The sequence below is a fragment of the Roseibacillus persicicus genome, assembly GCF_014651675.1.
Classification (GTDB): Bacteria; Verrucomicrobiota; Verrucomicrobiia; order Verrucomicrobiales; family Akkermansiaceae; genus Roseibacillus; species Roseibacillus persicicus.
Genome location: NZ_BMXI01000014.1, coordinates 115344 through 173014, shown reverse-complemented (window position 1 = coordinate 173014; position 57671 = coordinate 115344). Strand labels below are relative to the sequence as shown.

At 57.0% G+C, this 57671-nt stretch carries 47 protein-coding genes (2 of these 47 cut by a window edge); 25 read left to right on the top strand and 22 right to left on the bottom strand.

Annotated elements, in window-relative coordinates; all coding sequences use genetic code 11:
* Window positions 1-296, bottom strand: the beginning of a protein-coding gene (locus IE099_RS15950) for a PD-(D/E)XK nuclease domain-containing protein (RefSeq protein ID WP_189571998.1). 478 nt of this gene lie to the left of the window's left edge; only the first 296 of its 774 coding nucleotides appear in the window; it begins with the start codon at window positions 294-296; its stop codon lies beyond the left edge, outside the window.
* A gap of 878 nt (window positions 297-1174) precedes the next feature.
* Between IE099_RS15950 and IE099_RS15945 the strand changes: the two genes are divergently transcribed.
* Window positions 1175-3646, top strand: coding sequence for a U32 family peptidase (locus tag IE099_RS15945; protein ID WP_189571995.1), 2472 nt, complete (start codon window positions 1175-1177; stop codon window positions 3644-3646).
* Between the two features lie 276 nt (window positions 3647-3922).
* Here the strand turns inward: IE099_RS15945 and IE099_RS15940 are convergent, their stop codons facing one another.
* Entirely contained in the window at window positions 3923-4228 is a 306-nt protein-coding gene (locus IE099_RS15940) for a hypothetical protein (protein ID WP_189572013.1), read from the bottom strand.
* 282 nt (window positions 4229-4510) lie between these two features.
* On the opposite strand from IE099_RS15940, the gene IE099_RS15935 reads away from it, so the two are divergent.
* The 3 genes from IE099_RS15935 to IE099_RS15925 all read left to right on the top strand — a co-directional run bounded on the left by IE099_RS15935 (window position 4511) and on the right by IE099_RS15925 (window position 7880).
* Window positions 4511-5848, top strand: coding sequence for an LptF/LptG family permease (locus IE099_RS15935; RefSeq protein WP_189571992.1), 1338 nt, complete (start codon window positions 4511-4513; stop codon window positions 5846-5848).
* Between the two features lie 64 nt (window positions 5849-5912).
* Entirely contained in the window at window positions 5913-6647 is a 735-nt protein-coding gene (locus IE099_RS15930) for a hypothetical protein (RefSeq protein ID WP_189571989.1), read from the top strand.
* Between the two features lie 105 nt (window positions 6648-6752).
* Window positions 6753-7880: a D-2-hydroxyacid dehydrogenase gene (locus IE099_RS15925; protein ID WP_189571986.1), complete on the top strand. Its 1128-nt coding sequence runs from the start codon at window positions 6753-6755 to the stop codon at window positions 7878-7880.
* A gap of 3 nt (window positions 7881-7883) precedes the next feature.
* Here the strand turns inward: IE099_RS15925 and IE099_RS15920 are convergent, their stop codons facing one another.
* The 6 genes from IE099_RS15920 to IE099_RS15895 all read right to left on the bottom strand — a co-directional run bounded on the left by IE099_RS15920 (window position 7884) and on the right by IE099_RS15895 (window position 14981).
* Window positions 7884-8564 (bottom strand): MerR family transcriptional regulator, encoded by a 681-nt coding sequence (locus tag IE099_RS15920; RefSeq protein WP_189571983.1) that lies wholly within the window; start codon window positions 8562-8564, stop codon window positions 7884-7886.
* Between the two features lie 152 nt (window positions 8565-8716).
* Window positions 8717-9940: a porin gene (locus IE099_RS15915; RefSeq protein ID WP_189571980.1), complete on the bottom strand. Its 1224-nt coding sequence runs from the start codon at window positions 9938-9940 to the stop codon at window positions 8717-8719.
* Window positions 9940-10674, bottom strand: coding sequence for a DUF4956 domain-containing protein (locus IE099_RS15910; protein ID WP_189571976.1), 735 nt, complete (start codon window positions 10672-10674; stop codon window positions 9940-9942). The genes IE099_RS15915 and IE099_RS15910 overlap by 1 nt, the downstream gene beginning before the upstream one ends.
* 6 nt (window positions 10675-10680) lie before the next feature.
* Complete coding sequence (locus IE099_RS15905) at window positions 10681-11397, bottom strand: polyphosphate polymerase domain-containing protein (RefSeq protein ID WP_189571973.1); 717 nt, start codon at window positions 11395-11397, stop codon at window positions 10681-10683.
* Window positions 11398-11687: 290 nt separating this feature from the next.
* The gene (locus tag IE099_RS15900) at window positions 11688-12407 is read right to left on the bottom strand and encodes an alpha/beta fold hydrolase (protein ID WP_189571970.1); all 720 of its coding nucleotides are present in this window, start codon (window positions 12405-12407) and stop codon (window positions 11688-11690) included.
* A gap of 78 nt (window positions 12408-12485) precedes the next feature.
* Window positions 12486-14981: an OmpA family protein gene (locus IE099_RS15895; RefSeq protein WP_189571967.1), complete on the bottom strand. Its 2496-nt coding sequence runs from the start codon at window positions 14979-14981 to the stop codon at window positions 12486-12488.
* 358 nt (window positions 14982-15339) lie between these two features.
* Here IE099_RS15895 and tgt point away from each other — a divergent pair, with 358 nt between their 5' ends.
* The 4 genes from tgt to IE099_RS15875 all read left to right on the top strand — a co-directional run bounded on the left by tgt (window position 15340) and on the right by IE099_RS15875 (window position 22957).
* Window positions 15340-16464, top strand: coding sequence for a tRNA guanosine(34) transglycosylase Tgt (gene tgt, locus IE099_RS15890; RefSeq protein ID WP_189571964.1), 1125 nt, complete (start codon window positions 15340-15342; stop codon window positions 16462-16464).
* A complete protein-coding gene (gene yajC, locus IE099_RS15885; protein ID WP_189571961.1) occupies window positions 16461-16823 on the top strand; it encodes a preprotein translocase subunit YajC in 363 nt (120 codons plus the stop codon). The genes tgt and yajC overlap by 4 nt, the downstream gene beginning before the upstream one ends.
* Window positions 16824-16867: 44 nt before the next feature.
* Window positions 16868-19297: a protein translocase subunit SecD gene (secD, locus tag IE099_RS15880; protein ID WP_189571958.1), complete on the top strand. Its 2430-nt coding sequence runs from the start codon at window positions 16868-16870 to the stop codon at window positions 19295-19297.
* A gap of 315 nt (window positions 19298-19612) precedes the next feature.
* On the top strand, window positions 19613-22957 hold the full coding sequence (locus tag IE099_RS15875) for a LamG-like jellyroll fold domain-containing protein (RefSeq protein WP_189571955.1): 3345 nt from the start codon (window positions 19613-19615) through the stop codon (window positions 22955-22957).
* 42 nt (window positions 22958-22999) lie between these two features.
* Here IE099_RS15875 and IE099_RS15870 read toward each other — a convergent pair whose 3' ends face one another.
* Window positions 23000-23902, bottom strand: coding sequence for an alpha/beta fold hydrolase (locus IE099_RS15870; RefSeq protein ID WP_189571952.1), 903 nt, complete (start codon window positions 23900-23902; stop codon window positions 23000-23002).
* 219 nt (window positions 23903-24121) lie between these two features.
* Here IE099_RS15870 and IE099_RS15865 point away from each other — a divergent pair, with 219 nt between their 5' ends.
* Both IE099_RS15865 and IE099_RS15860 read left to right on the top strand, forming a co-directional pair.
* Window positions 24122-24793: a hypothetical protein gene (locus IE099_RS15865; protein ID WP_189571949.1), complete on the top strand. Its 672-nt coding sequence runs from the start codon at window positions 24122-24124 to the stop codon at window positions 24791-24793.
* 86 nt (window positions 24794-24879) lie between these two features.
* On the top strand, window positions 24880-25449 hold the full coding sequence (locus IE099_RS15860; protein ID WP_189571946.1) for a hypothetical protein: 570 nt from the start codon (window positions 24880-24882) through the stop codon (window positions 25447-25449).
* Between the two features lie 98 nt (window positions 25450-25547).
* Here the strand turns inward: IE099_RS15860 and rsgA are convergent, their stop codons facing one another.
* Window positions 25548-26651 carry a ribosome small subunit-dependent GTPase A gene (gene rsgA / locus IE099_RS15855; RefSeq protein WP_189571943.1) on the bottom strand — a complete coding sequence of 368 codons (1104 nt, stop codon included), beginning with the start codon at window positions 26649-26651 and terminating at the stop codon, window positions 25548-25550.
* Window positions 26652-26763: 112 nt separating this feature from the next.
* Here rsgA and pdeM point away from each other — a divergent pair, with 112 nt between their 5' ends.
* Entirely contained in the window at window positions 26764-27426 is a 663-nt protein-coding gene (gene pdeM, locus IE099_RS15850) for a ligase-associated DNA damage response endonuclease PdeM (protein ID WP_189571940.1), read from the top strand.
* Window positions 27427-27479: 53 nt separating this feature from the next.
* Window positions 27480-27644, top strand: a complete 165-nt coding sequence (locus IE099_RS15845) for a hypothetical protein (RefSeq protein WP_189571937.1) — start codon at window positions 27480-27482, stop codon at window positions 27642-27644.
* Window positions 27645-27663: 19 nt separating this feature from the next.
* On the opposite strand, the gene IE099_RS15840 is transcribed toward IE099_RS15845, so the two are convergent.
* The 4 genes from IE099_RS15840 to IE099_RS15825 form a co-directional block, all read right to left on the bottom strand.
* Entirely contained in the window at window positions 27664-28317 is a 654-nt protein-coding gene (locus IE099_RS15840) for a hypothetical protein (protein ID WP_189571934.1), read from the bottom strand.
* Window positions 28318-28331: 14 nt separating this feature from the next.
* Window positions 28332-31721 carry a hypothetical protein gene (locus IE099_RS15835; RefSeq protein WP_189571931.1) on the bottom strand — a complete coding sequence of 1130 codons (3390 nt, stop codon included), beginning with the start codon at window positions 31719-31721 and terminating at the stop codon, window positions 28332-28334.
* Window positions 31722-31994: 273 nt separating this feature from the next.
* Window positions 31995-32261, bottom strand: coding sequence for a hypothetical protein (locus IE099_RS15830; RefSeq protein ID WP_189571928.1), 267 nt, complete (start codon window positions 32259-32261; stop codon window positions 31995-31997).
* Window positions 32258-32914 carry an SDR family oxidoreductase gene (locus IE099_RS15825; RefSeq protein ID WP_189571925.1) on the bottom strand — a complete coding sequence of 219 codons (657 nt, stop codon included), beginning with the start codon at window positions 32912-32914 and terminating at the stop codon, window positions 32258-32260. The genes IE099_RS15830 and IE099_RS15825 overlap by 4 nt, the downstream gene beginning before the upstream one ends.
* Before the next feature lie 96 nt (window positions 32915-33010).
* Between IE099_RS15825 and IE099_RS15820 the strand changes: the two genes are divergently transcribed.
* On the top strand, window positions 33011-35992 hold the full coding sequence (locus IE099_RS15820; RefSeq protein WP_189571922.1) for a hypothetical protein: 2982 nt from the start codon (window positions 33011-33013) through the stop codon (window positions 35990-35992).
* Between the two features lie 93 nt (window positions 35993-36085).
* Window positions 36086-36970 carry a sugar phosphate isomerase/epimerase family protein gene (locus IE099_RS15815; protein ID WP_189571920.1) on the top strand — a complete coding sequence of 295 codons (885 nt, stop codon included), beginning with the start codon at window positions 36086-36088 and terminating at the stop codon, window positions 36968-36970.
* A 126-nt stretch (window positions 36971-37096) separates the two neighbouring features.
* Here IE099_RS15815 and sppA read toward each other — a convergent pair whose 3' ends face one another.
* The gene (gene sppA / locus IE099_RS15810; protein ID WP_189571918.1) at window positions 37097-38890 is read right to left on the bottom strand and encodes a signal peptide peptidase SppA; all 1794 of its coding nucleotides are present in this window, start codon (window positions 38888-38890) and stop codon (window positions 37097-37099) included.
* Between the two features lie 159 nt (window positions 38891-39049).
* Between sppA and IE099_RS15805 the strand changes: the two genes are divergently transcribed.
* On the top strand, window positions 39050-39796 hold the full coding sequence (locus tag IE099_RS15805; protein WP_189571916.1) for a 3-keto-disaccharide hydrolase: 747 nt from the start codon (window positions 39050-39052) through the stop codon (window positions 39794-39796).
* A gap of 7 nt (window positions 39797-39803) precedes the next feature.
* On the opposite strand, the gene IE099_RS15800 is transcribed toward IE099_RS15805, so the two are convergent.
* Both IE099_RS15800 and IE099_RS15795 read right to left on the bottom strand, forming a co-directional pair.
* Window positions 39804-40802 carry a zinc-dependent alcohol dehydrogenase family protein gene (locus tag IE099_RS15800; protein WP_189571914.1) on the bottom strand — a complete coding sequence of 333 codons (999 nt, stop codon included), beginning with the start codon at window positions 40800-40802 and terminating at the stop codon, window positions 39804-39806.
* 53 nt (window positions 40803-40855) lie between these two features.
* Complete coding sequence (locus IE099_RS15795; RefSeq protein WP_189571911.1) at window positions 40856-41866, bottom strand: zinc-binding alcohol dehydrogenase family protein; 1011 nt, start codon at window positions 41864-41866, stop codon at window positions 40856-40858.
* Between the two features lie 98 nt (window positions 41867-41964).
* On the opposite strand from IE099_RS15795, the gene IE099_RS15790 reads away from it, so the two are divergent.
* Complete coding sequence (locus IE099_RS15790) at window positions 41965-42864, top strand: LysR family transcriptional regulator (RefSeq protein WP_189571907.1); 900 nt, start codon at window positions 41965-41967, stop codon at window positions 42862-42864.
* A 118-nt stretch (window positions 42865-42982) separates the two neighbouring features.
* On the opposite strand, the gene IE099_RS15785 is transcribed toward IE099_RS15790, so the two are convergent.
* Window positions 42983-45073, bottom strand: coding sequence for a M3 family metallopeptidase (locus tag IE099_RS15785; RefSeq protein ID WP_189571904.1), 2091 nt, complete (start codon window positions 45071-45073; stop codon window positions 42983-42985).
* A gap of 150 nt (window positions 45074-45223) precedes the next feature.
* On the opposite strand from IE099_RS15785, the gene IE099_RS15780 reads away from it, so the two are divergent.
* Window positions 45224-47461, top strand: a complete 2238-nt coding sequence (locus IE099_RS15780; RefSeq protein WP_189571901.1) for a hypothetical protein — start codon at window positions 45224-45226, stop codon at window positions 47459-47461.
* Between the two features lie 41 nt (window positions 47462-47502).
* Window positions 47503-48615, top strand: a complete 1113-nt coding sequence (locus tag IE099_RS15775; RefSeq protein WP_189571898.1) for a hypothetical protein — start codon at window positions 47503-47505, stop codon at window positions 48613-48615.
* Window position 48616: 1 nt separating this feature from the next.
* Here the strand turns inward: IE099_RS15775 and IE099_RS15770 are convergent, their stop codons facing one another.
* On the bottom strand, window positions 48617-48904 hold the full coding sequence (locus tag IE099_RS15770) for a GlsB/YeaQ/YmgE family stress response membrane protein (RefSeq protein ID WP_189571895.1): 288 nt from the start codon (window positions 48902-48904) through the stop codon (window positions 48617-48619).
* A 90-nt stretch (window positions 48905-48994) separates the two neighbouring features.
* Between IE099_RS15770 and tilS the strand changes: the two genes are divergently transcribed.
* The 3 genes from tilS to alaS all read left to right on the top strand — a co-directional run bounded on the left by tilS (window position 48995) and on the right by alaS (window position 53359).
* Window positions 48995-49927, top strand: coding sequence for a tRNA lysidine(34) synthetase TilS (gene tilS, locus IE099_RS15765; RefSeq protein ID WP_189571892.1), 933 nt, complete (start codon window positions 48995-48997; stop codon window positions 49925-49927).
* Window positions 49928-50085: 158 nt separating this feature from the next.
* Window positions 50086-50304: a hypothetical protein gene (locus IE099_RS15760; protein WP_189571888.1), complete on the top strand. Its 219-nt coding sequence runs from the start codon at window positions 50086-50088 to the stop codon at window positions 50302-50304.
* 199 nt (window positions 50305-50503) lie between these two features.
* Entirely contained in the window at window positions 50504-53359 is a 2856-nt protein-coding gene (gene alaS / locus IE099_RS15755; RefSeq protein ID WP_189571885.1) for an alanine--tRNA ligase, read from the top strand.
* On the opposite strand, the gene IE099_RS15750 is transcribed toward alaS, so the two are convergent.
* Window positions 53360-53677, bottom strand: coding sequence for a hypothetical protein (locus tag IE099_RS15750; RefSeq protein ID WP_189571882.1), 318 nt, complete (start codon window positions 53675-53677; stop codon window positions 53360-53362).
* A gap of 64 nt (window positions 53678-53741) precedes the next feature.
* Here IE099_RS15750 and IE099_RS15745 point away from each other — a divergent pair, with 64 nt between their 5' ends.
* Window positions 53742-54320 (top strand): lipoyl protein ligase domain-containing protein, encoded by a 579-nt coding sequence (locus IE099_RS15745; RefSeq protein WP_189571879.1) that lies wholly within the window; start codon window positions 53742-53744, stop codon window positions 54318-54320.
* A 55-nt stretch (window positions 54321-54375) separates the two neighbouring features.
* Here the strand turns inward: IE099_RS15745 and IE099_RS15740 are convergent, their stop codons facing one another.
* Together IE099_RS15740 and IE099_RS15735 are read right to left on the bottom strand one after the other, a co-directional pair.
* Entirely contained in the window at window positions 54376-55200 is an 825-nt protein-coding gene (locus tag IE099_RS15740) for a glycoside hydrolase family 16 protein (RefSeq protein ID WP_189571877.1), read from the bottom strand.
* Window positions 55201-55212: 12 nt separating this feature from the next.
* A complete protein-coding gene (locus IE099_RS15735; RefSeq protein WP_189571874.1) occupies window positions 55213-55953 on the bottom strand; it encodes a magnesium transporter CorA family protein in 741 nt (246 codons plus the stop codon).
* Window positions 55954-56047: 94 nt separating this feature from the next.
* On the opposite strand from IE099_RS15735, the gene IE099_RS15730 reads away from it, so the two are divergent.
* The 3 genes in view from IE099_RS15730 to IE099_RS15720 are tightly spaced (at most 33 nt apart) and all read left to right on the top strand, a layout consistent with a single transcriptional unit that may run on beyond the window.
* Window positions 56048-56671, top strand: a complete 624-nt coding sequence (locus tag IE099_RS15730; RefSeq protein WP_189571871.1) for a P-loop NTPase family protein — start codon at window positions 56048-56050, stop codon at window positions 56669-56671.
* Window positions 56668-57474 carry a CbiX/SirB N-terminal domain-containing protein gene (locus IE099_RS15725; protein WP_189571869.1) on the top strand — a complete coding sequence of 269 codons (807 nt, stop codon included), beginning with the start codon at window positions 56668-56670 and terminating at the stop codon, window positions 57472-57474. The genes IE099_RS15730 and IE099_RS15725 overlap by 4 nt, the downstream gene beginning before the upstream one ends.
* 33 nt (window positions 57475-57507) lie before the next feature.
* A protein-coding gene (locus IE099_RS15720; protein WP_189571867.1) for a DR2241 family protein crosses the window boundary here: on the top strand, window positions 57508-57671 show its beginning. The gene runs 478 nt beyond the window's last position; only the first 164 of its 642 coding nucleotides appear in the window; it begins with the start codon at window positions 57508-57510; the stop codon falls past the right edge of the window.

Below are 57671 nucleotides of genomic sequence, written 5' to 3'. Positions count from 1 at the left end.
TGCAACACACCAACTCCATGGTTAAGCCCGTCTATAAAACCCTGATGTTCACGATTTGCCATCTGCTCGTTTAAATCCCACCCAGACATGAAAAAGTTCCCAGAGCCCGTGAAACGAACTGAAAGGAAAGCCAGCGTCAATCGTGATGCTGGGCCAAACACCTCCTCAAAGAGCGTCGCGCATCTCATTATCCACCGCGTAAAGTTGGGCGACGCTTTACCCCGTGCCGCGACTTCCTGTGCCGAAGCAATCAAATCGCGAATTTCACTGCTCGCATTTTCTTTGGTCCACTCCATTTTTAGTCGAACGTCAATTAGACAGAATAGCGGATATTGTCAATTCGGCAGAATACGTGCGAATGGGATTAGGCAGAATCTGTCTAATCCCGTTAGTCCGATCTGGCCGGTAATTTTGATGCGTTTTGGTTTAATTTTCTCTGTTTTGATCGGTCTTCTGTGCCGAGTAGGCTGGACTCGAGTCAAGGCGATGTCGCTCGGATCCGCCTTATCTCTCTGCGAGACTCCGCTGACCTTTTAGCAAATGAGTTTGCGCAATGAGAGTATTCCTACGGTTCGGCAAGATCGGGAGATCCGTTTAATGGGACGCTGCGGGATGGCGTTGAAACGAACTCGTCACCGGCTTGCTTCATTTTCTTTTCGGTCTGGGGACCCAGGGCGATGCCCTGGGCTTTTCTCTTTCGCCCCGGTGGGGCTGACGAGGTTGCTCGGTTGATGATGGGACCGGGGAGGTCCTTTGCCCATTCGGTTGTGTGGGATAGGCCTGTCAATAGTGCCTTCTCGTCGTTCTATTTTGCGGGGAGGACCGTTTGCTGGGACGCTGCGGGATGGCGTTGAAACGAACTTGTCACAGGCTTGCTTCATTTTCTTTTCGGTCTGGGGACCCAGGGCGATGCCCTGGGCTTTGCTCTTTGGCCCCGGTGGGGCTGACGGAACCGACGGAACTGGTGAGATAGGGGTTTGGGACTGATGATATTAGGTGGATTTTCGGAGTCTTCTGGTGAATTGGTTCCTTTTCGCCCTGAGCGGCAACGCGTTTTCCCGTTCAGTCAGTGGATTTGGTCAATTCTGTGCATTCTGTCTAAGAATCCTCCAAGAGGAGTTCTTGAAGATGGTCGTTGGATATCGGGCCGCCCTCATATTATGGTGAGCCAGCTTTGCAACCCGACCTCACACCCGAACTTCTCTCCCCTGCCGGCAATTGGGACTGCGCCCGCGCGGCTATCGCTGCGGGGGCTGATGCCATTTACTTCGGCCTGCCCGCTTTCAATGCCCGCTTGCGTGCCGACAACTTCACGCAAGACGATCTCCCCGAGTTGATGGCGTTCTTGCACAAGCATGGGGTGAAGGGGTTTCTGACGATGAACACCCTTATCTTCACCAGCGAGCTGGAGGCTGCGGCGGACCAACTGCGACTGGCGCAGAAGTGCGGGGTGGACGCCTTCATCATCCAAGACATGGGCTTGGCGAAGATGGCGGTCGAGCTGGCCCCCGATGTCGAGATTCATGCCTCCACCCAAATGACCATCACTTCCCCGGAGGGACTCAAACTGGTGGAAAGCATTTTGCCGCTCAAGCGCGCGGTGCTAGCGCGTGAGCTCTCGGTGAAGGAAATTGAGAAGTTCGAGAAAAGCGAGCACACGCCCCTGGAGGTCTTTGTCCATGGAGCGCTGTGTGTTGCCTATTCCGGGCAATGCCTGACCTCCGAGTCCCTCGGCCAGCGCTCGGCCAATCGCGGCGAATGCGCGCAGGCCTGCCGCATGCCCTACGAGCTGATTGTCGATGGCGAGGTGAAGGAGATGGGCGAGCACCGCTACCTGCTCTCGCCACAGGACCTCGCCGCGGTGGACCTCGTTCCTGACCTCGTGAAAGCCGGGGTCAAGTCCTTCAAGATCGAGGGTCGTCTCAAGTCCCCCGAATACGTCACTGCCGTCACGCGCGTCTATCGCAAGGCCCTCAACGAAGCGATGGGCCTGCCCACGCGCGAGCCGGTGACGCTCGAAGATCGCTATGCACTGGAGATGACTTTCTCGCGTGGCCTAACCAACGGCTGGCTGGGTGGCACCAATCACCCCTATCTCACCCATGGCCGCTTTGGCAAAAAGCGTGGTCCCCTGCTCGGCACGGTTACCGAGGCTCAGAATGGTTGGATTCGCTTGGACACGCCTCCGGACGAACAAGTCCCTGCACTTAAAGCTGGAGATGGCATCGTCTTTGATGCGGGCGAGAACCGTGACCTGGAGCAAGGTGCCAGCATTTGGAAAATCGAAAAGGACCGCATCATTTTCCATCGCGAGATGAGCAGCATCAACTGGGACCGCATCCGCCCCGGCATCACGCTCTACAAAACCGCCGACCCTGCACTGGAGCGGGATTTGCGCAAGTTCTGGCAAAAGGCGAAGCTGGTGGAAAAGAAGACCGCGCTGAATCTCACCGTCACGGGCGAGGTCGGGCAACCTCTCTCGGTGATCGGCACGCTTGGCTCCCTCACGGTCTCGGCTCAGACCGAAACCGCTTTGGAAAAATCGGAGAACAAGCCGCTGAGCACTGAAACCCTTGTCGCCAAATTGGGCCGACTGGGCAACACCCCGTTCGAGCTGGGTGCGGTGGACAATCAGCTGGTTGGCGACTGCCACCTTCCGCTCTCGCAGCTCAATCAAGTGCGTCGTGATCTTGTGGAGAAACTGGAGGCCGCCAGCCTCAGCGATTCGGCCGAGGCGACCAGCCCGGTCACCACACGCACCTTTGCTGACTTTTTGCCGCAGGTCACTGAGACCGCGGAAGAACGGGTCACTCCGCAACTGACTATTCTTTGTCGCACCATGGACCAGCTTCGAGCCGCTCTTTCGTGCAAAATCGAAACGATTTACTGTGACTTCGAAGATCCCCGCCGTTATCGCGACGCGGTTGATTTGGCAAAGGACTCGGCCTCCAAGATCATTCTCGCCACCCCGCGCATCATTAAGTCGGGCGAAGTCGGCTATTTGAAACACATCGCGGGCATGAATCCCGACGGGGTGCTCATTCGCAACCTCGCGGCTTTGGACTACTACCGCGACAGCTCCTTCGAGCGCATTGGCGACTTCTCGCTCAATGTCGCCAATCCCATCTCGGCCCAGACCTTAAAAGAAGCGGGCAAGCTTGATCGCCTGACTATCTCCTACGACCTCAACATCGGCCAAGTTCTCGACCTCTTGGAAAAAACTCCGCCCGAATGGATGGAGCTCACCCTGCATCAGCACATGCCTCTCTTTCACATGGAGCATTGCGTCTTCTGCACCTTCATGAGCAGCGGGACCACCTACAAAGACTGCGGCCGCCCGTGTGAAAAGCACACTGTCCACTTGCGCGATCGCGTGGGCCAACTGCACCGCCTCACCGCCGACGTCGGCTGCCGCAACACGCTCTTCAATGGCCGCGCGCAGACTGGGGCCAGCTACTTCCATCGCCTGCGGAGGACCGGCTTGCAGTTCTACCGCATTGAGTTGCTGGACCAGGACGAGGTCGCCTCCCGCGACCTCATCGATGAATACCAGCGCTTCCTGCGCGGCGAGCAATCCTCCACACAACTGCTCGAAACCTTGCCGGTGCTTTCCAAACTGGGGGTGACGGAGGGGACATTGGCTTAGACCGTTTTCCACATGACCTTACCGAAATCAATTTGGGAGAGTATTTGAAATCCAGGGAACAGAGTTCCAATTAAGAGTGAGGACGGGATGCAATTTTCCAAAAACGGCGTTGCTTCTCAGTCACTGATCTCGACCAGCTCCTTCGGCGCGACTTGTTCTTGATAAATATCCTCTCCGTGATTTCGGCAATCTCAGCGGAAAAACAGTCTAGTAGGTGGAAAATGAATCAGGTTTGGGATTGGAATCGCCTTTTCTCCCGGGCTGAAATCAAAATCTTCAATCGATCAGCAAATGCTGGCCCAATTCGTGAACTCGGGCTTGAGGATCGTCTCTCATGCTCTCCGACAATTCGACATCCAAGATGTCAAAACCCGACAAGTCTCGTTTCTGGCTTTCTTCTTGAGTAGATTCCAAGCGACGCGCTTCATGCTCTTCGCCCACCTCATCCAAGAGCTTGAGCAATGGACTGGGTTTTTCAGGAACTGGCGAATCCGGCTTTCTCCCTTCGCCCGAAGAATTCGTGCCACATGCCGTCACAAGCAAAGCGCTCAGCCCAGCCACTCCCATCAAACTAACTTTCATAACTCAACTTGGATTTTTTCAATTCAATCCATCCCAACTTTCGCGGCGCAGTCAATCGTCAAACTCACCAGAACAGTGATTTCAATCCTGAGAGACCTTTGCCCGGCCGAAGGGAGAAAAGCGACTTTGGGGTATTTCATCCCACGAGTTGGCCTATCTTTGAAGGCCTGACAGACAAAAGAACCTGGCGAAAGCAGTCTAAGGAATGAGGCCGGGGCTCAATTTGAACTTTTCTGCTCTTCCCTTTCGCAAAGTTCTCCTTTCAACTTCCAGAGGACTCACGTGCGTTTTCTTTCTTTTATTATCCTTCTGGTTCTTGGACTGGCGGCGGGATTTTTTCTCGCTCCTTTCGAAGAGGAGTCGGTGCGCAATTACCTCATCGGCTTCCCCAATGCGGATGCCGAGTTGCATGGCCTGCGACCGTGGGCAGTGGTGGCCCTCTGTCTCGTGCCGGCGCTGGGGGCGCTTTGGTATTCCTTTGCCTCCATTCTGGACCGGTATCTCTTTCGAAAGACGCTGATCGCCTTTCTCATCACCACCTTTGGCTTCCTGCTGTTGTTCGTTCTGATGGACTTTCAGGACTCGATGTCGGATCTGACCAAGGCGGCCAATCCCAAGAAATTCCTGCCCACCTACTATGCGGTTCTTCTTTCGCAAACAGTGGTCCTCCTGCTGCCGTTTACGATTTTGCTGGGGCTGCTCTATTCGCTGGGGCAGCTCTCGGCTTCGCGGGAGATCATTGCCTTTACCCAAACGGGGCGGGGAATCTTCCGCCTGCTTCGGCCTCTCGTGGTGTTGGGCATTTTGCTTTCGCTGACTTCCTTCTTTCTCAACTTCCACATTGCGCCCTGGGCCCGGGGCTATCGGGAGGCGCTCCTGAAGTCTGCCAGCAAAGGCGAGACGGAACAGGCCTCCAACGTCATGCACCACAATCCGGTCGATAGACGGCTCTGGTTCATCGGCGGCTTTCCCTATGATCTGAGTGGCAATAGCCCGCTGGTGGATGTGCAAATCAGCACCCGCAACCCGGACGGTTCACTGAAGAGCCGACTGAAATCCCCGCAAGTGACCTGGGATCGTGAGACCGGAGACTGGATTTTCTCCAAACCGACCCGGCTCCTGGTGCAGAGTGAGCCCACTGCTGATTATGAGAAAAATCTCCCCGAGCCACTGATTCTATCCGACTGGCCGGAAACTCCATCGCAGCTGATTCAAGAAGGCCTCGATGCCCGCTATCTGGGGATTCCGGGGATTCAGGACTGGTTGAGGAACAACCCCGATCGGAATACTTTTCTCTCAAGATCCTTCGAGAGCCAGTATCACTATCGCTGGGCCCAGCCTTGGCTGTGTTTGGTCACGGTGCTCTTGGCGGCCCCCCTGGGGATTAGCTTTGCGCGCCGGGGCCGGGGAGGCACGGTGGCAGTCGCGGTCATCTTGTCCGGGCTGATGCTCTTTTGCGCGGAGGTCTTTCTCGCATTCGGGGACTCGGGACGAATTCCGGCGATTCCCGCCGCTTGGGCTACCAATGGCATCTTTCTCCTGGTTGCCCTTGCCCTCATTCAACGGCGATTGAAAGGCCGCCCCATCTTCCAGACGATTCGCAAGTGCTTCGGGAGCTGACGCATCTCGAAAAATTCTTGAATTGATGCGTTTCGTATCGGAAGCACACTCCCAGCCCTTACCCATGGTCGAAAAATACTCCATCAAGTCCCGCTCCCATTGCTGCCACGTAACTGGCGAAGCCTTCGTGGAAGACCAGCCGTTTATCGCAGCGATCTTTCCCGATCCGGAGGCATCCGGCTATCTGCGTCTCGACTACTCGATGGAAGCCTGGGAAGCGCGCGATGAAGAGACCGAGCCCTTCTCGTTCTGGCGCTCGCACTACAAACCACCAGTGCAGGAGGAAAAAGCCCAGGTCACGCCACACGATCCCGAATCTCTTTTTGCGAAGCTGGTAGAGGACGACGAAGAGCACACCGAAAATGCGCGCTTCATTTTGGCCGCAATGCTGGAGCGGAAAAAAATCATCCGCGAGACCGACACGCAACAGCTTCCCACCGGCCTGCTCCGCATCTACGAGCATCGCAAGAGCGGAGACGTTTTCATCGTCAAAGATCCTCAAATCGCGCTCGCTGACGTGGAGAGCATTCAGGAGGAGGTCCAACAGTTGTTAGATCCTGAAAAGTATGCCGAGAACCACCCCTCGGAAGAATCTGCAGCGGAGGAAGGCAAGACCGCAACCGACGATAGCGGTGAAGAAGCTCCCGCAGAAGAGGCCACTACTCACGAAGAGGAAAGTCAGGAAGCCCCTCCCGAAACAGCCGATGAACCAGAGGAGTACGATGAGGGAGATCAGACCGCTGATCTAACAAACGAGACCGAAGACTCCGGTGAGGACTCCGACGACGAGGAAGAATGACCAACGGCTCCTTTAAAGAGCCCCTCTACCCTGTAGATCCTAATCCTTTCATAGGAGGAAAGAAGCTTTGCGACCGGGCGTATTGCTGGGTTAACTCGTGAAGTCATGAAAGCCAATCTGCGCCAGCTCGCCATCTTCTCCCTCGCCTTCGCGGGGCCTCTGTCTCTCTCCATCGCGGATCCCGCACAACCCGCTACGGACCAGGCTCTTGCTGAAGAGCTTGGCTCCCTTCGCAATGCGCAAGTTGCGATTGAGCAAACCTCGCCCAAGAAAGAGCTAACCTACTTCGCCGGTTCACTATCCGAAGAGGAGAAAGAGGTGTTGGCCAAGGTTGCCCCGAATCTGCGCATCGTCTCAGGCCTTGGTAAAGAGGAGGCTCTTGCCCGTGCCGAAGAAGCACACGGAGTGGATGCCCGCTTCGCCAATCCCGAATTTCTCACAAAAGCCACCAATCTCCGTTGGGTGCAGGTGCAAAGCGCGGGAGTGGATCGCTATCTGTCCATCGAGCCACTGATGAAAAATGACGACATCGTGCTCTCTAACTTTCGCGGCGTCCATGGGCCCGCGATCGCCGACCACGCGATGGCGATGCTGCTTTCCCTGACCCGCAACATCAAGCACTACACTGCCAGGCAAGAAGAGGAGCAATGGCGACGCGGACAGACACCGAACAAGTCCATCGCCCTCGAAGGCAAAACCATGCTCGTCGTCGGCTTGGGCGGGATTGGTTCCGAGATCGCCCAACGTGCCAACGGCTTCGGTATGCGTGTGATTGGGACCCGTCGCAGTGACTCCCCCTCCCCCGACTACATCAAACAAGTCGGAAAACCCAAAGACCTCCTCGCCATGCTTCCGCAAGCTGACGTCGTCGCCTTGGCCGTTCCGCTCACACCCGAGACCGAGAACCTGCTGAACAGCGAAGCCTTTGCCGCGATGAAGGATGGCACCTACCTGATCAATATTGCCCGTGGTAAAATCGTCAACACCAACGCGATGTTGGAAGCGCTAAAATCGGGCAAGCTTGCGGGTGCCTGTCTCGATGTCACCGATCCGGAGCCACTCACCAAGGGGCATCCTCTCTGGAAAGAAACCAACGTGATCATCACACCGCACATCGCGGGCCAGTCGGAGGTCACCAACGAGCGTCGCTCGGCTCTCACGGTGGAAAACCTTCGGCGTTTCGCTGCTGGTGAGCCCCTGCTGAATGTAGTCGACAAGGTCGCGGGCTACTAAGCCCTACTCCTCCACGGAGTGACGTCTTCTTCTTGCTCTCCTTCGTTGAAACTCACCTCGAAGGGCAAGCGAGAGCTTCTCCTGTAGCTCCATAGCTTCTTCCGGCGTGCCGGGAGGTCTCACTCCGCGCTCGACATGGATCTCGATTCCCGGCGCGACCATCAATCGGACCCATGTGCTACTGAGCTCACCTGGCCCGCAACCGCCTGCCTGTTCGCTGGCCATCTTCTTGGCCGCAAAGGGGCCCATCTCAAGGAATTCTTCATATTCCGCATCGGTTTTCCCCGCGAGCATCTCGCGAATCAATGGAACCCGAAAGCCATCCGCCAACATCACGCGGGTAAGAACCGCTTGGAGAATATGGCGGTAGCGGTAGCGCGCTTCCTTGCCCTCCTTCTCCGGCGGATCGATGATTTCCTTTGCTTGATAGTGGCGCACCGTGCGTTCACTGAATTCCGAGGTCACGCGCGCATCCCGAGGCGGACCAGGCGCGAGATAACGCTCCGCGATCTCGTTCACCCGCTCCACGAACTTGGGGAGAGGAAGTGAGGGATCGTCTTCCTTCACCTTTGCCAGACGTTTTCTCACCACCCCCTTTGACTCTCGTGCAACCTTGAAAGCCATCTTGCGTGTCGCACATTTCTTGCCCATTGGGGACTTCTTCTCAGCTGTTTTCTTTTTCATCACCGCAACAATAACACAAATATTGTCACTGACAACAAAATGCCGACAATGTTAGAACACGAATTCCTCGAGTCAGGAGATTGTTGGACGAACCGCCCCAAAGCGCCCAACCTCGTTTCCCTCCCCAATTTTGGTGAAAGAGAGTGCCTCTGTTAGAAACTGGTTCGAAATGCCAAGAAGGTAGTAATGGCATCCAAGTTCCCATCGGGCGTTTGCAAATCATCATATTGCACTCCGACCATCACTCGGCTTTCTCCCTTCCAGGGATGGAAATTCAAGCCGAGGTAGGCAGAGAAATGCTCATCACCGCGCCCATTGTTCACCTCGGCAGTTCCCGCATCGTGGAAGGGAATCAGATAGCGGTCAGCCAAACGAATCCCCTCGCTCTCATCAGAGATTTGGTACTGGGCCTGGCCAACCAATTGGAGACGGTCCTCCAAAATCCAACACCAAGGAGTAAAAACCGCGCCATAGAAGGCCCCTTGTCTGTCCTCGTCAAAGACCTGGTTCCGAGCATCACCATTGTCTCCCATTGCCAGGTTGAAGGACATGCCGAAACGCTTTTTCTCATAAAGCACACTCAGAGAGGTCACCCAGTCGTAGCCCAATGCTTCATCCGGTCCCTGCCCCTCATTGATGATACCATCAATCAGCAGCGTCCACTGCTTGCTGAGGTCCCATTGCAGACTGCCGTAGTAAAAGTGCCCGTGATTCCAGCTCCCGACAAAGTCACTTCGGTCGTGGCTGAATACTCCGAGGTTCAAGGTAAAGTCATCTTTCTCCGCGCCGAGCAGGAAGCCCGTGCGACGGGAGCCCTCACCCCGGATTCGATTGGAAAGAGCCGAGCGCTCGACCGTGATGAGTTCGTTGGAAGAGCGATGCGCCTCATAACCCACCCGCACCTTTTGACGCCCGTAAGTGAATTCGAGTTCATCGAGAAAAAGTAAATCGAACAACTTGTCGACCGAGAGGCGAAGATAGGCGTTCGCATAGTCCTCCACCCCCATACTCAGATCCCCGTCTTCGTAGCGCTCGTCGTCCACCAGATTCACCCCCACACTCACCTCAAAGGCTGTTAGAAAATCAATCTCGGTCCCCACTCTGAAACGGCGGAACTCCTCAAAGTCCCCACTGAAACCGTTTCCGTCCGTATCGTTACCGTCCACCCACGCTGCCTGATAGTGAGCCCGACCTTCGACCTTCACCGAACTGATCCACGGATTGTCCTTATTCTTATAGAGCTGCCCCTCCGCAAGATCGGCCCAGAAATTTCCTTGGGATTGAGGCTCTGATGAAAGAGATTCCGCGAATTCCAGCTCTCCCGCCACAGTGAGAGTGGCTGCCGACAGATAGGCTAAGAACGAGGAACGGGCCATCACGCGTCGAACTCCCTTCCAGTCGGCACGATCACCACCCGATTATTGCCACAGGCCTGCTGCAGGCTCTCCAGGAACTCGCTCATATTGGCATCGGCCTTGGTCTGCACCCCATAGCGCAGCTCGGTCATCATCCCCGCCTGCACTGATGAAACGCGAAGAAGGTCGCTCTTCTCCGCGAAGCGCTCGAAGATTTCTTTGAATGAGTCTTCAAAATTCACGTCCGCCGAAACACGTATATTGATCAGGTGGGACGCCTTGCGGGGAGCGAAGGCATCGAAACGGGTGAGAAGGTAGATCGCCAGATTGACAATCACAGTGATGATGACCGCCATGGCATAAAAGCGAGCTCCCACCACCATCCCAATTGCCATCGCGAAGAAAACAAAACCAAGATCCCGCGACTGCCCCAGGTTGCGGCGAAAGCGAATCACCGAAAAGGCTGCAAACATGCCAAACGCCACAGCTCCATTCCCGCTGACCACCATGATGAGGATGGTGGTGACCATTCCGATCATTATCAGAGTCTGGACAAAATCCTGCGAATACCGTGAACCCCGGTAAGTAAGACGATAGACCAGAGCGATGAAAAGGTTGAGAGCCAGGCTCAACAGCATGGCAAGAACGACCTCGCCCGCATCAGGAATCGAAATCGTTACCAAGTCACCCAAATGCTCAATGAGAGCATCTGGTTCATCGGGAACGGGCGAGTTACTAACAACATTTTTAAACATATACTTTTAGGAAACTACTAAAGTGGATTTTTCATATTTATGATCCAAGGCGATCATAAATTTACTGAAGCTCTGTGGGATGAGGTGATACTTGGCAATCAAGAGACGGAACCAATAGGGAACCGGGCCGATGGACTTCACTTCCAGAATCCCCTGATTGGGTTCCAAGAGCTGGACGGGTTCGCCGTAGCCATCAGGCGTGGGATATCGACAGGTCAGGTCCCGGTCCAAGGTCACCCGAAACAGACTCTCCGGACCTTCATCAAAGGCATAGCGATGATAGCGAATCCGCACGACAGGGCGGCAGCTCGGCTCGGCGATGAGATTCTGGATCTCGTTCAACACCTTCTGGTCCGCTGCCCCCTCACGGACAGGCAACTGGCGTTCGACGATCTCTCCCAATTCATCTTGATCCAAAAGCACCCTCCTCTTCACCGAGTCGCCATCCACCTTGTGCTTCACTTCGATAAAAACCGTCGGCTGTCGCTCGCCACTTTCATCCCCATAGACCCGGGTGCGGACTCGACGGCGGCTGGGAGCTCCAAGCTTCTTTTCCCAATATTTGGACCGGCGCTCATCATCGAAATATTCCGATTCAATCTGGTAACCGTTCTCCGCGCCTTGATCACTCGGCAAATGCTCCGCCAATTCTTGGCAAAAGGACTCCATAATTCCTGAACGCAGTAAAAACTTGTATTCGTTACGAGCTTGATTGGCATTCATTTGATATCAATTCGCCTTTCGAGGGAATACGAGACCTGCCACTTTTTAGCAAGGTCTTCATCCTATGACATCCTCGAAAATCGAACAGGCAATCAAGCAAAAACAAGACCGGAAAACAACCCTAAAAGACTGAGGTTCAATTTTTTGAAGGAAACTAACAAAACATTAGAATCGAGATTCAAGTAACTATAACGACACGAGGACGCCAAGTCTTAGAGAATAATTTCTAACAATGTAAAGAATAGGTTAAGACCCTTTGCGCGAAACCCTGGGACTCCTTCGGAAGCGAGTCAGGAATCGCGGAACTCCTTCACCGCCAATAGAAAGTCTTCGGGCTTTTCCCAAGGCAAGCGATGACCGCAGTCGAAAGTTTTGTGCGTCGCATTGGAAAGTTTCTCCACGGCCTCTTGCGCCAGGGAAGTGAACTTTTCATCGCTCGAGCCTGTCAGCCAGAGAACGGGACAAGTCATTCGGGGCATCACTTCCAACAGATTGTCCTGCTTGCCCAACGACCATTCCATAAAGGAGCGCGCGATGGCCCTCCGGCGATTGACCAGTCTTTCCCGGGGGTCGGGCTCCGGCCGCTGGAAGGCCGAACTCAGGACGCTTTGCTCGTCCCACTTTTTCAGGAATTGGCCCCAGTCACCGGTCAGGGCAAGCGCGGCCCATTCGGCATCGTTTACCATCCGGCGGAAACGTTCCTCCTGTTCTGTTAGACCTGGATGAGCAGACACGATGACCGCCCTGTCCCAGAGCTCAGGGTCATCCAGCAGGGCATGAAGCGCGAGACGCCCGCCCATGGAATAACCAATCAGAATATTCTTTTCCGCTCCCGCAGCCCGGACTTCCGCATTGAAGGCTGCGGCCCAATCGGAAAGCCCAATCCCTTCGCACTCCAGAAACCGCCAGAGCTCAACCGCGCGACAAAACTCACCCTCCGCAGCTAGCGCGGCAGAAAACGGCTCCCAGTCGCTCGCCAAACCAACCGCTCCATGAAGACACCAAATCACAGCCGGAGTTGAGAGGAGGATAAGACCTTTGCCGAGATCAAACTCGGTAGACTTTCAATCAACGGCAGACAGGGCTCTCTACTTCAGAACCTTAATCTCGACCCTGCGATTCTGCTGACGTCCCTCGTCGGTATCGTTGCTCGCCTGGGGCTCCGAGTCGCCGCAGCCGAGCACAAGAGTGAAGCGCTCTTCCTCGATTCCATTCTCAACCAAAAAGTCCCGCAGCCCGAGTGCGCGGTCCTCGCTCAACTTCATGTTCCCCTCCTTGCTTCCCAAGTTGCAGGTATGCCCCTTGATTGAAAATTTGGCATCGGGATAAACTTCGAGCACTTGTCGGGCCTCGGAAAGCACCCGCTGCTGCTGGGCCACCACATTGGCGGAGGCCAGCTGATAGCGGACTGGCTGAATTTCGATGAAGCGCTCGCGCAGAGCTTCCGCTTCCTTAACGAGCATTTCTTGCCCGAGTTGCAGCTTGCCCAGCTCGCGGCGGGCGTTCTGCAACTCGGCCTCAGACTTTCCCAAAGCCGCCTTTCCGGCTTCGGCATCAGCCTTGGCTTTCGCTTCTGCGGCTTGTCGTTCTTTCTCGACCTGCTGCACCCGTTTTCGCGCTTGCTCCAACTTGGCTTCTTCTGCCTGGAGTTTTTTCTGCAGAACTTCCAATTCAGCTTCAGCGGCATCACGGGCCACCATCGCCTTCTGAGCTTCCTCGCCGCCATCGGCAGACTTCGCCTTCAGCTCGAGGTAGGACTTCTGCAGCTTTTCAAAATCGCCCAAAGTCGCAATCAAAGTGCCCTCCAGCTCTTGCTGCGCAACAGCCAGTCTTCCCAGTTGCTGCTCCAGGTTCTTCACCTGCAACTCCTTCTCGGCGGCTCTGGCCTGTGCTTTCTGATTCTCGGCCGCAGCCTTGCGGGCCACTTCCAAATCCTTACGGGCTTGCAATAACAGCCCTTCCAACTCGGACGCTTTGTTCTTCAAGCCTTCAGACTCCTTGCGTGCCGCCACTAGATTCTTGCTCGTTTCGGCCAATTCCTGTTGAGCGGCGGCGTGCTGTTCCTTGGATTGCTTGAGCTCTTCTTTCAGAGCCGCCAACGCCTTGGCATCCTGCTCTTTTTGACTTTGGTAAGTCCCCACCTCTTTCTTGAGGTTGGCGAACTCACTCTTGAGTTTGCCCAAGCCAGTTTTCAACTCGTCCTCGCGCTTCTTGGCGAGCCCAAGCTTATCCTGGAGCCCTTTGGCCAATTTCAACTGTTCGGCCAGGCGCTCGTCTTCCTTCTTGTCCTTGCCCACCGATTTCTCCAGTTGCTTCTGACAATCCGCGAGCTTCTTCTCGAGCCCCTTAATCTTTTTCTGCAATCCTCCCCGCTGGTTTTGCCAACTCTTGGAAAGACTTTCAGCTTCGGTAGCCAGTGCGTTCAGGACCTGATTCTTCTCCGACAAGCGGGATTCCAATTGGCGGACCCGCTGGTCCCGGGTTTTCACATCCTTGTTTGTCGATTGATAGAGATCACGCATGGCATCGAGCTCACGACGGGAATCCTCGCGCTCCTTCCGCCACTCCATGGCCAGACGAGCGGCATCGCTACCGAGCTCCTCCAGCGCCTTGGTCTTTTGAGTCAAGCCGAGACGGAGAACTTCGGTTTGCTTGCTTTCAAAGCCTTTCACCCCAAGCTCGCCTTCCAATTCAGCCAGCTTCTTGCTCATCTCGGCGACTTGCGCTTCCAATTCGTCACGCTCGCTCTGCCAGGACTTGGCGAGGCGGGCAGTGTTGGCCACTGCGGCTTGCGCTTCCTTGATTTGAGCGGCACGGACGGCTTTCTCAGTTTTGCTTTGCCATGCGGCGACAGATTCTTCCCACGCAGCGGTCTGGGTCGCGACCGCCTGCTCGACGTCCCGAATCTCACCCTGCAATCGCGTGCGCTCTTCCTCCCATTCCGCAGCCAGGCGGGCGGTATTGGCGACAGCATCCTGCGCCTCCTTCATTTGGGCAGAGCGCACCGCATTTTCAGTTTCCTTTTGCCAGGCTTTCACGGACTTCTGCCAAGCCTCGTTGTCGCGCACCCGAATCAGTTCGGACTCTTCCAGCTTGCGGATGGCGGCGTCGCGTGCCTCTTCGGCGACCATCAGCTTGCGCTCCCATTCGCCTTGTCGCTTGCCGAAGTCGGCTTGCAGAACGGCGAGCCGCTTTTGAAATTCCTGTGTCGATTTGGCGCGCTCTTTCTCCATCTGGTTCACTTTGGCAACCATGGCCTTCTCGCGCTCAGCGAAAGAGCCCCGTTCCTTTTGCAAAGTTTTGGCCATCTCCTGATGGGCGGTCTTGAGCTGATTGCGCAGCTCTTGTACCGTCTTCCCCGCTCCTTTGGCGTTTGCATTCTCCAAACGGGCAGCAGCCTTGCCGCGCAACGCCTCATCCAGTTCGACGCGAAGCTTGTCGATCTCGGCAGTTGCTTTCTGATAGTCCTCAACAGGCACGATCCCAATCATGGGTTGCTCGTGCCCATCATCGAAACAGGTCAATACCGTTGATTGACCGAAGGCGAGATTGGCGCCCGCAAGTAGTAGAAACACCTTCTTCATGATGACGGAGGATCCTAGATGGCGCAGGGGCAAGCAAAAGAGAAAGACGCCAAGATGACTGAGAAAGAACTTTAGTTTTCTTAACGAAAAACTATCGCTTCGCAAGTTCGCCAAACATAAGCAGTTGAGTAGAAAACTCTTGGAACTCTTTACACAAATTCCTCGAATCCCCTGTCAAAAGCGTCCCCCATGATTTGCGAGCGGATTAAGCTTGGCCCCACTCTTTTCAAAGAGACCTGAGAGCAAACGAGCCCCTCAACCTAGCGACTCCAGATCAAACCGCGCGCAGCTTTTCCGCCTCTTGGTCTGATTCCCTCTGGACAGCGCCCCCACTCCAACCGACTCTGCGCGCTCTTTTATGTTTCGCCTCGACGCCACCGACCCTGATTCCAAAGCCCGGGCAGGAACCCTGACCACGGCCCACACCGAGATCGAGACCCCCGTCTTCATGCCCGTGGGCACCCAGGGCTCGGTCAAGACTCTCCATCCCCGCGAGCTGAAGGACGAGCTGGGCGCGAAGATCATCCTCGGCAACACCTATCACCTGTGGCTGCGCCCGGGCACTGATATCATCAAGAAGATGGGCGGTCTCCACGGCTTTGCGGATTGGCCGAACGCGCTTTTGACCGATTCGGGCGGTTTTCAGGTCTGGTCTTTGGCCAAGCTGCGCAAGATTTCGGAAAAAGGAGTAACTTTCCAATCCCATCTCGATGGCTCGAAGCTGGAATTGACGCCCGAGACCTCGATGGAGATCCAATCCATCCTCGGCTCGGACATCGCCATGCTCTTCGACGAATGCCCGCCTTATCCCTGCGAGCGGGTTTATGCGGAAGAGTCCACCGCCCTGACCAGCCGCTGGGCCGCCCGCTGCAAGCAATGGGTGGAGGAGAACCGTGCATCCACGGGCCCCCAGCAACACTTTGGCATCGTGCAGGGGTCCTGCTACCCGGACCTGCGCGAACGCTCCGCGAAAGATCTCGTGGACCTCGACTTTGACGGCTACGCGATTGGCGGAGTCTCCGTCGGGGAGCCCGAAAAGGAGATGTTCGCCGCCATCGACAACGCCGAACCCTTTCTACCCAAAGAAAAGCCCCGCTATGCCATGGGCCTGGGCACCCCGACGCAAATCCTCGAGATGATCGCTCGTGGGGTCGACATGTTCGACTGCGTTCACCCCACCCGATCGGCACGTCACGGGCTGGCCTTCACCGCCGATGGACCGATCCATATCAAGAACCTGAAATACGCCGACGACCCCCGTCCGCTGACTCCGGATTGCCATCCTCACCTCGCCGGATTCTCGCGCGCCTACCTGCGACACCTCTTTAAAGCAGGCGAAATCCTCGCTTTAAGATTGCTTTCGTTCCACAATCTTGATTTCTACCTTCGCCTGACTCGCGACGCGCGAAAGGCCATTGCGGCAGGCGAATACACTGCCTTCCGCGAGGACTTCACCGCTCGCTACCAAGCAAAAGCAAAATGACTTCCACTCTCGACTCTCTGTTCCTCCTCGCTCAAGGCGGCGGCGGCAACCCTCTCGCCGGTCAATTTGTCCCCATCATTCTGATGGTGGCGATGTTCTACCTCCTCCTCATCCGCCCCCAGCAAAAGGCCCGCAAGGAACTGCAAGCGCGCATCGACTCTTTGGAAAAGGGCGACAAGGTGATCACCACCGGTGGCATGCACGGCACCGTCCACCAGATTTCCGAGAAGACCGTCACTCTCAAAGCAGGCGGCGACAATGTCTTCCTGACCTTCGACAAGCCTTCAGTCGCCTCGGTGATTAAGCTGAAGTCGGAAAAAGCCGCTTCGTCGAAAGACACCAAGACGGACAAGAAGTAGTCTTCCCCGCCCGTCCTCCATCCAATTTTCATTAGCAACACTCCATGAACCCCTACATTATCTTCTTCGTCGGCCTCCTGATTCTAGGCCTCCTTTTTGCCTACTTTGCGGCTGAAAAGGACAGAAACAAAAAGAAAATCGGCACGTTGGTGACGATCGTTCTGGTCGGTTTGTGCGGCCTCGCAATGAAGACCGAGGGCCTCAAGTCCGGTATCGACCTGAAGGGCGGCTCCGCCTTCACCGTCCGGGTTGACCCCAAGAAGGACGAGCAGACCGGACAACCCGTCCAAGTCACTCCCCAAGACCAGCAAACCGCGATTCAGGTCATCTCCAAGCGCCTCGACCCCGATGGCGTCAAGGACATGACCATTCAGGCCCAAGGCGACGACCGCATCACGATCGAGATGCCCGGCACCACGGAAGAAGAGGCCAAGGAAATCGCTGAAATTCTTCAAAAGCAGGCCGTGCTGAATTTCCGCGCGGTTCACCCCGACAACGCGACCTTGGCATTCCAAGTCGAATCCGGTGCAGCCACCCGCCCTCCCGGTTACGAGCTTCTCCAAGAGCCAGTTCGTGACGAAGACGGCAAGCCGGTCACTGAACCCATCCTTGATGATGAAGGCAATCCGGTTCTCAACAAAGCTGGCAAGCCAGCGACCACTCCCGTCACCAGCCCCATTCTCGTCAAGCGCCGCGTGGAGGTCAAAGGCTCCCAGATTAAGTCTGCTTTCCCTGACTTCTCCCGCCCCGGGGTCATGAACATCGTTCTGACCAAATCAGGTGGCGAAGCGATGCGCAAATACACCGCCAACATCGTTCCCGGACGCGACCGCATGGCCCACGTCCTCGACGGTAAGGTCCTCAGTGCCCCGGGCTTCCAAAGCAAAAACCTCGGAGCACAATTCATCATCACGGGCATTTCTGGCGGAACCGCCGAGGTCGAGCGCCTCTCGCAGCAGTTGATGAACCCGCTCGAAAACCCCCTCATGATTGAGGAACAGCGTCAGGTCTCCGCCCGTCTTGGAGCCGCAACCATCAAGCAAGGAATCTACGCCGGAATCGCCGGTCTCCTGCTCACATTGGTTTTCGTGACCATCTACTACCGCTTCGCTGGTATCGTCGCGCTGCTCGGACTGGTGGTGAACATCGCGATTCTCTTCGGAGCGATGGCCATGTTCGGCTTCACCTTCACCCTGCCTGGTATCGCTGGTATCATTCTGACCATCGGGGTTGCGGTTGATGCCAACGTGCTGATCTTCGAGCGCCTCCGCGAGGAGCTGGCCGCTGGCAAGTCGGTGAGCGGAGCGATTAAGTCTGCTTACGAAAAGGCCTTTTCCGCGATTTTCGACGCCAACATCACCACCCTGATTACCGCGCTCATTCTCTTCTGGCGCGCCTCCGGCACGGTCAAGGGTTTCGCCATTACTTTGACCATAGGTATTCTGGCTTCCATGTTCGCCGCTCTCTTGGTGACCCGGGTTCTCTTCTGGTGGTTCCAAGATGCCGGCGCGGTGAAGAAGCTTAGCTTCCTCAATCTCGTTCCCGACCGCACCATCGATTTCCTTTCGAAAGGGAAAATCGCCTTCTTCATCTCCGGCGGCCTCATCATCCTTTCCCTCGTCATGGGAGGCATCAAGCGCGAGAACGCACTTGGTATCGACTTCCTCGGTGGCGCCCTGACCCGCTTCGAATTGGGCGACAAGGAGATTCCGGTTCCCGAGGTGCAAGCTTCGGTGGAGAAGCTCACGCTCGACAAGATTCCCCAGGTGCAAGAGGAAAAATCCGCTTCCGGCTTCTCGCTGGCCGTTCGTTCCTCCGAGAAGGATGTCCCTGCAGTCGTGGCCCAGTTGCGGGAGACTTTCCCCCAGCTCGCCGAGATTGAGTATTCCACCGAGAACGTCTCCTCTTCCTTGGGGGCAGACTTCCTGAAGAACTCCCTCATCGCCCTCGGCATCGGCTTGGTCGGCATCCTGATTTACATCACCTTGCGATTCGAGTTCTCCTTCGCCCTCGGTGCCTTTGTGGCCCTAGCGCACGACGTCATCATCTGCGTGGGCATCCTGATGCTACTGGGTCGAGAGTTCTCGCTCATTCACGTCGGTGCCATTCTGACCATCGCCGGTTACTCCATCAACGATACCATCGTGGTGTTCGACCGGATTCGGGAGCAACTCCAACTGCGGAGCGGCGACATCTCGGTCATCATGAACGAGGCCATCAACGCCACACTCTCCCGGACCATCCTCACTTCCGCAACGACCTTCGTGGCGGTCTTGGTCCTCTTCATCTTCGGTGGCTCCGCAATGCGCGACTTCGCCCTGGCGATGATGATTGGGGTGATTGTCGGAACTTACTCCTCCATCTTCGTAGCTGCCCCAGTGGTCGCCTGGTGGTCGAAGAAGCGCGGCACCAACCTGCGCGCCGAGGTCATCGACGCTCAGCTCGAAGCCCAGGTGATGCCTGGCAAAGGCTAGGCCGGAAACCTTTTTTCCCTCTTCAAAAGAGCAGGTGACGCCCGTCGCCTGCTCTTTTTTTGGTTCATGGCGAGCGCTGCAGGCTGCTGGCAAAACGAGATTCTTCCCATTCAAAGCAGATTTGTTGGGCAAGGGACTCCTCCACCGGTCGTTATCTCCTAGCGCCTTACAATCAGAAGTTCGGAGCATCCGTTCGAACAACAGTCGGCAGTCGTTCGTCCTTGCTCCCTGCCTTCTGTGCCCAAAAAACCCATCGGGCAATGTTCTGGCCAAACCTCGGATTCCAGCACGCTGGCATCCGTCTTTATTCCAAGCATGAACACGAACATAGCCCGGGCTGCCAGCGCAGCTCTTACGATCAGCTGCCTCTATGCGGAGCCCTCCCAGCCTCAAATCTCCGAGGGTTGCGACTGCTGCTTCCACCCTTCTGCGGCAAAAAGCGTCACCAACCACGCCCCCGCGGCTGAGGAGCATCTCCTGGCTCTCCCCGACGGACTGCCCGAATCCTTTACTCTGCAGGTTCCCTTCGAAGGCGAGATGCTGACCCTGCGTCTGGAAAAGAATGAGATCTTTGGCGAAAACACGCGATTCCTGATCGCTGGCGCAGGCGGACAAATCACCGAAATCGACCCCGGCCCGGAGCGCTCCTATCTCGGCACCGTGGCCGAGCATTCCGACTTTGCGGTCAACGCGGTTCTCTTTGAAGAGGGGCTCATCGCGAACATCATTCGCCCTAGCGAAGAGCCAATCACGGTGAAGCCGGTCGAAAATGCACCCGCTCGCTCGCTTCACTCTATTCAACTGGAATCCGGCAGCGACCGCACCGCCAGCGCGCCCCAGGCGGCCACTCTTTCCACCACCGGAAGCTCGCCAGTGCAGGATGGTCCGGAAGAAGCGCAGTCCCTCGGCCCCATCATGAACTCCGTGTTCGTGATGTCCCTCGGGAGCTCCGCTCTCCCCTCCTCGACCGCCACCCTCCCGCCCTCCCGCGTGATGGAAATTTACGAATACGAGATCGGGGTCGAAATCGGGTCGAGGGCGTTCCTGTCCGACACCTACAATAGCAATCTCGCCACCGCGCAAGCCTCCGCCCAATCCGTCATCGGCAATTTGGACGCCCGCTATTTGCGCAGCGCAGGCATCAAGCACCGCCTCGGCACCGTCATGATTCGCACCGACGCCGCGACCGACCCCTTGCGCGACTCCGTCACCGCCACCGGGGGAGCCGCCAATGCCAGCAGCAGCTTGAGCGCCTTCCGAAACTACTGGAACAGCAACGCGGCCGAAGTCGGAAGCACCCACGATCTGGCGGTCTATCACGTTCGCTCAAATCCCTCCGGACTCGCCTACGTCAACAGCGTGGGCACGAGCAGTCGTTACGCGACCTGCGGCGGCAATGGGGCAACCAGCTGGGCGGACGGCACCTTGGCCCACGAATTCGGACATTCCTGGAGCCTCGGGCACTATGATTCGAACAAAGGCACCTACTACGAATCCAAGCCCCGCAGCAATAGCGGCTCCAATTCCGCGGGCGGCAGCGACGTCTTCGTCTGTGTGATGCACGGCGGCGGCGACCACAACATCGGCCGCCTATCAACCGGTGAAGCGAATCAAGTCTACAACGTGCGCCAGGGCAAACGGAACCACGGCACTCTCGTCACCAACCCCGGGCCCATTCCTCCCTTTGGCCACCGCGATGAAGCAACGGCCTCCGGAAGCCCCATCAACATCGACGTCGTGGCCAACGACTACGACGGGAACAACGACATCCTCGATGTCCGGCTCCTCGATACCGTTAGCCAGAAGGGGGCCTCGATCAGCTTGTCGGCAGGAACCGGGCCCGGCGGGCGCAACGAGATCACCTACACGCCTCCCGCCAACTTCAGTGGCAACGACTTCTTTCACTACACCGTCTGCGACACCACCGGCCGCACTGACTGGGGCGCGGTCTATGTCTCCAACATTCCCCCCGCCACCGTCGACCTCAGCCGGACCAAGTATTTCTACGATATCGGAACCTTCGACTCCCCCCTCTTCACCAATAGCGCCGACCCCTACGAACGTATCTCTGATGTCTCGTCGGGAGATTTCGGTTTTACCAGCGCGGGGCCCAACCCAGTGGAATCCCGCGATCGGGGAAACATCTCGGGAGTCAATGAGATGAACCGCGATCACATTCGCATGCGCTCGCCGGGTACTTTTCATCATAAACTGGCGCGCGGAATCTATAACCTCCTTTTCACCATTGGAGACGCCACCGAGAACAGCAACTCCATCCGTCTCACTGCTGAAAGCGCCCCCTCTCTCACAACTGGCAATCACACGCCCGCCACCTTTACCAACTACACCATCAACAACGTCCGCGTGGAAGACGGGGAGCTGAATGTCGATATCGAGAACCTGGGATTCTCATCCAACATCACTCGCATCGTCATCATCCGGGTCGGCGACGTCGACGATGACGATTTGCTCGACCTCTGGGAGCTCCAGCACTTTGGCGATATCACCACCACCTCCGGCTTGCCAAGTGAAGACGCCGACGACGATCTGCTCACCGACCTCGAGGAGCACAATGCGGGAACCGATCCCAACAATCCCGACACCGATGGAGATACCTTGAGCGATGCCGATGAAGTCCTCTTCTACCTCACTGATCCCACCCTCGCCGACTCGGACTCCGACGGCTTTAGCGACGCCACCGAACTGGCCTATCGCGTCAGCCCCCTCGACCCGGCGAGCAAGCCGAGTATCCCAAACCTCGTAGCCTACTATCCCTTCGACGAGGCCACCGGCACCACCGCCAAGAACTTCGGCTCGGCCGGCAGCGCTGCGGATGGCGAGCAAAATCAAGGAACAATCGGCTGGACCACCACGGGCCAGATGATTGGCTCCAGCAGCCTCGACCTCGACGGGTCCTCCTCGCTGGTGGCCGGCAGTGCCATCCCCTCCAGCGCCACCGAGTTCACCATCAGTCTCTGGGTCAATCCCGACACCGATGGCGGCTTCAAGGGCATCTTTGTCGGTCGCGACAACCCGGGCAACTGGGGCATCAACATTGAGAACTCGCACGCCGATGTTCGCTACGCCAATAGTGCCGGGACCAGTCTCGGGGTGGATACTCCGAACACCGATCCCATCGAAGCCACGGGAGGCTGGTATCACGTAGCCCAGACTTGGAGCAGCACGGGCTCCTCCACTACGGGCAAAGCATATCTCAATGGCAACCTGGTCGGCACCACCACCTCGGCGCGAACCGATTTCACCCAGCCGACCCTTGGATTCCTCATCGGGGACGACAACTGCTGCGGAGGGCGGGAGTTCAATGGCCAGATCGATGACCTGGCGGTCTTCACCCGGGCTCTCACAGATGACGAAATCGCCAACGCCTTCACCGCTGGTCAGACCGGCGGCACCATCATTGCCTCGCTGGCCCCGGTATTCCCCTCCCCGCTTCCCAGCGACCTCACAATCGATCCGCAAACGGGGAACGTACACTTCAGCTTCGATACCGATCCCTTCGGCACCTATCGAATCTACCGCTCGCCGAACCTCATCAACTGGACTTTGCTCGATACCGTATTGGGTGACGGCACCCCGTATCCCTATATCCATGTCGATGGATTCACCGACGATCCCGTTCAATTCTATCGCGTGGAATAGCCTGCTCTTGAGCATCGCCTGGCGAATCCATTCAATACCCCATCACGGTGCCACGGATTCGCTAGCGTTTTTCGTTTGGGGATAAAGACTTTCCAACACGCCACTCGGGGCCCGCATGATGATGGAATAGTGCCCTTCGCCGGGAAAGAAGCGGGTGGTGGCATTCGGGATCCAGGAGGCGTATTCTTTCACCATGGAGAAGGGAATATTCTTATCTTCTTCCCCGTGCCAGAACTCGATGGGGACGGTGATTTTGGAAAAATCGATTCCCCAATCCGACGTGTAAACATCGCCATCGATCTGCACGCCCGCAGTGCCCGGCGCGATGCCTTCGCGAAAGCTGCGGGTCACGCTTTCGAAGTTATCATTGCCATTGAGCGCCTCGCGATCGGCATCCGCGGTCCACTTCATCACCCACGACATGGGCGGTTCGTCAGGTCGATATTGCGAAATCCAATTCGACATCTTGAGTATACCCGGAATCAAAAAGGGAGCGTGGGGACGAATGCGCAGAAGCGCGCGATAGGGCCACATCATCTCCGAGCGATTGGGAAATTGGGCCAGCGGAGGCGCCCCACAAACCACCGCGCCCTGGGTCACCCTTTCCGGCAAAGCCGCAGCCATTGCCACCGCATAGGGCCCGCCGCCCGAGACCCCCATGACGGGAAACTGGTCCCAACCGAGATGGTCCGCCAACTCCTCCACCACCGGCGGCCAGTCGACCAGAGTGCGCCCGGGTTGCAGATCCGATTGACCCACGCCGGGTCGGTCGGGGGCGATGAGCCGGACTCCTTTTTCCAAACAAAGAGCGTGCAGCTGGAATCCCTGCAAGCGCGACGAAGGCCAACCGTGGAAATACATCAGAGGCCGACCTTCTGGATCTCCATAGTCGCCATAGCAAAGCCGGCGGCCACTCTTCAGGGACAGGAAGCAAGTTTCATTCACGATGAAAAAGTAGCACACCCTCAGCCAACCGAATAATCGAAGTTCCCAATCCCGACATTGATTCAGGTGATAGTCTGAAACCCAGCCCCCACAGTCGCGAGCGCTTTTTATGAATGAAAAACAGCATTTCCTTCGTTTTCTTTTCAGATCCCTGTGAACAAATTCGCATCCGCGCGCGTCTGTGGTAAGCAGTTCGGCAAGACGGACCCCCTCTCTCAAATGAAAACGATCACTTTTCTACTCACCCTTCTCGTTTCGCTCAGCTCGGCTTGGGCGGGACCCATCCTCAATTTGGATCGCCTTGGCGAACAGCTTGGCGGCTGGGAGGCCAAAGGAAACCGGGCAGCCGACTACGAGCGCTCGGGCTCCAAGTACCGCAGCTGGAAGCCGGAAGTGACCCCCATGTTGGACGGAGGGCTCTTCATCTCCATGCGTATCGACCACCTGCGCGGTCTCTTTGCCTCCGATGACCACGCTTCCTTGCAGGTCACCTTGGACAGCAAGGGCAACATCGTCTCGGCGCAATCGTCCATGGCTTTTCAAGGGCAAAAGATCACCTCGGACGCCATTCGGCTCGGGGCCGACGCAGGAACCGAGGTTATGGGCGTGCAGCAAGTGGCAAAGGTCGGCACCGATTTGCTGGCGGACCTTTCCTCCAAACTTCTGCGTGAAAATGTCGCCGAGCCCGGTCGGGTAACCTTCCCGGCAGTCATTCACCACAACTACAATCTCCTTTGCTTGGCCACCGGTCTGATTGGTGAACAACACCTGTCTGGCGAAGCGCCGCCGAAGGCCAAGGCCGCAAAACCCGAACAAAAGCCACTCAAAGTGGAAGGAGACAAGGATGCCAAAAAGACTGGCCAGAAATCATCCCTGTCGACTGCCTCCTAATTTGTATCGAGTTGAGATCTCGCGCTTGCGTCGACTCGTTTTTATGCGAATAATCTAGCATTAAGCGTCGTCAAAACACCGCAGATATGAAAATTCCGAATCTCTTTCCTACCCTTTCCCTCTCGATGGGAAGCCTTCTTCTCTTTTCGATGGTTTCCTGCACTCCATACCAGCAACAGGGGGCAGCGATTGGCGCCTTGGGTGGCGCGGGTTTAGGCGCGATTGCGGGCGATGACGGAGGAGATGTCGTTACTGGCGCCGCCCTCGGAGCGGCAGCGGGTGCGGGAGTTTCCGCCTACCGCGAAGAGCAACAACGTCGCGCGAGTCAGGGCTACAATAACAATTCTTACACCCCTCCGGCACAGCGGCCCAGCTACCAGCCACCTGCACCTACCACGACGCCAACTCCCAGCACTACCAGTCCTTCCCGGACGAGTGCCGGTGAATACCCGCTCGCAATGCCGGGGGTGAAGGCCAACACCGTCATCTCACCTTATCCTCCCTTCAATGTGCTCGATACCACGGGAGCCAAGAAGGGCGACAAGCTCTGCGATCCCTCGACCATCCCCATCGATCCCGCTACCGGAAAACAATACGTCAATCCCTCCACGGGGCTGCCAGATGTGAAGCGTGGCAAATACTTCATCGTCCCATAGTGGGTAAGACTTTCTCCGCGGGCCTGCCGCTTCCAAGCGGTCTGGCCTGCTGAAATTCGATTCTAACGAGCTCCGGCGAAGGGCGAAACCACGGCCCTCTACCAATCTCCGCGTTCTTCCTTATCAAGCTCGACCCGGTCCTCCCAGTTGCGGGCCTTGATCTTACGATCACGCTTTGCCCAGCGTTCAGTGGCCATTTGACGCTTCTTTTGGCGTCGCCGCAATTCCGCGATTTCGATTTCGAGATTGAGAAAGCTCTCATAGCGCGCCGGATCCAGCTCTCCGCTTTCAACTGCCGCAACAATGGCGCACCCCGCATCCTTTTCGTGACGACAGTCGGAGAAGCGACACTCCAGGGTCAGGTCTTCAATGTCAGCAAAGCTCTCCCGCAAGGTGGCTTCATCCGTCCACATCTGCACCTCGCGAATCCCCGGGTTGTCGATCAGCATCCCTCCCTCGGGTAAGAGAACCAGCTCCCGCCAACTGGTGGTATGCCGGCCTTTGCCTGTCACCTCATTGACCTCCCCGGTCAGCAAGTCATCGCGCTCCAGGAGCTGGTTGACCAAAGTCGATTTCCCCACTCCGCTGGAACCGACCAGCGCCATCGTCAGTCCCTCCGCGAGGTAATCCTTGAGCACCTCCAGCCCCGTTCCCTCCATCGCGCTGGCTCCCCGCACCTCAGCCTTGGGATCGAGCGCGTTGACCTCCGCGACCAAAGCCGCCATCTCCTCTTTGCTGACCAGATCCGCCTTATTCACCAGCAATACTCCCCGGGCTCCACTCTTCCCGATCAAGGTCAGATAGCGCTCCAAGCGCCGAATGTTGAAATCCGCGACCGCGTCGGTGACCACGACCACCACATCGACATTGGCTGCAATGACTTGTTCTTCTGAAGAATTACCAGGCATCTTTCGGGAAAAGGTTGTCCGTCGCTTCAAACGCGCCCGAATGATGTGCTCGTCGTCCTCACCCTGCACCTCCACCGCCACCCAATCACCCACTGCGGGCAAATCCGCGTCACAGGCCGCCTCGTGCCAAACCTTCCCCCCCGTCACGACCTCCAGCTCCTCGCCTCCTTCCAACCAGGCGCGAAAGTTGATTTTCGTCTCCTCGACCAGGCGGGCAGGCACCCAGCCTTTCTTCCGATACGGTGCAAACTGCTCCTCGAAAAAGTCGCTCCATCCTATTTCCTCCAAAGTCACTCCCGCAACAGTAACAAATTCGATGCGGCAGCAAAACCCTTTCGACTTGCTCTCTCCTTTCCTCAATTCGGAAAAAATTGGATCTCCACCAAATCACCTCCAAACTCTCTCCGTGACACTCGATCTCCCCCCGGGCTCCATTGAACTCCTCCCAGACATGTCAGTCCTTCTGACCAAGTCCCGCACCCTCGTTCTAGCCGACACTCATTTTGGAAAGTCAGCAGCCTTTCGCGCCCGCGGACTCCCCGTGCCCGAGGGTGACACTGCGGCCGACCTTGCCCGGATCGATCTCCTTCTTCGTGAGCACTCGGTCTCCCAACTGGTCATCGCCGGCGACCTGCTCCATGCGCGGGTAGGGTGCACTGCCGAAGTGCTCGACCTACTTCTTCCCTGGCTGGAAAAAAGCGAAACTACTATCAGTCTAGTAGAAGGGAATCACGATGCCAAATGCGGGAAAAATCCCCTGGGAAAAAATTGGCCCCTGCTCAACGAACTCACAGTCGACGGGTTTCACATTCTGCACAATCCCGATGAGGAACTGGACAATACCTCTGGTTTCCACCTAGGCGGCCACCTTCACCCTGCGGTTAAAATCAAAGACGGAACCGGAACGGGATTCCGCACCCCAGTCTTCTGGCTCCGCGCCAATCAACTCGTCCTGCCCGCCTTCGGCAGCTTCACCGGCGGCCAATTCTATCGCTATCAACATGAAAAGGATCGACTCTTCACCCCGCTCAACAATCGCGTGGTGGAACTCCCCTCCCAGCTCTGGTAACGGACAGCCTCACCTTGTGATCCGAACTCCTTCTTGATAGAGTCTTGTCCCCCATGAAAAATCTTCTCCCCTTCGCCTCCATTCTAACAATCAATTCCTGCGCGCTCGTCACAACCCCAATCAAGGTCGCCGGGAGCGCTGCCGGAGCGGCTGTAGAAGTCACGGGCAAGGCCGTGGGCGCAGGCGTCAGTCACCTTTCCCGCAACAAGTCAGAATAGCCAAGGGGTGTTGTCACCACTACTGCTCTTCTGGGACAAACTCGTCCACGGCGCGGAAATCAACGCTCTTTCCGGAGACATCATTGAAGAAAAAGACGTAGGTCCGTGTTCTCTTCGAGAGAGGCCAACGAGACGAGCTGATAGGCCGGGCGCTGTTTTCCCCATCACGAATTCCCAGAAGAACATCATAGAAGCGCTCATCCCGCGCTCCCGCAGGGCGCACCACTTCTCCTTCTCCCGGCTTTAGCATACACTGGGTTGTTCCGATCTTTCCGACGATGGTTTCTTTGGAGGTATTGAGCAGATAGAAGTTCCCCGGACGAAAAGCGGTGTTCTTACTATTCAGGACGATAGCGCGAAAAACGGTATCCTCACCTGGCACCAGCAGGACAATAAAGTCTGTGCCAGATTCCGGAAGAGTCACCTTCGAAAGAGGCTTCACCGGACTGGCAGTTTGCAAGACAAACTCTCGGGCTGGGACCTTGAATCGCTCGGACAGATTGTTCTTGGGAATCTTGAAGGCCTCGGAGGTTTCCTCTTCCGAAGCGGCTACGACTTCCGGCAGCCCCTTGGGGAGGTGCTGGGCAACGAACCGAACTTGAAGTCCCCGCGCCTTCTCTTGAGCAGAAAGGAAGGTGCAACCGAATAGAATGAATAGGATGAATGTGCGCATAGTAACGGAGCCTACTAAACTTCTGAGGGAGACAGCCAGCGGAAAGAACCAATCCGGAAGCGGCGGCCGAACTCTTTGTTGAGGGGATTGGTCAATTGGTCCGGACGAATCTCGCGATCATCTTCGTCACTCAGGTAGTCGGCTTCCCGCTGAACCTGGGCTTCACACCAGGCCCGCGCGCGCACCTTACCATTTGGCCCACGGGACTCGCCATAAGCTCGGATGATGAAGGTATCGGAACGAACCGAGAGCAGCGGAGCGATAGGGGTCAAAACATCCGCCTGCTTGATGACTCCGGGGATACCTGCGGAAATCGCTCCTTCTTCGGCTTCCGGAAAGGCAAAGCGGGAAGCCACCGAGGTATCGACCGAACGACCCGCCCCCTCGAAGGCTGCATTGAGCCCGACCTCGTCAGAATCAATGGCAGCCTGAATGGTTCCTGCCCGCGCTAGATCTTCCCCGCCATTGGGGCGTCGATTGACAAAGTCAGCCAGGGACAAGAATGGTCCCCGCTTGCGAACTTCCCGCACGATTGCCTCTGCCAGCACTTCAATCTGCCCTTCGGTCAAGGCCCGGCGCCCTGTCCACTGGGCCGGATCGGTCAATGATTCCTGGCCTTCCCCTTCCGCAACCTGATCAGACGGAACGAATAGACCCACGACCGGAACGCCGTCGGAAGACTGGGTCTCGCTAACCGACCCGAGTTCATCAAGAGTCGCCAGGCGCTTTTCGTTGAGGGCGGAGAGGAGGGTCTGCCATGCGGTAACGGAAGTCGAATTGACGTTGAAAAGTCCCTCGACTTTCAGGAACGCGGCAACCAACTCGGAAGCGTCGCCAGTCGGAGTGTTTCCACTAAAGAGGCTCGCCAGCACCTCCTGCGGCTCCAATTCGCCCAGATTGGCCTGATAGCGTGGATTGAGCAACTCGCCCTCGCCATTGAAGAGCTCCTCAGCGACCTGCCGTTGCGCCCGCCGCTCGGAGAAAGTGCTCTCGACTTCAGGCGCGATGGTGGAGAAGAACCAGTCATCCCAGAGTGCCTCGTTGGCCAAGTAGGAGTGGTCGGCAAGGGCTCGCCCGCCAGAGGTCGTAGTCGAGGTTTCACCCTCACTCAGCACCGAAGGTGCATAGGAGTTCCCAATCGCATGGCTGATCTGCGGCGCCAAAGGCTCACGAGCGTTGAGGGTGGCATACCCATACACCGGTTTCTGATGCAGAAATCCATTGGCGGTCGAGTGCTGCAAGGCCGCAATCGATGCCAGCGGTTCGCGGGGAACGGAGTGTGTGATGACAAAGCTGGTTCCGGTGGAAGCATCGAATCCCCCGCCAAAGTAAGCATTGCCGCTAGAGCTGGTTTCCAAGTTGCGGTTGACCCAGCTGTTCAGGGCCTCAACTTTGATTTCATAGGGGAGCATATCACGCTCCTTTTCCGACAGATCATAGAAGTCCACATGATGGGCCTTGGGATTGAAACGCAGGAAGCTCCGGGTTCCCCGATCGCCAGCGCTTTCCGTTTTGGCATTATAGGAATACATCATGATGGGAGCCTTCTCCACCATCAGCTGGGAGGTCGAAAGCACGCGGGTATCTTCCTCCTCCAAGGTATCGAACACATCCGGAAAGCGGTTGGCATAAAGTCGCTCGCGAGCGGGTTTGGTTCCAGGAGTGCCGGTGTCCCGCACCTCGCGACGCTGCAGACGCTTGTTCCCAAAGTCGTAGTCGATGAAGATGCCCCCTATTCCCAAGCTATTGGAACCCCGGTCGTCTCCGACGTAGACCGAGTGATGAGTCATCGAAAAGTGACGAGAGTGTGAGGAGTATCCAGCAAGCACGTTGCCGGCCCCGTTCTTGGCCCCAGCGGTCAAATTATTGGGACGGGCGGTGTAGGTAATCGAACTATCAGCCGGCACGTCGACGAAAGCTCCCGTCGAGGTCTTGAGGGGCAAAGTGACCCCACCACCGAAATTGAATCCAGCCAAGCCTGCCAAGCGATGCCTGTTGCTGCCGAGACCTTCGAGCTTCACGTTCCGGTCGCCACTCTGCGAGAACTTGATGACCTCTCCGGGCTTGAAAACAAGGGGGTCGTCTATCCCTACAGTCAGGGAAAGATAATTGGAGTCGCCAGATGTCAAGGAGGCGATAATTGGACAGCGATACTGCCGTCCCCCCGCCGTTATGTTGAGATCATAGGGCAATCCGAAGTATTTAACTGTTAGATAATTGCCCCGACTAGGAACCATCAGCGGCACGTCATGAGGATTCCAAAAGGTCAGGATTGGGTCGATGACGAGATGCAGACGGTTGAAGACCCGGCGCCCTTCGACCACCCGCTTGGCCTCAAGCGAGAAGACCGCCTGATAACTAATGATGGTCGGCTGCTTGTAGTGATGAAACTCGTCGTTCTTGCAAGCGGCCGGACTACGCTCCATCGAGAGGGCCAGAGCGGAAGAAGGCATGCTTCCCCCAGTCGTGTATCGAGCGCGATTCTGATTGAGCTCCTTGTAAAGATTGTAGTAGGTGCCCAACTCTTCCAAATTAATCCCATCTTCCCGACCGATTGAATAGAGAGCATCGGTTGGCATCCTCCGCGCATCAGTCTCCAATGCCATGGAAAGGTCCTTGCGGAAACCGCCTTCGCGAACGTTGACGAGAAGTCCGGTCGATCGTGCGGTGAGATCGTGGAAAAGTCCTTCGTGGGCAGTGTCCGAGTTGGAGAAAAAGGCGAGCTGTTCCCAGTCGGTGAGAGCTTCGACCTTGGGATCCTCCGGATCGAAGTCACTGAATGGCTCCTCCGAGCCGAACTTCACAAACTCAAGAGGCAGCGACGACGCGGATTGATGCTCCCGCCTGACTTCAGCCAAACCTTGGGCTGGCTCGCTCGCGGGAAGCGCTACTGCGGCCTTGAGACCTTGGTCACCTGTCCACCAGGCAATTCCTCCGTCATTCTCCCCCAGCGTCAACAAAGGAGCGACAACGTGAGCGGTCTCATCGTCGCCTACAGTCCCTTCACTCACCAGCTTGACGGTCCGACTTCCAGAAGCCCCGTTGACCGGAAGGTTTTCGCTCGAATTCTTCTCATCAAGAGAAGTCACCAACCACGCGAGATGATCAGGATTGGGGCGTTCCTCGACGTCATCAGGCCAAGCCTCATAGACTCCCGTCCAATAACGATAACCCTCTTTTGCCGAAGTTTGGTCACCGTCCTGGCTGTTGGTCAGCTGATCAGCCGCCATCGTAACCCGGCGGTCATCGCCAACGTATTTCTGCAGTTGTCCGACCGCAAGTTGCAGAGCCAGACGAGCGTTTGCCCGCGCGATTTGCTCATCTTGTCCCACATTGGCAGAACGGAGAGTCGTGCTGGACAGACCTAGAATCCCCACCGCGATCAAAGAGAGCAATATCATCATCGTGATGGTGACAATCAACGAGAACCCTTTCTTCTCCCTAGTCTCGAGATTACTTCGATTCGCACAAACGGACAGCCGAACTTTCATACTACAATGTAATCACACCCTGACTCCTTTTGACAAGCCCCTATTTATAAATGCCAAGAAAAGAGCTGAAATTTAGCTTCAAAGAAAAATTACAGCCCCAGATTTGCCGCACGGCAAGAAGCGATACCTACAACTTAGCTGTCACAGAAAACCGAATTTAGCACTGCAGAAAGGAATTTTCTCTCTCTACCCAAGAAAAAACATGACCGAGGGTGCAAGAATTGGCGCGAGTAGGCCCAAGCCCCAAAATCCCTTCGCCGCTCCTTCCCTCTCTCGTTCCTCGAAAGCGCGCGCCGCAAAAAACGGGACAAAGCACAGGGTCCATCCGACAAGAACTCCCAGCACCAGGCCACCCAGTGCCGCACCGAGTTCACCCTGCGAAAATCCGCGATAGAGCCCCATCGCCCCACCAGTCAAATGGGCTCCGTGATATGTCAATTCCTCCAGGTTCATGCCACCGTCAAACTTTGGCCATTATCCTTGAGGGAAAGCCTTTCGAGGAAGGGCACTGCAAGCGCGCCCCATTCTTTCGCTGTCGGGAATCCGCCCGCGCCTTCTCCCCAAGTCTTTCGGAGCATCTCGGTGTCGATGATCCCCGGGTTGAGCGCCACTGCCGCGAGCCCCTCCGGCAACTCTTCGGCCAAGGCTTTGGTGAGGCCTTCCATCGCCCACTTGGTGGCACAATAGGGGGCGACGTCGGCGGAGACACTTCGCCCCCAACCACTGGAAAAATTCACCACCACCCCCGTTCCACGCTCAATCATCATTGGCACCACCACTCGAATCACATTCGCCACCCCCTTGATATTGACGTCGATCACATTGTCGAAGTCCTCTTCCCCGACCTTCCACAAGCTCACCGGCTGATTGATTGTTGCCGCATTGTTCACCAACAAATCTGGTGCACCCAATTTCTCTTGGGCCCCTTCACAAAACTCCCTCACGGCCCGCGAGTCCCGCACATCCACTTCGCGAAAATAACCTTCGCCGCATTCCCCCACGCTGCGGGCACAACCGGCCACCTTCCATCCACGCTCTTGAAAGCCCTCGACCATCGCGCGTCCCAGCCCGCGTGAACATCCCGTTATCCAGACCGTCTTCGCCATCAGGGCCCCAGACTAGCATCCCGGCCCGAGCTTGGAAAAAGTTTTCCCCAGTTTTGGAAATGGCTGAAAACCAATGCGGTTGGAGCTAGTTGACCTATGAAAACGATACCATCGCTCCTAGTCGGCTGGCTCACAGCCTCCACCTCCCTGTTTGCGCAGGCACCCTGGTCGGGTGTTCTGATGCAAAAGGGCATCGCGGCCGTCACCTGCGGCGCACCCGCACAAGACCCCACCGGCACTCCGATCTCGGCCGGCAATGCCTTTACCTTTGGACTGTTTGACGTCCGCAACCCTTCACCCTCGGACTACGGTCCCTGCCAGAACGTCTTTCCCCCGACTCCGGTTACAACCCCGATTTGGTACGCCGCGGATTATCACGACCCGACTTGGAACGCGCGCGATCTCGGCAACGTCTTCGGCATCGCAATCGATGACAACGGACAGATGTATACTGGCGCCCATGGCCTCTATGGAACCTACCAGCCCCTCCATCACCGCTATGGCAACATTGGGGGAGGCGCTGCCAGTCTCAGTGCCGCAGGCACCGTCTATCGCATCGATAAGACTACCGGCCTACCGACGGTTTACTGCGTGATTCCCAATCAACAGCCGATGACTCTGTCCACCCCCACCTTCGTTTCGGGACCTGGCCTGGGCAATCTCACCTTTGACGCGGATCACAACCAGTTCTTCGTCACCTCTCTGGAAGATGGGAAAATCTATCGAGTGGCTGCAGGGGGCATGACCGGAACAGTCCTAAACTCCCATGACCCTCTGGCTCCTGATTCCGGGAACCCCGGAATGCCAAGCCGGGATGATCGCCTTTGGGCAGTGGAATACCACGAGGGGGAAGTTTACTACTCTGTCTGGCATGACGGCTCCCCCGGCAATCCAAGCGAGATTCGCAAGGTTGGCTTGGATGGTTCGGGGAATTTCGTCCCCAGTCTCGACGTGCATGTGGCCTACGTTCCCGGCCAGGCAGGTTGGGCCGCTTCCTCCCCCGTAGTGGACCTCACCTTCAGCTTGGACGGCCAAACCATGGTTGCCGGAGTGCGCACCATGGCCACCGATACCCGTGCCTACAACCACGCCAGCGGCACCCATCTCCTCGAACTTGTTTCGGGCTCTTGGACCCCTACTCATTTCCAACGCACCGGCTGCAACAATCCTGATGGCGAAGGCTATGGCGGCGTTGCCCTGGGGATGGAAGGCGGAACCCAAGACGCAGTCGTCTGGACCTCATCCGCCGACATGGTGGCCAATTACGGTCCCCACGGTCTCTTTGGGGTTCGTCTCTCCGATGTGCCCGTCAATGGTATGGCCGTCAACTCATGGAAAGTCCCCTACATCGCGGGATTCGCCAATATGCCCATGGATGACCGCAAAGGCTCGGGTGGCGATATCGAAATTCTCAGGGAAGAAGCATGCGCTCAAATCGAAGTGCGGGAAATCCATTGTCCCGAAGAAGCCGGCTCCCCCTACACAGTGGACCTCATCATTGACCACAACCTCACCTCCACCACGGTCAACTACCTCCAGTTCAAACCCTGCCCGACCAGCAGCCTACCCGCTGGCTCCTCCACCGTCCAACCTGGCCCGGCTGGAATCGTGACCCTTTCTCCCCCGCTTCCCGCGAATACACCCTATCCCATTTCGGTGACCCTGCCGGCCTCCCCCATGGGTGGAATGGTCTACTTCAAGGTCAAACTTCTCAACGAAACAGGCGTCGAATGCTGCCTCGAGACCGTCTGCGTGGATTTACCTCCATGCGATTGTGCGGAAATCCTCGACACGCGGATCGACTGCGAACCCGACCCCGCCACGGGGCTCAACAAGTATACCCTGACCTTCACGGTGCAGAATCAAACCCATCTTTCGGGTTCCCCCTTCACCTTTTCAGGCGCCACCTTCTTGCCACCATCTGGCTTTGACCAAAGCTCCATCGTTCTCTCTCCCGCCAGTATCGCGCCGGGGACCACGGGAACCGTCAGCATTTGCTATTACGGCGTGCCCGGAGCCTTGTGCTTCAACCTCGCGGTGCACGACGGAACGGAAGAAAACTGCTGCGCGCTCACCGACATCTGCCTGGACCTCCCTCCATGCGATGGTCACACCGATCCGGAGCCCGATACGTGCGCACTCGCTCGCCGCATCCCCTGCTGTCCGGAGACCGGCACCGCAGTCGTCGACTTCACGGTTTGCAACAACTCTGCTGTCCCGCGGACCTACAGCTGGTCCTTTACCAGCACTCCGACGGTATCCTGCCCCATCATGCTCGACCCCTCGGATCTCTCCCCAGCGGCGGGATTCATCGGGCCCGTCCCCGCATTCGGATGCATGACGGTTTCCATCGTAGTTCGCTGCGACAAGTTTCAGGAGCCGGGAAGCTGCGCCAATCTGGAGCTCTGTGCCGATCCCGGCATGGGCCTCCCAGTGGTCTGCTGCTCTACAGTGATCTACCTCCCTTCGCCCGACGAACCCGTGGTCAAGCTGAGCGACCCCACTGGCGACGGACCGATCGGTCTGACCCCTGGCGAAAAGCGTGAGCTCACTTTCAAAGTGCAAAACCCCACCGACAGCGAGCTTCCCGTTTCCCTACAATTCTTCAGCGAAAACGGCATGCTGGCAGTAGGCGAGGAACGTTTCGAAGCCGTCCTTGCGCCTCAGAGCTCCCAAGAGGTCGTGGTCCCGATCACCCGCCGCGACAACGGCGATCAGAGCCCGCAGTGGACCGAGTTGCAGGTCATCGGGAAGGTTCTTCACCGTCCCTTGGCCTATCTCCCCGTTCAACTCTTGGACGGAGATCGCTCCAAGGCTTTGCCCAAGGTGAAAAAAATCGACACCATTCCACTGCCTTCCGCCACCGTCCAACTGGACATTCAGACCCTACCCGGCCGCTACTATCGGGTGGAAGAATCGTCTGACATGCTCGGCGAGTGGAGCACCACGGAATGCACCGTCACCGACGGAGGTTATGCCAACGGAGTCTTCCTCGGAAATGGCGGCGTCGTGAACTGCTCGGTTCCTTGCGACGAGTTGGAGAAAAAGATGTTCTATCGCGTCGTCCGCATCGACTGATTGCTCTCAACAGCCATCGTGGGGCGGTCTTCCTTGCAAAAGGAAGGCCGCTTTTTTGTTTTCCCCACCCCCGCAATCTGCCAAAAGTCGGCCATGTATTTCACCGGATTTGCCGACGAAGCCGCCCGCGACCTTGCCACCCAAATCAAAGCCACCAAAGAGATTGGCTGGACCCGCATCTCCGCCCGTGGCGTCAATGGGAGCAATATCCACGAACTCCCCGAAGACGAATTCAATACCGTCGCGGACCAACTCGATGACGCCGGAATCACCATCCCGGAGTTTGGCTCCCTGATTGGAAACTGGGGCAAAGCGATCACCACTGACTTCGACCTCACTCTCGCCGAGATCGACCGTGCCATCCCCCGGATGAAGCGCCTGGGCACCGATATCATTCGCATCATGTCCTACGCCCAAGAGCCTTGGGGCAGCGATCAACACGAAGAAGAACGCTTCCGCCGCTTGCGCGAAATTGTCACCCGCTTCGCCGACGCAGGTCTAACTGCCGCACACGAGAACTGCATGAACTGGGGAGGCTTCTCCCCCCAGCACACTCTCCGACTGGTCGAAGAAGTTCCGGGCCTCAAGCTCATCTTCGACACCGCGAACCCCGTCTTTCAAATGGATCGCTCCAAGCCACAGGCCGATGGCGGCTTCCCTTGGCAAGACCCGCTCGAGTTCTATCACGCCGTCCGCGAACACATCATCCATGTTCACATCAAAGACTGCACCAACCCGCCCGCCGGCGAAACCGAGCCCACCGAATACACCCTCCCGGGCGAAGGGCAGGCCAAGGTGCGCGAAATCCTCACCGAGTTGAAAAACTCCGGATATGATGGCGGACTAGCCATCGAGCCCCACGTGGCCACCGTCTTCCACGCTGTCGATGGCGCCGAGCCGGACTGGGACCAGTGCTACAACTCCTATGTCGAGTATGGCAAAGCCTTTGAACAGCTCTGCCATGAGTTGGGCATCTAGGTTTCTCTGCAAACTGTTCTCACACCGAAAGAGGCGGACTGACAGCTCCTCAGTCCGCCGAGGTGCAGTTCCCGACCATCGGCCGCCCGAGGCTTTCTTGATTTTCAAAAGGCTTCCCCGCCATCGTTAGAACTTTGGCAGCGGAGGAGCAATGAGCTGAATCCGGTCTGTTTGCAGAGACTTCAACTGATTGAGGTGAGCTTGCACCTGGTCCCGCTTGTCTGCCGGAAGAAGACTCAACAAGCCTTCTTTCTGCAGCCAGCTGGCAACCGCTCCTCCAGGTTCCACTCCTGCCTCCAGAGTGATGAAATGGTCGTTGCCCAAGCCCTCATCACCAGATCCGAACAAGGAGTCGAAAGCACTCTTGGGCTCCGGAAACATGATGGCCCGAGGGTCCTCCATCTCGGCCATCTCGGCGGCCTTCGCAATGGCATCAGTGAGGCCTCCCAGCTCGTCGACCAAACCAATGCGCAAGGCGTCGGCTCCTGAATAGACCCGACCGCCGGCGAGCGACTCCAGGTCACCCACAATGCGCTCGCCACGCCCATCGACAATGCGCTTCTTGAAAGTGCCGTAAACCCCCAGCATGGACTGGCGGATCATTTGTCGTTCCACCTTCGAAAAAGGTCGGGTGGTGTTGTAGAGGTCCGCATGCTCACCCCGCTTCATCTCGTGAGAGGAGATTCCCAGCTTCTCCATCACTTCGCCCATTGCAAACTTCATCCCCACTACCCCGATGCTCCCTGTGATGGTAGACGGCTCGGCGAATATCAAATCGGAACCACTAGAAATATAGTAGCCCCCGCTGGCCGCAACATTACCCATCGAAACCAGGAAAGGCCGTTCGCTTTGGGCAAACTCATCCAAGGCCTCCCAAAGAATCTCAGACGCCAAAGCTGAGCCACCGGGAGAGTTGACCCTTAGAACCAGAGCCTGGCACTTCTCATCATCAATCAAACGCAAGACCTCATTGCGCGCCGGGACGATGGAGTTGAAATCAATCGCCCCTTCGAAAACGACCACCCCCACATAATCTTCCTTGGGTGCCTTGCTTTTGCCTGAAGAGAACATGAGCTTCATCACATCAAGGAAGCCGTCAATCTCCGGCTCCTTCACCCCCTTGCGGACATACTCCCGGTCGAAGGCCGCTTCCTCGCCGAACTTTGCCTGGAGCTCTTCCACAAGGTCGGTCCGGGTTTGCAAGCGATCGACCAAACCCAATTTCTTGGCATCCCGGGCAGTAACAACTCCTCGATCAATGAAATCATAAACCGAGTCCCGCGTAACCCCGCGTCCCTTTGCGATCTCAGTCACTACGGTAGTATAAAGCGAGTCTAACAAGAGAGCGCTCTGCTTTTCCGCCGCAGCTGAGGGAGCGGTGCGATAGAAGTTCTCACCCGCTGACTTGAAGTCGCCGATGTGGACCACATCAACCACCACTCCAACCTTATCTAACAGCCCTTTGAAGTAGAGACTCTCCGAGTGAAGACCACTCATCGAGACATCGCCCTCGGGATTCAGAACAAAATTGCTGGCAGCAGAACCTAACAGTGCGGTCTTAAAGTTGAGACCATCGGAGTAAAGCCAGACCTCTTTACCCGCGGCCCGAACGCTATCCATCCCCCGCTTGATCTCTTGCAACTGGTCAATGCTCAAGCCCGCCTGGTCCACTTCGACCACGATGGCGGGAATCTCCTCTGCCCCGGCAGCTTCTTGCAAAGAAGTTACCACATCGAAGTGGGTCACCGGTCGGCGGGGGTTCGGGTCGAAGTTGAGAAGACCCGCATCGACCGCGCCACTTTCCGTAATCACTCCAGTCAGATCAAAAACCGGAATCGGAACCGTGCTCTCGGAGGCAAATAGCGACGAGCCCATGATAATGGCTAGAAACGGGCAAAGGGTGAAAATCGATTTCTTCATTTTTACCCAAACACCTTCGCGCGATTCCAGCTGCAATCAAAGAGAAAAGAATGGGGACGCGGAGCTCGAGCCATACCATCCCATCACTCCAACCGTCACAATCATCCTCAGGCAAAATACATATGAAAACTCACCAGCAAAACACTCGTTCTATTTCCCATGCTCCGGAACGTTCGCAAAACCACTCTCCTTTCCCTCACAATTCTCTCCTTCGGTTCGAATCTGTGCCAGGCGGAAAGTGAGTCCACTGATCTGCTCGCAGCTGGAAACTTTGCGGCCTTTCAAGAGAACTCGATTCGCGGTTGGGTCTACACGAGCAAGGTGAATGCGGTGGACGGTCGGCAGGCTCTCACTTTCGAGCCCGCAGGCGACGGCAAGGGCTCCATTCTAGTCAATGGAAAGGAGAAGAACAATACGGCGTATCTCCTCTCAAAAGATGATTTCCAGGATGTTCGGGTTCAACTCGAATTTCTGATTCCCAAAGGTTCCAACTCCGGGATTTACCTCATGGGGCGCTACGAGATCCAAATCTTTGACAGCTATGGAGCCAAGCAACCCGCAAGCTCTGGTCTGGGCGGGCTCTATCAACGCTGGGATCCCGAGCGCAAAGACAAGCCCGGCTTCGATGGCGTAGCCCCCCGCCTCAATGCTTCAAAGGCTCCGGGACAGTGGCAGACCTTGGACATCACCTTCCGTGCCCCTCGCTTCAACGAGGACGGAGCTAAAACCCAAAACGCTCTCTTCGAGAAAGTCTTCGTCAACGGCCAACTGGTTCACGAAAATCAAGAGGCCTCAGGCCCCACTCGCTCGGCCAAATTCAATGATGAGAAAGCCTCCGGGCCTGTAATGGTACAAGGAGACCACGGCCCGATTGCGATTCGGAAGTTTCTCGTCACCCCACTCTAACAGACAATCACTCCACCTTCACCACGACGTTGCCGAAGTGCTGGCCTGACTGCTGATACTCGTAGGAATCGTTGGCCTCCTCGAACTCGAAGACGCGGTCGACAATGGGATGAATCTGATACTTCTTGAGGGCGCGGTGGAAGTTCTGCTGCATCGCTCGACTGCCTACATAGATTCCAAACACCCGAAGGCTTTTACCCACAATCATGAAGGGATTCACAGTCCCCTTCAATCCGGAAAGAACACCGATCAAGCTGATCACTCCATTGAATTTCACCGCCTTCATGGATTTCTCCAAGGTGCCCGCCCCCCCAACCTCAATTACCAGGTCCACGCCCTTCCGATTGGTCAAAACAAAGACTTCTTCCTCCCAATTCGGGGTGGTGCGATAGTTGATCGTATGGGTTGCCCCCATCTCCCGCACCCGCTCCAATTTCTCATCCGAACTGGAGGTCACGATGGTCTTGATACCATGGGCAACCGCCAACTGGAGGGCGAAAATGGACACCCCGCCGGTTCCCTGAATCAAAATTGTCTGCCCCTCCTCTGCAGGCTGGGCATGCTCGAAGAGCGCGTGCCAGGCCGTCAATCCCGCGCAAGGTAAAGTGGACGCCTCCTCATAACTCAAGTGCTCGGGGATGCGCACAAAGCTGGTTTCAATACCCACAACCTCTTCCGCCAGCATTCCATCCACATCGCCGCCGCCCCGGGCATTGTTCTGGATTTCCCTATCAATTTCTCCAGCCATCCAAGAGGGAAAGAAAAGGCCCAGAACACGATCCCCAACTGCCAGGTGAGTCACGTTCCGGCCAACCTCAATCACCTCCCCTGCTCCATCGGAAAAGGGCACGATCTCTTCGGTGGAATACTTGCGATTCAAGATATCGCGATAATTGAGGGACGCCGCTTTGATCCGGACCCTGACCTCACTGGCCCGCAGACCTTGCGAAGATCCTTCGCTGAGGCGAAGTGAGTCAGCACCAGGCTGGATTAGGTATTTTTTCATTCTTATAGAAATAGTTTAGAGAGCTAGGAGTCAAATAGAGTCACTTCGTTTCATCACACGCCAAAGCCGTTGAGCACGTTTTTGCCGATCACGCGCCCGCTTTCCTGCTGAAGATGGGCCTCTTTCAACCGCTCCACGCTCAAGGTTCCCAAGTTGTTGGTGACGGTGGAAAGCAGCTCTCCAGCATCGACCATGGACGAGACACGATTCAAGAGATGATGCTGACTTTCAATATCCTCCATCTGGAACATGGAACGAGCGAACATGTATTCCCAGCTGAGAGAAAGGGCTTTGGGTTTCATCGAATTCACGTCCAATCCTTTCGGGTCGTCAATCAAAGCCAGACGTCCCCGGGGCTGAATCAATTCCACAATCGCGGGAAAATGCTCTTCCGTTGCGGTGAGAGAGGCGACGTAACGGGGTTGCAGACCGAGTTTTTTCATCTGTTCAACCAAAGACTCACGGTGATTGATCACCTCATCAGCGCCCATTTTTTTCACCCACGCGATAGTCTCGGGTCGCGAGGCGGTAGCGATCACTTTCAATTGGGTGAGCTTCTTCGCGAGTTGAATCAGCATCGAGCCCACCCCCCCGGCGCCACCAATGACGAGCAGGCTCTGTCCAGCACCCTGCCCCTCTCCCACCGCCAACGACTCGAAGAGCAACTCCCAAGCTGTGATTGAGGTGAGCGGAAAGCCAGCCGCTTCCGCAAACCCAAGCGACTTGGGCTTCCGTCCCACGATGCGCTCATCCACCGCATGGAACTCCGCATTGGTTCCGGCGCGCGTGACGTCGCCTGCATAGAAGACTTCGTCCCCGACTTGGAACCGGCTCACGGCACTGCCCACCGCACGCACAATCCCCGCCGCATCCCAGCCCAGAATCTCAGGGCCGTCCTCCGGTTGGCGTAGAGTTCTGATTTTGGTATCGACGGGATTGACCGATATTCCCCGCACCTCAACCAAGAGATCATGGTCTTTGAGCTCGGGTTCAGCGGCCTCAAATTCGAAGAGCGAATTGTCTGCCTCAATAGGTCCAGTCTTCTGATAACCGATAGCTTTCATAGGGATGAGTGATAGATTGTGAGTGCGTTGCGAACTTTCTGCTCGAAATCCTAGTCAACGGTGATTAATTAGGAAAATTGTTTATTTAAATCGAATCCATGAGCAAATCGAATGATTCAAATTTCAAACTGGAGACCGATCTACTCGCCCTCCGCTCCCTGATAGCCGTTATTGACGAGGGAGGCTTCTCGGCGGCAGCCCGACGTGTTCACCGCACCCAATCTGCGGTAAGTCTTCAAATTGCCAAGCTCGAAGAGCGCTTGGGTGCGAGACTTCTCGAGCGGACCAGTCGCTCCGTTTCCCTCACCCCCGCCGGCGAGACCTTTGCCAGCTACGCTCGCCGAATTCTCGAGCTGGCCGACGAGTCCATGCTCGCAGTGACCGCTCCCGAGGAGACGACCCTGCTCCGGGTCGGATTTGCGGATTACCTCGCCCCCCTGCACCTTCACACCCTGCTGGCCCGATTTCGCCGCGCCCATCCCAACTGCGACCTCAGTCTCATGCTCGGCTTGGGCGCGCCCTTGCTCAAGGCCTTGAGAGAGGGGGACCTCGATGTCGTTTTTGCCGGACCCGGAGGAGGCAATGGAACCGTCCTCTGGGAAGAACCTCTGGTCTGGACGGGCCCTCCAACCCCAAAAGGAAAAACCAACAGCTTGCGCGAGCTGGCCGTTTTGCCCGCGCCTTGCGTCTATCGGCAACTGGCTTTTGATGCCTTGGCCAAAGCCGAAACACCTTGGAAAGTCTCTATCGAAGCCAACTCTGTTCAAGCCATCCAATCAGCGATTCGCGCGGGACTTGGCATCAGCATCCTCCCGCTTTCTGCGGTGCAAGAGGACATGCCCATCCTGAAAGATGAGTTCCCGGAGCTGCCAAAAACCTCGGTCGTCAGTTACCTCGACACCAATCAGTCCCACCCCTACGCCCAACGCTTCATCGACTATCTGGTAGCCAGCATCGAGGAAAGTAACGCCAATCAGATGATGGCTGCCGCCGGTTAGACAAAAGCCTTAAGCCGGACTAACAAATCGCAAGAAACCAAAGAAAAAACCCCGACCGCGCGGGCGATTCCCGGCGGCGAGGTTTTACGATTTTCTAAAAACCGGGCGAGTTCCCGGCTCAAGCCAGACCGCTACGCACCATCAAGGCCGTCAGGTCGGGGTCGCGCCCCATGAACTCACGGAAGGATTCATCAACGGGACGGGAGTTGCCCCTCGACAAGACAGAATCGCGGAAGGCGCGGCCTGTGGACTCGTTCATTACGCCCTCTTTCTGGAAGCGGGTGAAGGCATCGGCATCCAAAACCTCAGCCCACTTGTAGGAATAATATCCTGCCGCGTATCCAGTCGGAGAGGAGAACAAATGGTTGAAGCTACGCGCCCGGCTTGGAGTTGGGGTCGCGAGCTCCGCGCGATAACCATCCAGAATCTCGCGGTCCACCTCATCGAGATCCCGTCCGAGATATTGGGGAGTATTGACGTGCAATTCCAGGTCGAGCTTTCCGAAAGCAAGCTGACGCATGCAAGTGGTTGCCGACATGTAGTTGCGCGCGGCGAGCAGCTTCTTGAAGAGTTCTTCCGGGATCACCTCATTGGTTTCGTAGTGACGGGCAAAGAGGTCGAGCGACTCCCGGTCCCAACAGAAGTTCTCCATAATCTGAGAGGGCAGCTCCACAAAGTCCCAAGGCACGTTGGTTCCAGAAAGGGATTTCACAGGAACGTCGGAAAGCAGTTGGTGCAGCAGGTGACCAAACTCATGGAAAATCGTTTCCACCTCGCGATGAGTGAGCAGTGCCGGCTTGTCTCCCACCGGCTTGGTCATATTGCCGATGATGAGCCCAAGGTGCGGCTGGCGGGACTGCCCGTCCATTGGGGGGAGTCCCGCTTCCAGACAGTTCATCCATGCTCCTCCCCGCTTGCTTTCGCGTGGGTGCCAATCCGCGTAGAAGGACCCCAGGTGCTCCTTGTTACCCGCATCGTAGATCTCGTAGAACTTACACTCGGGATGCCAAACCTCGGCAGCATCCCCGCTCACCTCGCTACTAGATTCATAGTAGGCCGCTTCTTTCTCGAGGATCTCGATTCCGAAGATCTTGGATGAGATGGCGAACATGCCATCCATCACGTTCTTGACCGAGAAATAGGGCCGAAGAACTTCGTCGTCGAAGTCGTAGCGCTCCTGGCGCTGCTTCTCGGCCCAGTAGGAAACCTCCCAGGGCTGCATCGCTCCAGCGGGTTCACCGGTCTTCTCGGCCTTATAAGCTTCCAGCTCGGCAGTCTCTTTCGAAAAGGCCTCTTCAATTCGATCATGCAAGTCTTCAACGAAGCCCAACGCCGTAGCGCCATCCTTGGCCATCCGGCGCTGGAGGGTCAGATCCGCGAAATTGGCAAAACCTAACAGAGCCGCTTTCTCCTGGCGCAACTTGATGATCTGCCAGATGAGCTCCGTATTATCCCGCTCGCCTTCGGATGCCACTTTGGACGAAGCGGACCAAACCTGACGCCGCAGCTCATCGTCATCAGCATGTTGCAATACGGGCATCAAGGAAGGCATCTGCAGAGTGAAACGCCACTCACCCTCGTGCCCCTTGGCTGCCGCATCTTCCGCCGCTGCCGATTGAGCGCTTTCGGGCAGACCCGAGAGACGGCTTTCGTCAGTGATGTAGAGCTCGAAGGCATTGGTGGAATCCAACACGTTCTCAGAGAACTTCTGAGTCAGCAAAGCGAGTTCAGAGGAGACCTCAGCCATCCGCTTTTTCCCCTCTTCGGGCAGATCAGCTCCGGAAGAGACAAAATCATGACACGTTTCCTCGACAAAGCGCTGATGGACCGGAGAAAGATTTTTTACGTCTGCAGACTCTGCGTAAGCCTTCAATTTTTTCCACAAATCACCATCCAGCGAAATGGAAGAGTAGAAGGTGGAGACCGCGGGAAGAAGCTTATTGAGGGCCGCCCGCTGGGCTTCGTTGTTAGACACCGAGTCCAGATGATTCAAGCGTCCCCAAGCCCGCTCCAAAGCTTCCGTGCCCTGCTCCAATACGCCGAAAGTGTTGTCGTAGCTGACTTCAGCCTCCGGAACTGCCTTGATGGCATCGAGGGCAGCTTGGGCTTGAGAGATGGCAAGAGTGACATCGGGCGCGACGTGCTCTGGAGTCAAGGAGGACCAACGAATCTGAAAGTCGTCCGCGAGAAAAGGGTGCGTTTGAGACATGAAAGAGGATCTAAAGTCGCAACCGCTGAACACAAGCCCAGAAGCCGCAAAAGTCAGCCTTTTACAAAGTATGCGCCACAATTTTATGAACCTATTGAGGCTTGTCGGTTCTCTCGATTTTAAGGCTTAATGCATCTTTAACTCCCCCTTATGACCAACGCGAGCTGTGCCGACTGTGGGCGAATCGTCGCCTTTCGGACTCACGATCCTTCTGAGATTGCTGAGTGTCGGAACTGTGGGACTTGGGTCAAACGCTCTCCCGAAATGCCAGGCGTGGCGGTCTCGGTGAAGAAAACCGGCCCCGTCGCGCGCAAGACGCCTCTCCCCCCCCGCAAGGATCAGGGAGAGGAATCCACCAGCATCAATACCCGACGCAGCGCCACCAAACGCACTTCGGAAACAGTGGCCGGCCGAGGCGAAACCATGACTCCCGCGGCGGTCTATGCCTCCATCCGCGATCTGCAGAAGTCGGTCTTCGACCTGCAAAAGGGCCAAGACGATCTTCAGGAAGGCCAAAAGGAGCTGCGGAACACTCAACAGGAAATCCTCGAGGGTCAGAAAATCCTTCTCGAACGCACCTTGCCGGTCTCCGAGATGCCCAGCCCCGGCACGACGAGCGACGCAAGCGCCGAGACGTCTCCGAGCCGCCCGGCCACGACCCCCTATCCTGATCCTTCGGAAAGCAACGTCCCGGAGGGCGGCTTCTACACCACCCGCTTCAGCTCTCTCAAGATCCCGCTGATTCCGCTCAGCCTGGACGACTTGGGCTACACCCCGAATTATAGCGAGACAGGCACGGCGGCTTCCATTCCTGCCGAAGAGCGTTCGGATCTCACCGGACTATTGGAAGGACCTCTTCCTGAACCTCCCGCCTTCGAGCCCGAGCAGGATTTCGCCACCCCTGCAGACAATCCGTCCGAGGACGATACTGCTCCGGCACCGGCTCTCGAGTCGAACCCTGACTTCGCCTTTGAGGCTCCAGCTCACGGCTCCCCCTTCACCATCGAAGGCCCCCCGGAAGAACCGTTTTCCATCGCGGAGGACTCTCCCAGCGAGACGCCTCCTCCAACAGAGCTTCCCCCTCAGCCTTTCGGCGCAAAGGAATACTCTCACGAGCCTTGCGATATCGACGATCCATTTGCCCAAGGTCTGGATGCCTCTTCGCCCGGGGAAACCGACGCTGCGGTCTCTCCCTTCGCCGAAGCACCCAAACCGGTCGATCCCCTCCCTTCCGAGAACTCTCCAGAAGAAAAAGACAAAAGCCTTTCCCAGCAAATCGCTGCAGCTAAAAAAGGAGAACAGAATTCGTTCGACCCGGCCCAACCCGGACTTCTCACCGAACCCGGGGACTCACGGCTCTTGCCCGCCCTTGTCACCGTCTGTGTTCTTGGGGCCGCTTTAATCGGCTATCTGTTCTTCTTCACCGACACCTTCACTTCCAACTCGAAGCCCGAACCTGCTCCTCCCTTGTTGGAGCTGCCCGCCTACGGCATCCCGCTCCCCGAAGACGATCCCCGCATCGAAGAGGCCAAGGAAGTGGCGGAAAAGTTTCTCAAATCGAAGACGGTCACTGAAGTCCAGGCTTTCGTCCGTCCAGTGGATTCCGACCTCTTGTCCGATTTCTGGGAACCGCTCACCGCGCCCACCATCGAACGCCTCTTCCAAGGACGGATTATGGAGGGCGACCGCGTCGAGGTCGACTTGCTGATTCAGGACTATGGTCGCAAGGAGCGCCTGCTTCCTTTGATCAAAGTCGGGGAAGGCCCTTTTCAAGTCGACTGGAAGAGCTATGCGGAATGTGAGGATCTCACCCTTCTCGCCCTTGCACAGGGCACCTTGATTCTCGACAGCGGCGAGGTGGACGAAGGCTCCATTCGCTCCTGGATGCAAAGCGGAAAAGGGATGGACCAGAACGACCTGGGGAACTTCCAAGGCTTCCGTTTGCATAACTTCACCGAGGAGGTTGTGGCCTTTGCCGTAGTTCGCAGAGATTCCGAGGAATTCAAAACCCTCACCACAGCGCTGGAACAAACCGAGCTGAAACACAAGGGCAAGCCAGCCATTCGCGCTGTCTTACAGGTCAAGCGCATCGAAAAGGAAGACCTCGAAAATAAAAAACCTGCCCGTCTCGAAATCCTGAAAGTCATTGCCACCGACTGGAATGCCAACCGCGAGGGCGAAGACGAACTCATCCCGGAGTCCCTACCCGACGTGCCTGCGGAGGCAGCAGAAGGAACTGAAACAGAATCATCCCCGGAAGAAGCTCCCGAAGAGAACGCTGGGAACGAGGGTCAGGCACAGGACGAACTCCCTCCCGTCCCCAACGAAGATGCCCCCTTGGCGACCACTCCCGGCGAGTCTCCGCTCATTCGGATCACCGTCGAATAAGAATCGCCAATCCCGAAGAATCGTAGGAGGGTAGCGCCCTTATGAAGCTTCTTGTTTTCGCCCTCCTATCGCCCGCTTGCTGGGCCATCGAAGTGCCGCTGGACTTCACTATTCAGAACGACTCCAAGGCTAATTTGACCTATCGCGTCGGGACCGGATTGACCGCAATCCATCAGGAGGCCTCCTTCCAAGACATTCATACCGCCGAAGTCGCCTATTCGGGGAACATCTTGGCCATCGCCGAGGTCAATGACAGCACGGGTTCCATTGACGGCATCCGCTTCACGGGAGGCGCCATCTCGACCGCTCCGACAGCAGCCCTGCTGGAAGCCTCGGTCGGAAACGTGCCCTTCCAAATCACTTTTCAGGCAGCAGGTCTGGTCCGCACGGCATCCAGCAATGAAATGCAGGTTCTCAGCGGCGGGATCCTGGATGGCGATGTCCACTTCACAACCCTGACCTCGGGCCTTCTGGAGGTCTCCAACTATAGCAAGGAAGGCCACACCCAAGGCACTGTCACCGAGACGGTAGACTTTGCGACCGGCTCCTCCGATCTCATCTCGGGAGAAAGCCTCTTTCCCACCGGCACGGGTGCTTCATCCGTGGGCAGCACCCAGACAGGATCCAACCTGTTCACCAAGGACTTTTCAGCCTCCCTTTTTTCCATCATCCAAGTGCCCACTCAAGCGCCCGACGCCCAGATTCAAGCCGCTGGATTGCCTTCAAACCAGCAGTTCAAACAGCGCTACCTCGAGACCGGCGCTCTCAGTGCCAGCACCACCTTTTCCATTCCCACCGCCTTCGGTCAATGGGCTCTAGACAACGGATTGGATCTCACTACCGGGCAGGAAAAGAACGAAGCGGGATTCCCCTACGCCGTTCTTTTTGCCCTTGGCCTCCCGGGAAGCTCCACCAGCCTGCCTATCACCTTCGATCACAGTGGCGGACCCAGCGCCCTCCTGACAGCGCCCGCCAGTGGGCTGGGCTTTCCAATCCAAGTGCTCTACTCGCCGGATCTGGAAACCGACTTCACTCCTCTCAATTCCAGCTACCTCCCCGGCAACAATCCGATCTCGAGGGGAACCAGCGGCTCCATTGCCATCTCATTCCCCACTCTCGAAACCGGTTTCCTACGATTCGCGGTGAATCTGTAGCTTAGTCCTTCTTTGAAGAATCGCCTCTCTTGCTTTTCACAAAGCGATAGATTGCGAGAATGATCACCGCTCCCACCGTCGCGATCAGCACATCGCCCAATCCGGGTAGAAATCCTCGTGTGGTCATCTTGCCTCCTGTAATTGCGGTCCAGAGGAAGCCTCCCAAAAAGGCTCCCCCAACTCCGAGCGCGAGCTGCACCAAGAGACCGCCGGGGTCTTTGCCTGGCATGATTACCTTACCCAACCAACCAGCCAACAGGCCCATCACCGTCCACGCAATTATACTCATAACAATTCATTAGACAGCAGCCCGCCCCCGCAAGTCACGCTGAAATTTGAGTCTGGCCTCGGGACTTCCGTATTTGCTTCTATCCCCCCAGTGCTCGACCTCACCCTAATCTCCCCTGACACCACTTACCTCCTGGGCCTCTCGGGCGGGCGGGATTCGGTATGTCTTTTGCACCTTTTGCTGGAAAATCATTTTCGCAATCTCCATCTCGTCCATCTCAACCACCAACTGCGCGGAGCCGATGCCGATGCTGACGAACTCTTTGTGAAGGATCTCGCCCGCCAGTTGGAGCTCCCCCTCACCCATTCCCGTCTCCCCGTCGGCGAACTCGCCGCAGCAAACGGCCTTTCCATTGAGACCGCAGCGCGCAACGCCCGTCACCAACTCTTTGCCGAGGTCGCCGCCGAGACCGGAACTTCATCAGTCCTGCTGGCCCACCATGCCGAGGATCAAGCGGAAACCATCCTCTTCAACCTCCTGCGCGGTTCTTCTGGTCCACGCGGAATGAAACCGGAAACCACCCTCGCGGTTGGACCAGAACAGCTCCGAATCCTTCGCCCCCTCCTGCAAGCGCGGCGAAAGGACATCGATTCCTATCTCGAGAATCGAAAAATTGAATTCCGGGAAGACTCCTCCAATCAGGATCCCGCCCACACCCGCAACCGCTTTCGCAATGAGGTCATGCCCCTGCTGACGGAGGTCATGGGACGGGACATCATCCCCCCTCTGATTCGCGCGGCGGGGTCCAGTGACGAGAAAGACCACATCTTGGACCAATTGCTTCAAACACTCGATCTCCTCGATCCCCAGGGTCGCCTTTTCCTTCCAAAACTTCGCGAGTTGTCACCCGGGCTCCAACTCGCTTGCCTAAAGGAATACTTACGAAAAAACGAAGTTCAGGAGATATCCAATCGCCTCTTGAAGGAAGCGAGAACTCTCATTGCATCCCAAGGCCCTCCCGCCATCAACCTGCCGGGAAACCGTCACCTGAGGCGTAGGCAGGGACGAATTTTCATTTGTTAGATTTTCCTGAAAACAGATAAAACACATTTAAAACCAACAAGTTAAACCGATCTCATCCAGAATTAGGAAACTTTTTCAGGATTATTAGTGACCATTGGGGGGAGTGGGCTGTCTTAAGGGTCGTCAGCAATGAAACGTTGATGGAACAATTATAACTTATGAAACTCATTACTATCTCTTCCCTCGCGGTTATTGGATTCGCACTCGCCTCTTGCAACACTGCACGTTCAGTTGGCGATGCCGCTGGTGGAGCTGTCAAAGCAACTGGTAGTGCCGTTGGTTCCGTCGCGGAAGGCACCGTTGACACGACCAAAAAAGTTGGCGGCGCCATCAAAGAAGACGCTTCCGCTGCCGGACGCGTAGTCACAGGCAACTAATTTTTTCCCTCCCCACCGGCCCCCCTCTGGTTTCACCCGAATGGGTGTTCATTCCCCCCAAAGGTGGGGACTCCCCCAAGTCCCCACTTCCCCCAAAAATAGAAAAAGCGGCACCCGGCCCCCACCGGTGCCGCTTTTTCGTTTTCCCTCTTCTTTTTCATTTTCCCTCTCGTCTGTTCATGTTCAAAACGCTTGCAACATGACGAGCGCCGAGATCCGACAGTCCTTCCTCGATTTCTTTCAGGAGAAGCAGCACACCATCGTGCCTTCCGCTTCCCTCCTGCCCCAGTCCCCCGGATTGCTGTTCACCAATGCGGGCATGAACCAGTTCGTGCCCTACTTCCTCGGTGAGCAGGCCGCGCCCTACTCCCCTCCTCGCGCCGCAGACACCCAGAAGTGCATTCGCGCCGGCGGCAAGCACAACGACCTCGAGGATGTCGGCTACGACACCTATCACCACACGCTCTTCGAGATGCTGGGCAACTGGTCCTTTGGCGACTACTTCAAGACCGAAGCCATCAACTGGGCCTGGGAACTCCTCGTCGACCGCTGGGGCTTTCCTCCCAAACGTCTCTACGCCACCGTCTACTCGCCCAGCGAAGGCGACCCCTCACACTTCGACCAAGAGGCCTATGACCTTTGGAAAGCCAAGTTCGAGTCGGTAGGCCTCGACCCCGCCATCCACATCGTCAATGGCAACGTGAAGGACAACTTCTGGATGATGGGCGACACCGGCCCCTGCGGTCCCTGCTCCGAACTCCACGTCGACATGACCCCCGAGGGCGACACCCAGGGCAAGCTCGTCAATGCCGACAGCGACCTTTGCATCGAGATCTGGAACCTCGTTTTCATCCAATACAATGCCGAAGCCGACGGCACCTTCCGCGACCTCCCCGCCAAGCACGTCGATACCGGCATGGGCTTCGAGCGCGTGGTCTCCATCATTCAAAACACCAAAGGCTTCACCGACTTTTCGCAAAAGCCGACCAACTACAACGCCGACACCTTCCAGCCTCTCTTCCGCAAGTTGGAAGAACTCTCCGGCAAGAAGTATGTCGACATTTACCCCAACGACTCAAGGAGCACAGGCGTCCCGCCTGTGAACCCCAGCGCCTCAACGGAGGATGACGCCAACAAGCCATCTTCGACTCCCTCAGCTCAGCTCGAAGAAGCCATCGCCTTCCGCGTAATCGCCGACCACATCCGCACCCTCAGCCTCTCCATCGCCGACGGCATCCTCCCCGGCAATAACGGCCGCAACTACGTCCTGCGCCGCATCTTGCGCCGGGCGGTGAAGTATGGCCGCAACCTCGGCTTCTCGGGCGAGAGGACTTTCCTCGCAGATCTAGTCGACACCCTCAGCGAACAACTCGGTGGAGTCTTTCCCGAGTTGAAAGCGAAGACTTCCACCGTCAAAGAAACTCTTCAGCGCGAGGAAGACAGCTTTAACAAAACTCTCGATCGCGGACTTGCTCTTTTCGAACAAGTCGCCAGTGGGGTGGACGTCTCGTCGACCCAAAAAGCATTCCCACCCGAGGACGCCTTCAAGCTCTCAGACACCTTCGGCTTCCCCATCGATCTCACCGCCCTGCTTTGCCGCGAGCGCGGACTCACTCTTGATGAAAAAGCGGTCGAAGCTCTTTTCGAAAAAGCACGTAAGCTTTCCCAAGAGAATCAGCAGACAACCGTCGTCGCCGCCCTCGACATCAAATCCGAAGCCGTCACCAACTTCGTTGGCTTCAACAGCGACGAATGCGAGGCCACCATTCTCGAGCTCCATCCCACCGAGGACAAGCTCCTCGTCATCACCGACCAGACTCCCTTCTTTGCCGAGATGGGTGGACAGCAGGGTGACGAAGGCGAGATGTTGCACGAAGGCAGCGATGCGGAATACCTCGTCAGCGGCACCCAGCAGATCGGAAGCGCGCGGGGCCACCTGGTGCCACCGCAAGCCCAACTCGAAGTCGGGGACAAGGTGACCTTGCGCGTTTTTGCCGAGCGTCGTCGCCCCATCGAGGCCCACCACACCGCGACCCACCTCTTGCACTGGGCGCTGCACGAAGTGGTCTCTCCCGACGCCACCCAGCAGGGTTCACTCGTCACCCCCGACCGCCTCCGTTTCGACTTCACCTCCGCAGCTCTTTCTCCCGATCAGCTCACCGCCATCGAAGAAAAGGTCAATGCCGCCATCGCCGAAGCCCAGCCCGTCTCTTGGAAAGAAGTCCCCCACGCCGACATCAAGGGTCGCGAGGACATCATGCAGTTCTTCGGTGACAAATACGGCGAGCTCGTGCGCGTGGTTCAAATTGGAGGCGAGCCCCAGGCCCTCAACGGATACTCGATGGAACTCTGCGGCGGCACCCACTCCCGCAACACCAGCGAGCTCGGGCAATTCATCATCAAGAAAGAGGAAGCCATCGCCTCCGGGGTGCGGCGCATCGAGGCCGCCGTTGGCAAAGCCGCGGAAGCCTATCTCGACGAACAAATCGAAGAACTTAAAAAAGAAATCACCCTGGCCCAGGAAAAACTCAACACCGCCAACGAGGCGCTCAAGAATCTCGAACAAGATCCGATTGCCGAAGTGAAAGCTCCCGCCGAGGAAAGCCTGTCCTCCCTCCGCGACACCCTCGCGGCCACCAAGGCAGCGGCAGTCGAGGCGGAGAAGTCTTTGAAGAAAGCCCAGACTGCGAACGCCGCTCGCGAAGCCGATGCCTTCCTGGCTGGTCTCGCCGAGAACGGTCAACTCTCCGGCAACATCGTTCATGCGGTCGAAGGCCCTGCCAACCTGCTTCAGGAATTGATGAACGGCTTGAAGAAGCTGCACTTCACCCACGCGGCCTTCCTCATCGTCGATGATGGCAACAAGCTCCACCTCGGTTCCCTTTGCGGTAAAGATGGTCACGATGCTGGATTCGGGGCCGGCAACCTCATCAAGGACCTCGCTCCCCTCGTGGGCGGCAAGGGCGGCGGCAAGCCCGACATGGCTCGCGGCGCGGCTCCGCAACGCGACAAAAAGGAAGAGCTCGTGCAAGCAGCCAAGGAGAAGTTGGCTTAATCAGGACTCCTTTTTCCGAAAGAGAAAGACTCCCAGCCAAAGCAAACCCTGGATCGCAATCAGGACCACCCCGGTCACCGCGATCCAGGGGGAAATCTCGAGAAAGTCATCCGCCGACAGGCTGCTCGAACGAGTCCGCCCCGAGAACCCCAAATACCGCGCGCCCAGATAGGTGCCCCCTCCCGAGATCACGAAGGCCAAACCGAGCAGCAGCAGAAAGACCTTTCTGGCACGCAGCGGGCCCATCAACTTGAGCCAGACTGCAGCCACCACGAACGGGCCCAGTTGAACGACCAACCCCAAAATCTCTTTCACCATTCCACTCTTGCAATGACAGGAGCCCACAAGGGAGAGTAAACACCGACAGCACCGTCTCTTTCTGATGCAACTCATCCAAGATCCACCCGCCGATGGCCCCACCAACATGCAACGGGATCTGGACCTGTTAGAGACTCTGGGCGACGAGCCTCTTCTCCGCTTTTACCAGTGGTCGGGCAACTGGGCGAGCTACGGTTACTTCCAAAGCGAAGCCGACGCCATCGCGCACTTTCCCAACGCCGACCTCCACTTCGTCAAGCGTCCCACCGGCGGCGGGATCGTCGACCACCGCGAGGATCTGACCTACACGTTGCTGATCCCAAAATCCCACAAGCTAGCCCAAGGCCAGCGCGCCGATTCCTACTATCAGATTCATCAAGCGGCCCAGCGAGCGCTGACTGCATGTGGACTGAGAAGTCAATTGTTAGAAAAAGAGGAAGGCGAAGGACCGGCCTGTTTTGTCCATCCCGTCCCCGGAGATCTCATCGATGCCACCACGAGAAAAAAGTTGGCGGGCGCCGCGCAACGGAGGACTCGCCACGGGCTTCTCCATCAAGGGAGCATCCTCCTGCCGGGTCTAATCGACAGCCCTTTTTCCTCAAGCTTCTACCAGCACCTTCAAGAGGCGCTTGCCGAAGGCTGAATCTAACAGAAAATTTCCGGCGAAGATTTCAAAGAAGAGCGGGCGACCCACTCGCTCATTTCTTTTGGTAGACCCGCACGTAGTCGACCAAATACTGGGTCGGAAATTCGGTGTCGGAAGGATCGCCGCCCTTCTGGCCGCCAATCGCAAGGTTCAGGCGAAGGCGCTGGGGCTCGTGGAAGGGAGACTTCTTTTCCCCATCCTCGTTGATGGTGTCCTTAAGCAAAGTGGTGTTCAAGACCCGGCCATCGACGGAGAGCACGATCTTCTCCGGGGTCCATTCCATCACCCAAGTGTGAAAATCCTGATCCCAATTTTCATCACCGACTTCCTCCATCTTGATAAAGCTCGCGTCCCACTTGTCGCGTCCACCGGGGCCCGCCCACGCCACGTTGGCCAGCAGACCGTGATCGTAGTACTCCATCATATCGATTTCCCCGGCATGGGGCCAACGCCCGTTGCCCGTGGTCCAGATGGCCGGCCAGAGTCCTTTCTCCGCCACAATCTTGGCGCGCACCTCGAAGCGGCCGTAGGTCCAGGCGTAGTCCTTCTTCGACAGCAAAGAAGCCGAGGTGTATTCGGCAAAGGCGCGCTTGTCTTTCCACGAACGAGCATCCGGACGATAATCAGGATTCGCCACCCGCTCCCGCTTCCCCTCAATCACGAGAAAGCCATCGGCACAGCGCGCGTTCTCCTTCTGATACCACTGCAGCTCGTGATTGCGCTGGAATCCTTTTTCGAAAAACCAGACCTCTTCATCGGGCGTGCCGTCCTTGTCGAACTCTTCGGCCCAGACGAGCTGATAGCCGTCGCCCGATTCCCCGGCCTTCGCTTCCGCGGTGCAAAGGACAATGCCCAATTGAAAGATCCCAAATGTCATCACTCCTGCTTCTTAGCCTTTCCCGCGAGTGACCGCAACGAGAACAAAGCAGCCAAAGAGAACTCCGGCAGCCACCACGCCCCAGCTCATCGGCGAGCCCAAGACTTGCCCGGTGTTTTCCATCGAGAAGAACGAGACCAAGGTGGCGAGGGGAAAGAAGAAGGCTACGAGACGGTTCAGGCGGCGGGCCTCCACATTGCTGCGGTGCGCGGCCTGGGACTGCTCCTGCGCGCTCTTGGCCAACGAGAAATCCATCCCCGCCTTGGCATCGCCCGCCGCGAGGTCAATCGCACGCTCCAGCACCGCGGCGCTATCGCGGAGTCCGATGAGAGCGGACTCATCCTTGCGCGCTTGTCGCGCGGCTTGCAGCACCTCCAACTGGTGACGGGTCGCGCGCAGCACTGGTTGCACCTCCTGCATCACCTCGAAGTAATCGGTGGGGTTCGCTGCCTTTTCCACCATAGCATCCAGATGGTGAATCATTTCGCGATAAGCCTTCAAGTGCTCCTCCAGCGCGGAGAGCCCACCCGGTTGCGGGGTGCTCTTCCAAGTGCCATCGGGCTGCCGCCAAAAGAGGGCCGCCGTGCGGACTTCGTCATCCGAGGCCTGGGGAACTTGGTGCAGAATCAGCAGCAAATGCCCGTCCTCATCCATAAGACGCTGTCGACCGGGCTCGGGCCCCAGGCGATTGAGAATCGCGGCCGGAAGTTCCCAGTTCTTTGGCAGATAAACTCGTCGTGGTGTTTGGTTCACGGACCTCTTCTAGTCCTTCCCCGGTGATTCGTCAGTTCCATTTCCAATTGGTGATTGCAATCGCAGGAGGACAGACGCTCTGATGGGATCAACAATGGACGCGGCGAAAAAAGACAGTCTTCCCCCACCGCAGTTGGGACAACGCGTTCTCATTATCGGTAGCACCAATGCCGGCAAGAGCACGTTGGGAACGCGGCTGGCAGAGGACCTGAACCTGCCTCATGTCGATCTGGACGCCTTGAACTGGCAGAGAGACTGGGTCGGTCTCCATCAATCCGACCCCGAACGATTTCGGGAAAAGATTCGCGCCGCCACTGCGGGCGACAGCTGGGTGGTGACGGGGAACTACACAAGCTTTTCGCAAGAACTGATCTGGCCCCGGGTCGAGACCCTCATCTGGCTCGACCTCCCGCTCGGCTTGCTCAGCCGGCGACTGCTGCGGCGCTCGTGGCAGCGTTGGCGCACGCGGGAACTGCTCTGGGGATGCAACACTGAACGCTTTTGGCCGCAGCTGGCCATCTGGAAGGAGGAGTCTTTGCTCCGTTGGCTTTGGAAAACTTATGGGAAAAATCGAGAGAGAACTCTCGCGGCCATGAGCGATGATCAGTGGAGCCACATTCGCTCTATTCACCTGCAATCTCCCGCGGAAGTGAAGGCCTTTTCATTTGGCCACTGGACAGAAGCCCAAGTCGTGGCACTCTCTCCGAGCACGAAATGACCGATCTTTCTCACACTGCGCTTCTCATTGTTGGCCATGGGTCAACGGAAAATCCGGACTCCTCGGGTCCTTACTTCGACCACGCCGCCGCGGTACGCGAGAAAGGGCTCTTCGCCGAGGTTCATCTCGCCTTCTGGAAAGAAGAACCGTCCTTGCGCGAGGCCTTCTACATGATCGATGCGGAGGAAATTTACGTCGTGCCCGACTTCATCTCCGAAGGCTACTTTACCCAAGAGGTCATTCCCCGCGAACTAGAACTCGATGGCCCCACCACCGTCGTCCACGGCAAGACCGTCCACTATTGTCCGCCGGTCGGGATTCATCCAACCATGACCACTATTCTTTCCCGTCGGGTGGAGCAGGAAGCGCCCGATATCCGCCGCGAGGACACCACTCTCTTCGTGGTTGGCCATGGCACTGCTCTCAATGACAACACCACGCGTGCGGTCAAGGATCAGGCCGCGCTGTTGGCCGAACGCTTTCCCGAGTTTGCCGCCGTGCACCCCACCTTCATGGAACAGGAGATGTTCATCGAGGACTGGGACAAGCACTGCGAGACCCCCAATGCGGTCGTGGTCCCCTTCTTCATCGCCGACGGATTGCACTCCTATCAGGACATCCCCGTGCTGTTAGGCTTCGAAGAAGACGAGGGCCTGCCCGCCTCGCAGAAAGATATTTTCCGCCAGAATCCCTATCAGATCCGCGGGAAAACTCTCTACTACACCAGCGCCATCGGCATCGAACCCGCCTTGGGCGAAGTCATCATCGACCAAGTGCATACCTTCCGCGAAAACCACCTATAGCCCCCCTCCACTGCTCCCACTTCTTCCTTTCCTATGAAAATTTCGCAACGTCTCTCGCAAGCCGTCCAAGCCAAAGTCGACCGGATTGGCCAAGTCGCTATACTAACCGACACTCAGAGTTCACCATATGCCCTTTGTCACCAGCAGGACTTGGACTTGATCGATTCCCTCACCGTTCACCGCGATCCCTTCGCTGC

What these genes read in the sequence shown, in the direction of transcription:
- IE099_RS15940 (WP_189572013.1), bottom strand. Translation starts at nt 4,228, where the DNA reads ATGAAAGTTAGTTTGATGGGAGTGGCTGGGCTGAGCGCTTTGCTTGTG.
- IE099_RS15930 (WP_189571989.1), top strand. Translation starts at nt 5,913, where the DNA reads ATGGTCGAAAAATACTCCATCAAGTCCCGCTCCCATTGCTGCCACGTA.
- IE099_RS15925 (WP_189571986.1), top strand. Translation starts at nt 6,753, where the DNA reads ATGAAAGCCAATCTGCGCCAGCTCGCCATCTTCTCCCTCGCCTTCGCG.
- IE099_RS15920 (WP_189571983.1), bottom strand. Translation starts at nt 8,564, where the DNA reads ATGAAAAAGAAAACAGCTGAGAAGAAGTCCCCAATGGGCAAGAAATGT.
- IE099_RS15915 (WP_189571980.1), bottom strand. Translation starts at nt 9,940, where the DNA reads ATGGCCCGTTCCTCGTTCTTAGCCTATCTGTCGGCAGCCACTCTCACT.
- IE099_RS15910 (WP_189571976.1), bottom strand. Translation starts at nt 10,674, where the DNA reads ATGTTTAAAAATGTTGTTAGTAACTCGCCCGTTCCCGATGAACCAGAT.
- IE099_RS15905 (WP_189571973.1), bottom strand. Translation starts at nt 11,397, where the DNA reads ATGAATGCCAATCAAGCTCGTAACGAATACAAGTTTTTACTGCGTTCA.
- IE099_RS15895 (WP_189571967.1), bottom strand. Translation starts at nt 14,981, where the DNA reads ATGAAGAAGGTGTTTCTACTACTTGCGGGCGCCAATCTCGCCTTCGGT.
- tgt (WP_189571964.1), top strand. Translation starts at nt 15,340, where the DNA reads ATGTTTCGCCTCGACGCCACCGACCCTGATTCCAAAGCCCGGGCAGGA.
- yajC (WP_189571961.1), top strand. Translation starts at nt 16,461, where the DNA reads ATGACTTCCACTCTCGACTCTCTGTTCCTCCTCGCTCAAGGCGGCGGC.
- secD (WP_189571958.1), top strand. Translation starts at nt 16,868, where the DNA reads ATGAACCCCTACATTATCTTCTTCGTCGGCCTCCTGATTCTAGGCCTC.
- IE099_RS15875 (WP_189571955.1), top strand. Translation starts at nt 19,613, where the DNA reads ATGAACACGAACATAGCCCGGGCTGCCAGCGCAGCTCTTACGATCAGC.
- IE099_RS15865 (WP_189571949.1), top strand. Translation starts at nt 24,122, where the DNA reads ATGAAAACGATCACTTTTCTACTCACCCTTCTCGTTTCGCTCAGCTCG.
- IE099_RS15860 (WP_189571946.1), top strand. Translation starts at nt 24,880, where the DNA reads ATGAAAATTCCGAATCTCTTTCCTACCCTTTCCCTCTCGATGGGAAGC.
- IE099_RS15845 (WP_189571937.1), top strand. Translation starts at nt 27,480, where the DNA reads ATGAAAAATCTTCTCCCCTTCGCCTCCATTCTAACAATCAATTCCTGC.
- IE099_RS15840 (WP_189571934.1), bottom strand. Translation starts at nt 28,317, where the DNA reads ATGCGCACATTCATCCTATTCATTCTATTCGGTTGCACCTTCCTTTCT.
- IE099_RS15835 (WP_189571931.1), bottom strand. Translation starts at nt 31,721, where the DNA reads ATGATGATATTGCTCTCTTTGATCGCGGTGGGGATTCTAGGTCTGTCC.
- IE099_RS15830 (WP_189571928.1), bottom strand. Translation starts at nt 32,261, where the DNA reads ATGAACCTGGAGGAATTGACATATCACGGAGCCCATTTGACTGGTGGG.
- IE099_RS15825 (WP_189571925.1), bottom strand. Translation starts at nt 32,914, where the DNA reads ATGGCGAAGACGGTCTGGATAACGGGATGTTCACGCGGGCTGGGACGC.
- IE099_RS15820 (WP_189571922.1), top strand. Translation starts at nt 33,011, where the DNA reads ATGAAAACGATACCATCGCTCCTAGTCGGCTGGCTCACAGCCTCCACC.
- IE099_RS15815 (WP_189571920.1), top strand. Translation starts at nt 36,086, where the DNA reads ATGTATTTCACCGGATTTGCCGACGAAGCCGCCCGCGACCTTGCCACC.
- sppA (WP_189571918.1), bottom strand. Translation starts at nt 38,890, where the DNA reads ATGAAGAAATCGATTTTCACCCTTTGCCCGTTTCTAGCCATTATCATG.
- IE099_RS15805 (WP_189571916.1), top strand. Translation starts at nt 39,050, where the DNA reads ATGCTCCGGAACGTTCGCAAAACCACTCTCCTTTCCCTCACAATTCTC.
- IE099_RS15800 (WP_189571914.1), bottom strand. Translation starts at nt 40,802, where the DNA reads ATGAAAAAATACCTAATCCAGCCTGGTGCTGACTCACTTCGCCTCAGC.
- IE099_RS15795 (WP_189571911.1), bottom strand. Translation starts at nt 41,866, where the DNA reads ATGAAAGCTATCGGTTATCAGAAGACTGGACCTATTGAGGCAGACAAT.
- IE099_RS15790 (WP_189571907.1), top strand. Translation starts at nt 41,965, where the DNA reads ATGAGCAAATCGAATGATTCAAATTTCAAACTGGAGACCGATCTACTC.
- IE099_RS15785 (WP_189571904.1), bottom strand. Translation starts at nt 45,073, where the DNA reads ATGTCTCAAACGCACCCTTTTCTCGCGGACGACTTTCAGATTCGTTGG.
- IE099_RS15780 (WP_189571901.1), top strand. Translation starts at nt 45,224, where the DNA reads ATGACCAACGCGAGCTGTGCCGACTGTGGGCGAATCGTCGCCTTTCGG.
- IE099_RS15775 (WP_189571898.1), top strand. Translation starts at nt 47,503, where the DNA reads ATGAAGCTTCTTGTTTTCGCCCTCCTATCGCCCGCTTGCTGGGCCATC.
- IE099_RS15770 (WP_189571895.1), bottom strand. Translation starts at nt 48,904, where the DNA reads ATGAGTATAATTGCGTGGACGGTGATGGGCCTGTTGGCTGGTTGGTTG.
- IE099_RS15760 (WP_189571888.1), top strand. Translation starts at nt 50,086, where the DNA reads ATGAAACTCATTACTATCTCTTCCCTCGCGGTTATTGGATTCGCACTC.
- alaS (WP_189571885.1), top strand. Translation starts at nt 50,504, where the DNA reads ATGACGAGCGCCGAGATCCGACAGTCCTTCCTCGATTTCTTTCAGGAG.
- IE099_RS15750 (WP_189571882.1), bottom strand. Translation starts at nt 53,677, where the DNA reads ATGGTGAAAGAGATTTTGGGGTTGGTCGTTCAACTGGGCCCGTTCGTG.
- IE099_RS15745 (WP_189571879.1), top strand. Translation starts at nt 53,742, where the DNA reads ATGCAACTCATCCAAGATCCACCCGCCGATGGCCCCACCAACATGCAA.
- IE099_RS15740 (WP_189571877.1), bottom strand. Translation starts at nt 55,200, where the DNA reads ATGACATTTGGGATCTTTCAATTGGGCATTGTCCTTTGCACCGCGGAA.
- IE099_RS15730 (WP_189571871.1), top strand. Translation starts at nt 56,048, where the DNA reads ATGGACGCGGCGAAAAAAGACAGTCTTCCCCCACCGCAGTTGGGACAA.
- IE099_RS15725 (WP_189571869.1), top strand. Translation starts at nt 56,668, where the DNA reads ATGACCGATCTTTCTCACACTGCGCTTCTCATTGTTGGCCATGGGTCA.